Raw genomic sequence first — 57,671 nt, 5'->3', positions numbered from 1 at the left:
GCGCCGCGACGGCCGCCGGCTGGCCTGTGTCAGCGTCACCGGCACCGCGGGCAGCCACGCCCACCTCGTCCTCGGCGGGGCGCAGACCCGCGGCGAGGTCGCCGCCACCGACTGGACCCGCTCCGGCGGCAGCCTGGTCGTGCCCGTGGCCGCCGACGACCTCGACGGCCTGCTGCGCCGCCTCACCGAACTGCGCGACACGGTCGCCGACGGCGGCGACTGGGACCGGCTCGCGCGGGACCGGCCCGCCGCGCTGAAGGCCGTCCTCGTCGCCGACGACCCGGCCGGGCTCGTACGCCAGGCCGAGCAGGCGCTCAAGGACCTGCCCGGCGTCCACCGGGCCGGAGGCGAGTGGACATCGCCGTCCGGCAGCTGCTTCGCCGCCCGGCCCGTCGGCGGGCCCGGCGTCAGGACGGCCCTCGTCTACCCCGGCGCCTTCAACTCGTATCCCGGCCTCGGCCGGGCCCTGTTCCGGGCCTTCCCCGGACTGCTGCCCCGCTTCGAGGCGCAGACGGAGGCACCCGCCGCGATGCTGCGCGCGGAGGCGCTCTACCCGCGCTCCCTCGGCCCGCTCGGCCGGCGCGACCTGATGCGCCACGAGACCGGACTGCTCGACGACATCCCGCTGATGCTGGCCGTCGGCACCAGCTACGCGCTGCTCTCCACCGACCTGGTGCGGGACGTGCTCGGCGTGCCGGTGCACGGGGCGTTCGGCTACAGCCTCGGCGAGAGCAGCATGCTGTTCGCGACCGGCGGCTGGAGCAAGGGGGCCCGCGCCACCACGAAGATCGACGCCTCCCCGCTCTTCGTCGACCAGCTGCGCGGGCCGAAGAAGGCGGTGCGCGCGCTGTGGGGACTCGGCGACGACGTGCCCGACCCGCAGGTGTGGGCCACCCATGTGCTGCTCGCCCCCGCCGACGGGGTCCGGGCCGCCCTGGACGGTTACGACCGGGTCTTCATCACCCACGTCAACACCCCCCACGAGGTCGTCGTCGCCGGTGACCCCGCCCAGTGCCGCGCCCTCATCGACGCCCTCGGCTGCCAGAGCGCGCGCTCGCCCGCCAACCACGTCATGCACTGCCCCGTGGTGGACGGCGTGCTGCCCGAACTCGCGGACCTCAACCGCTATCCCACCGGCGACACGGGCGGCCTCGTCCTCTACAGCAGCCGCCACTACGCGCCCGTCGGCGACCTCGACCCCGACCGTGTGGCCCGCGACATCGCCGTCACCCTGCGGGAGACCGTCGACTTCCCGCGGCTGATCCGGCGCGCGTACGACGACGGCTTCCGCTGCTTCGTGGAGGTCGGCCCGTCCAGCACCTGCACCCGCTGGATCCACGAGACCCTGGGCGACGCACCGCACCTGTCCGTCCCCGTCGACCGGCGCGGCGCCCGCGGAGCGACCGGCATCGCCCGCCTCGTCGCCCGGCTGGCCGCCCACGGCGTCCCCGTCGACCTCACCCCGTTCCGCCCCCGCACCGCTCCCACCCGCCGCCCGCTCGGCCTGCGCACCTTCCCCGTCGGCGGCAGCCCGGTCGCCCCCCTCGTCGCGGAGGCGGCGGCACCGGTACTCGCCGGGATCCCCCGCACACCGCCCGCCCCGGAGCGTGAGGACAACGGCGCGGAGTCGCTGCCCGCCGCCGGCGCGAGTGCCCCCGCTCCGGTGGCCGTACGGCCCGGGGCGGCCCCTCCGGTCCCGGCCGACGAGCGCACCCGTGCGATGCCCGCGCCCGCAGGTGCCGGAGGGGCGCTCGCCGCCGCGGTGCCCGGCGGAGCAGGTGTCCCTCCGACGGCTCCGGTGCCCGGCGCCGCCGAGGTGACGCTCGCGGCACCGGTGTCCGGCGCCACCGAGGCGCCCAGTCCAACTCCGGCTCCGGCTGCCGGGCCCGGTGCGTCGACGGGACCCGGCAGCTCCGCCGCCGAACCGTCCCCGCCGTCACCGTCTCCCGCACCGGTGCCGGCCCGCGCCGGACTCGCCGGTCCCGCCAGGGACCTCCCCGCCCCCCGACCCACCGCCACGGAATGGGACACCGCGATGCCGACCCGCCCCGCCGGTCCGCCCGTACCCGCGCTCGCACTGGAGCGGGATCCGATCACGATGCTCCCCGCGGAGGCGGTACGGACCTCGCCACCCCCACCCGAAGCGCCCGCGCCCGCACCGGCTCCCGCCGAGTCCACCCCACCCACCGAGCCCGTCCCGTCCCCCCGCCCGCCCGCCGACGCCCCAGACACCCCCGCCGTGCCCCCGCGCCCGGCCGTCTTCGGCGCCCCCCTCCCCGTGCCGCCGAAGCCCGCCCGCGGTTCCGGTGAGCGGGAGTCGACGCTCGCCCTGGTCCGCAGTCTGCGAGCGGAGATCCTGGAGGCGCACCGGGAAGTCCTGGACGGCCAGCGGGCGTTGCGCGACGAGCTGCTGGCGGTGCTGTCCGCCCCGGCGGCCACCGCGCCGCCGCCCCAGCCGTCCGAACCGCCCGCCCCGCCCCGCGCCCCCAAGCCCCAAGGCGTCGTCTGGGACGAGCGGGACCTCCTGGAGTTCGCCACCGGCAAGATCGGCAACGTCTTCGGCCCGCGGTACGCCCGGATCGACGGCTACGCCCGCCGCGTACGGCTGCCCGCGCCGCCGTACCTCTTCGCCACCCGTGTGACACGACTCGACGCCGAGCCGGGTGAGTTCAGGCCCAGCTTCATCCGCACCGAGTACGACGTCCCCGAGGACGCCTGGTACGCGGTCGACGGCCAGGTGCCGCCCGCCGTCACGATCGAGGCGGGCCAGTGCGACCTGCTGCTGATCAGCTATCTCGGCGCGGACTTCACCAACCGCGGCCGGCGCGTGTACCGCCTGCTCGACAGCACCCTCAGCTTCGTCGGCGACCTGCCCCGCACCGGCCAGACCCTGCGCTACGACATCTGGATCGACCAGTTCGTCCGCCAGGGCGACACCCTGCTGTTCTTCTTCCACTACGACTGCTACGCCGACGGCGAGCTGATCCTGAAGCTCACCAACGCCTGCGCGGGCTTCTTCACCGACGAGGAGCTGGAGGCCAGCCCCGGCCTGGTGCGGGGACGCGCCGCCCCCGCCCAGGCCCCGGCGGAGAAGCGGAGCTTCAAGCCGCCGGCCCGCACCGGCCGCACCTCCCTCACCACCGCCGACCTCGACGCCCTGGCCGAGGGCCGGATCGCGGACGTCTTCGGCGAGGGCCACCGCCAGCCGCCCGGCTGCAACTCCTCCCTGCGGCTGCCGGACGGCCGGCTGCGCATGGCGGACGAGGTGACCCTCCTGGACCGCACGGGCGGCCCGCACGGCCTCGGCCGGATCGAGGCGGTCAAGCGGCTCGACCCGGACGGCTGGTACTTCACCAGCCACTTCCCGGACGACCCGGTCCTCGCCGGTTCACTGGTCGCCGAGGGCGCGGTCCAGCTGCTGGAGGTGTACGCGCTCTCCCTCGGCCTGCACCTCACCCTCCCCGACGCCCGCTTCCAGCCGGTGCCGGACCTGACCACCGAGGTGAAGGTGCGCGGCCAGATCACCCCGCGCACCGAACGCGTCGAGTACCGCGTCGACATCACCGAGCTGACCCTGCTGCCCCGGCCCGCGCTCGTCGCCGACGTGGTCGTGCTGCGCGACGGCACCCCGTCGATCAGCGTCACCGGGCTCGGCATCCGGCTGCGGGAGAAGCCGGGCACGCCGTACCGGCCGGAGGCCGGGGGCGAGGTCCCGCACTTCCTGGGCCGGCTCTCCCCGGCCACCGGCGAGCCCGCGCTGCTGAACGAGTTCCACATGGCGCACGCCGCGAAGGGCGACCTCGCGGTGGCGATGGGCCCGGAGTTCGAGATCTACGCGAACAGCCGGGCGCCGTACATCCCCAACGGCGACTTCCTCTTCGTGGACCGCGTGATGCGCCTCGACGGCACCCGCGGCACGCTCAGGCGCGGCGCGGTCATGGTCACCGAGTACGACGTGCCGGAGGACGCCTGGTACTACGCCGACAACGGGCATCCGTACATGCCGAACTGCGTCTACATGGAGTCCAGCCTCCAGGCGGCGATCCTCCTCGGCTACTACCTGGGCGCCACGCTGCCCTTCCCGGACGAGCGGTTCAGCATCCGCAACCTCGACGGCCGCGCGACCCTGGTGAAGGACGTCGACCTGCGCGGCAAGACCATCCAGCACCGCTCCACGCTGCTGTCCAGCGACCGGATGCCGGGCTCGATCCTGCAGAACTTCTCGTACGAACTCTCCTGCGAGGGCGAGGTCTTCTACACCGGCGAGTCCCTGTTCGGGTACTTCAACGAGAAGGCCCTCGCCCGCCAGGTCGGCCTCGACAAGGGGCGGACCGTGCCGCCGTGGCTGGACGCCCGCCCCGCCCGGCCACCGGGCACCCGCCGGATCGACCTGCCCGCCTTCCGGGAGCGCACCGCCGGTACCGCGCCCCGCCTCGCCGGCGGCCATCTCGACCTCGTCGAATGGCTGGACGTCCTGCCGGGCGGCGGCGAGCACGGGCAGGGCTGCCTGCGCGGGCACCGCACCATCCGCCCCGACGAGTGGTACTTCTCCTGCCACTTCCACCGCGACCCCGTCATGCCCGGCTCGCTCGGCGTGGAGGCGCTGCTCCAGGGGCTCCAGGTGTACGCCGTCGAGACCGGACTGACCGAGGGCCTGCGCAACCCGCGCTTCGCCCTGCTCCGCGGTACCGAGACGACCTGGTCCTACCGCGGCCAGATCCTGCGCGACGACCCCGGCATGGAGTTCGACGTGCACATCAAGGAGGTCCGCCGCGAGCCCGGCCGGATCGTGATCACCGGGGACGGCCACGTGTGGAAGTCCGCCCTGCGCATCTACCGCCTCGGTGACCTGGGCATCGAGATCCACCACGACTAGCCGCCCCAGCACCGGAGGAGATCTCATGAGCACCGAGCAGCCGCGGCCGCGCTGGAGCGGACCCGTGGCCCCCGCGGTCGGCGACAGCGGGATCCGCGCGGCCCTGACCCGCCTCGACGAACCCGTGTACGTTCTGCGCGGCCCCCACGGCCTCGGCGCCGCCGCCGGTGGCGCCGTCCGGCCGGACGGGGAGCACGAGGTGGTCGCCGCCGTGCCGCCGCTGAGCCCCGAACGCCTGGGCAGCGCCGCCTTCCTGCGCGCCCACGGGGTGCGGCAGGCGTACATGAGCGGCGCCATGGCGGGCGGCATCGCCTCCGCCGACCTGGTCATCGCCCTCGCCCGGGCCGGCTACCTCGCCTCCTACGGCGCCGCCGGCCTGCTGCCGGAGACGGTCGAGCGGGCCCTTCGGCGCTTCGCCGACGAGATCCCCGGGCTGCCGTACGCCTGCAACCTGATCCACAGTCCCAGCGAGGAGCGCCTGGAACGCACCGCCGTCGACCTGTATCTGCGCCATCGGGTGCGCTGCGTGGAGGCGTCCGCGTTCCTCGGGCTCACCCCGCACATCGTGCGCTACCGGCTCGCCGGACTGCGCGCGGGCGGGCCGCACGGGGTGGTCGCGGAGAACAGGGTGATCGCCAAGGTGTCACGTACCGAGATCGCCGAGCTGTTCATGCGGCCCGCGCCGGAGCCGATGGTGCGCGCCCTGCTCGCCGAGGGGGCGATCGACGAGGAGCGGGCGCGGCTGGCCGCGCGGGTGCCGCTCGCCGACGACATCACCGTCGAGGCCGACTCCGGCGGCCACACCGACCGCCGTCCGCTGCCCGCCCAGCTGCCGGTGATCCTGCGCCGGCGCAACGCGGTGATGGAGGAGCTGGGTCACCCGGAGCGGATCCGGGTGGGCGCGGCGGGCGGAATCGGCACCCCGGAGGCGGCCTGGTCCGCGTTCGCGATGGGCGCCGACTACGTGGTGACCGGCTCGGTCAACCAGTCCTGTGTGGAGGCCGGCACCTCCGAGCGGGTCAAGGAGATGCTGGCCCAGGCCGACCTCGCGGACTGCGAGATGGCCCCGGCGGCCGACATGTTCGAGACGGGCGTGGAACTCCAGGTGCTCAAGCGCGGCACCCTCTTCCCGATGCGGGCCCGCCAGCTGTACGAGCTGTACCGCGCCCACGACGGCATCGACGACCTCCCCGCCCCCGTGCGCGCCCGCCTGGAACAGCAGGTGTTCCGGCGGCCGCTGGAGGACGTCTGGACCGAGACGGCCGCCTACTTCGAGCGCCGTGACCCCGCCCAGCTGGCCCGCGCCGCCGGCCACCCCAAGCGGAAGGCCGCGCTGATCTACCGCTGGTACCTAGGCATGGCGTCCCGCTGGGCGACGACCGGCGAGGCGGACCGGGCCGTCGACTACCAGATCTGGTGCGGGCCCGCGATGGGCAGCTTCAACTCCTGGGTGCGCGGCACCTATCTGGCCGCCCCGCGCAACCGGCGGGTCGCCGACGTGGCCCGCCACCTGATGGCCGGTGCCGCCTACCACCAGCGCCTGTCCATGCTCCGCGCGGCCGGTCTCGCGCTCTCCCCGGCACTCGCCGACTACCCGGTGCCCCAGCCGGCCCCCGAGGACGGCACCCTGCCGGCGGTGCGGCCGTGACGGCGCCGTACGCCGCCGCCGCACGGCTCGACGCGCTGCTCGGTGATCCGTGGGATCCGGGCAGCCCGTACGGGTTCGCGGCCGGGACCGCCCGGGACGCCACCGGCGCCCACCCGGCCGCCTTCGCGGCCCGCCTCGCCGGCACGGGCTTCCCGCTCGCCTACCTGCCCCCGGCGCTCGGCGGCGACCCCCGGCCCCTCGACGACACGCTGCTCCTGGTCCGGGTCGCCGCCCGCCGGGACGCCGCCGTCATGCCCGCCACGCTGCTGTCCTGCTCGGCGGTGCTGACCGTGCTCGCGGCCGGGACCCCGGAGCAGGCCGAGACGGTCGCCGAGTGGGTGCGCGAAGGACGTACCGTGGCCTTCGCGCTCTCCGAGGAGGAGGCGGGCAGCGACATCCTCGCCAACCGCTGCCGCCTCGACCCCGCCGACGGGGGGTACGCCCTCACCGGCCGCAAGTGGCTCGTCGGCCGGGGCGCCACCGCGGACGCGGCGGTCGTGGTGGCCCGCACCGCGCCACGCGGCCCCGCCGCCTTCACCGCCGTCCTGCTCGGCCCGGAGCAGCTGGCGGCCGCGGTCCGGCGGCCCGCCCAGCCGGTCACCGGGATGCGCGGCATCGACTTCGCCGACCTGGTCTTCGACCAGCTCCCGGTGCCGGAGACGGCCGTGCTCGGCACGGTCGGCGGCGGCCTCGCGGCGGCCATGCGCGCCCAGCAGCTGGTCCGGCTGCTCTCCACCGCCGCCTGCCTCGCCACCGCCGACACCGCCCTGCGCACCGCCCTGCGCTTCACCCGCGCCCGCCGCACCGGCGGCGTCCCGGTCGCCGAGACCGGCCACGGCGCCCGTGAACTCGCCCTCGCCGCCGCCGAGCTGATGGCGGCCGACCTCTGCTCCCTGACCGCCGCCCGCCACGCCCACCTCACGCCCGGCACCTTCGCCCTGTCCTCCTCGGTCGTCAAACGCGCCGCCACCCGCCTCACCGCCTCCGCCATCGCCCGCGCCCGCTCCCTGCTGGGCGCGCGCGGCGTCCTGGCACACGGGCCCGGCGGCATCGTGGACAAGGCACAGCGGGACAACGCGGTCGTCGAGTCCATCGACACCAGCCCGTTCGGAGTGCTGCGCGCGGTCGCCACCCCGCTGCCCGGGTACGCCGGTCCGCTCCGGGAACCACCGGACCCCGCCGACCACGGCCTCGGCCGGCTGTTCGCCTACGGCGATCCGCTGCCGGACCTCGACCCCGCCGCCCTCGACCTCGGCGCCCGCCCCCGCGACCCGGTGCTGCTCGGCTTCGCCGCGCACGCCGACGAGATCGAGGCCCGCCTCGCCGCGCGCGGCGAGGAGCGGGCCGCCGTGCTGGTGCGGCACGCGCGGGCGGCGCTGGAGCGCACCGCCGCCGCGGCGGCCGGCCTGGACCGGGGCGACCCGGCCGCCGCGGTCCGGCAGCTCGACCTCGCCGACCGCCTCTGCCTGCTCCACCCGGCCGCCACGGCGGCCCTCGCCTGGCGGGCGCACCCCGAACGCGGCCTGTACGGCGAGGAACCGGGCGGCGCCGGCTGGCTCACCGCCGTACTGGCCGTGCTGCTCGCGCACGCCGAGGGCCGCGCGCCCCGCCAGGCGGCGCCCGACGTGCTGCCCGCCGGACGGGCGCTCGCCCGGCTCGACGACGCCCGGCTGCTGTTCACCGCGCTCCCGGTCCCGCTCGCCGACGGGCCGGGACACGGGGAGCCCGAGGAGGGGGACGACCCGACATGACCGATCTGATCGCGCTCATGGCCGACCTGGAGGAGTACCTGGGCGATCCGTGGGACGCCTCGGCCCCCATGCCGTACCCCCGGATCCTCGGCCACGACGAGGACCAGCGCTATCCGCACGAGTTCGTGGACCTGCTCGCCGACTGGGGCCTGTACGACTGGATCGTGCCCGCCGCCAACGGCGGCAAGGCCGTCAACGTCGAGGACGGCTTCAACCTGTACCGGCTGGTCGGCCGCCGCGACCCCACCTCCGCCACCGCCATGGTGCTCACCAGCCTCAGCTACATGCCGGTGTGGATCGCGGGCAGCCCGGCCCAGCGCCAGCACTTCGCCGACGCCATCCGCGGCGGCCGCAAGCTCGCCTGGGGCCTGTCCGAGCGCCGCCACGGCAGCGACGTCCTCGCCAACGAGACCACCGCCCGCCGCACCGACGGCGGCTGGCTGCTGAACGGCGAGAAGTGGACCATCGGCAACGCCACCGTCGCTTCCACCGTCATGGTCTTCGCGCGCACGTCCGGCCAGGGCGGCCCCGGCGGTTACTCGATCTTCGCCGTCGAGAAGGACGGCGTCCCGCCCGGGCAGCTGGCCCACCTGCCGGACGAGCCGCTGCACGGACTGCGCGGCCTCGACATGAGCGGCGTACGGCTCACCGACTGCTTCGTGCCCGGCACGGCGCTGATCGGCCGGGTCGGACAGGGCCTCGAAGTCGCCCTCAAGAGCAGCCAGCTGGCCCGCATCGCCATCGCCGGCATCGCCATGGCCTGCGTCGACACCGCGCTGCGCACCACCCTGGACTTCGCCGGACGCCGGGTGATCTTCGGCGGGACGGTCGCCGAGGTGCCGTACTCCCGGCGGCAGCTCGCCGAGAGCTTCGCCGAACTGCTGATCGCGGACGCCCTCACCACCGGCGCCGTGCGCTCCCTCCAGCTCGCCCCGGCCCAGGCCAGCGTCTGGTCGTCCGTGGTCAAGTACTTCGTACCGACCCTGCTGGAGGAGACGCTGGCACGGCTCACCACCGTCCTCGGGGCCCGCCACTACCTGCGGGCCCACCCCCGGCACGGCATCTTCCAGAAGGTCCTGCGGGACTTCGCCATCTCCAACTTCGCCGACGGCAACACCGTGGTGAACCTCAAGAACATCGCCCTCCAGCTGAACGGGCTGCTCGCGAACGCCGCCGGACAGGAGCCCGGCGAGGTGGCCCGCGCGCGGGCGGCCGTCGCGGAGCTGTTCGACCCGGCGCGGCCCATGCCGCCGTACGAGCCCGCCGCGCAGCAGCTGTTCAGCCGGGCCGGCGACGACTCGGTGCTCGCCCTGCGCTCCGCCGTCGGCGAACTGCGCCGGGCCGCCGAGGCCGCCGAGGCCGTCGGCGGACGCGACGCGGCCCGGCTCGCGGGCTGCGCCGACACCGCCGGGCAGCTCGCCGACGAGGTGCACCGGCTCGCCGGCGAGCACGCCGGGCTCTTCGCCGGGCAGGGCCGGGCCGCCGGGCAGTCCGCCGAACTGTACGACCTGGCCAAGCAGTACAGCGCGATCTCCGCCGCGGCCGCCTGCGTCCACCTCCATCTGCACGGCCAGGCCAGCCTCGCCCCCGCCCTGCGCTCGCCCGCCGTGCTGCTGCTCTGCCTCGAACGGCTGCTGCGCCGCTTCCACCCCACCCGCCGGGTCACCGGCCCCGACGACATCGACACCGTCGCCGCCGTGCTGGCCGAGGCGCACCGCGAGGGGCGGCTGTTCTCCTTCCGGCCGTACCGGGTCGGGTGGTGACACGATGTCCGCGACCGCGCCCCCCGCCGGCCCGCCGCACCCCACCGCCGACGCCGATCCACTGGCCGGCGGGGCCGACGTGTGGCTGCTCGCCGAGGAGGACGTCCCCCGGTTCGCCGCGGCGACCGGCGGACTCGACCTGCTCACCGAGGAGGAGCGGGCCCGTCACGACCGGCTGCTCTTCCCCGCCGCCCGCGCCCGCTTCCTCGGCGCCCGGCTGCTCTCCCGCCAGGTGCTGTCGCAGTACGCCGACGTGGCACCCGCCGAATGGCGTTTCGACAAGGGGAAGTTCGGCCGCCCCACCGTCCGGGGCGCCGACTGGGGACTGGACTTCAACCTCACCCACACCAACGGACTGATCGCCGCGATCGTCGTACGCGGCCGTACGGCGGGCGTCGACGCCGAGACGACACCCGCCCGCCCGGAAGCCCTCCGCTTCGCCCCCAAGGTGTTCACCCCGCTGGAGCGGGAGATCCTGCGCCGCGACCGGGAGGACCAGCAGGGGCACGCCTTCGCGGACTCCTGGGTCGCCAAGGAGGCCTACACCAAGGCCACCGGCATGGGCATGGCGCGCGGCTTCGACGCGTTCTCCGTGCACCGGCTGCGCGGCGGGGGACTGGCCGTCGTCGACGACGAGATCCCCGAGCCGGAACGCCCGCTGTGGCAGATCCAGGTGCTCCAGGTGTGGGACCGTTTCGCCCTCGGCATCGCCATCCGGGCCAGCGAGGACGACACCGGCCCGATCCCCGTGCGGCTCCGCTCCGCGATGGCGGAACTGCTGCCGCGGCCCGCCCCGGACGGTGCCCGATGACCCGCTCCGCTGTCCACTCCCGGCATGGCCGCTACCGGACAGCGGCGCGCGTTTCCGGCCGGCGCGCCCGGTGTGTTGCATGGAAGACGCAATCCACCGGAGTGCGCGCCGCGGCCCGGGAGTTGGCATACGGAGGTCGAGCCATGCCGTCGAAGCCGAAGGGGAACGCGGAGCTGCTGGCCGGCTGCGCCCGCGGCGAAGCGGAAGCCTGGGACGAGACCGTGGACCGGTTCGGCGCCCTCGTCTGGACGGTGGCCCGCAGCCAGCGGGTCAGCCGGGCGGAGGCGGAGGACGTACGGCAGCTCACCTGGTTCCGGCTGATGCAGAACGCACACCGCATCCGCGACCCCGACCGGCTCGGCGACTGGCTCGCCACCGTCGCCCGGCGCGAGGCCGTCAAGGCGGCCGGCCGCGCCCGGCGCCTGGTGACGATCGGCGACACCGAGACCCTGGAGTACCTGGTCGACCATCGCCGCGGCCACCACGAGAGCCCCGAGCAGATCACCCTGCGCGCCGACCGCGCCCGCGAACTCCTGCGCGCGATCGACACCCTGTCCCCCCAGTGCCGGGACCTCCTCCTCCGCGCCCTCCAGGACCCACCCCCCAGCTACCAGGACCTCGCCACGACCCTCTCCGTACCGGTCGGCTCCATCGGCCCCATCCGCACCCGCTGCCTACGCCGCCTGCGCCGAGCCCTGGACGACCTGACACCCCCGGAAACCCCCAAGGGCCGCGGGGAACCGCGCGAGAACCCCGCACGACCCGCAGCAGCAGCTCACCCCGCTCACCCCGACGGAAGCGAGGTCCGCAGGTGACCACCCGCACCGACACCCCGACCCGGCTGGCCAGCCGGGAGATCACCACCGGCGAGGAACTGGGCAGCGTCGAACGGGCCGGGCCCGACCGGGTCGCCTCCGCCGCCCGGCGGGCCGCCGCCGCGGCACCGGGCTGGGCCGCGGTCCCGGCCGAGCGGCGCGCCGCGATCGTCGAGCGGGCCGCCGACCTGCTGGAGGAACGCACCCGGCGGGCGCAGGACCTGCTGGTGCGGGAGGGCGGCGCGATCCCCGGCAAGGCGTACGTCGAGGTGCTGCTCGCCGCGCAGGAGCTGCGGCACGGTGCCCGGCTCGCCCGCGACCCCGGCGCCCCGCACCCCGGCTCGGACGACCCGTCCCGCACCGCCGAGGTGACCCGCGTTCCGCTGGGCGTGGCGGGGGTGATCGTGCCGTGGAACTTCCCGCTGCTGCTCGGCGCCCGCTCGCTCGGCCCCGCGCTCGCCCTCGGCAACGCGGTGCTGCTCAAGCCCGACCCGCACACCCCGCTGTCCGGCGGCAGCCTGTTCGCCGAGGTGTTCGCGGAGGCGGGGCTGCCGCCCGGGGTGCTGGAGGTGGTGCACGGCGACGCCGAGACCGGGGCGGCGGTGGTGCGGGCGCCCGACGTGGCGATGGTGTCGTTCACCGGCTCCACCGAGGCGGGCCGGGAGATCGGGGCCGTCTGCGGCCGGCTCCTCAAGCGGGCCGTCCTCGAACTCGGCGGGCAGAACGCGTTCGTCGTCCTCGACGACGCCGACATCGAGCAGGCGGCGGGCGCCGGGTCGTGGGGTTCCTTCCTGCACCAGGGCCAGATCTGCATGTCCGCCCGCCGCCATCTGGTGCACCGCTCGATCGCCGAGGAGTACGCCGGCGCGCTGGCCCGGCACGCCGCCGCCCTGCGGGTCGGTGACCCGTACCGCGGCGACGCCCAGATCGGCCCGATCATCGACCGCCGCCAGCTGCGCGGTATCGCGACGGCCGTGGAGCACGCCGTCGCGCAAGGGGCCCGTCTGCTCACCGGCGGCCGTCCGGACGGCCCGTACTATCCGCCGACCGTGCTCGCCGACGTCACCGAGCGGATGGACATCTTCCACACCGAGGTGTTCGGCCCGGTCGCCACCGTCACCGCCTTCACCGACGACGCCGACGCCGTACGGCTCGCCAACACCTCCGACCACGGTCTGACCGCCGCCGTCTACACCGGCGACACCGCCCGCGGCACGGCCCTCGGCCGGCAGCTGCGCTGCGGTGTCACCCACGTCGGCGACCAGACCGTGGTGCAGGACGCCGCTCTGCCGTTCGGCGGCATCGGCGCCTCCGGCAACGGCTACGGCTTCGGCGGGCGGGCCGCCCTGGAGGCGTTCACCCGCTGGCGCACCCTGACCACCAGCACCCCGCCCCGCACATACCCCTTCTGACCACCCGTCCGCCATATCCGTGTCGCCGCAACCGGAGGGAACCCCCATGGACCTGAAGGTCATCACCGAGCCCCGGATCGCGGCCCCGCCCGAGGGCACGGTGGTGCTGCTGATCGGCCTGCGCGTGAACAAGTTCTGGATGGTGCACCGCTGGATGCCGGTGATCGGCTCGATGATCCCCATGCTGATCGAGCTGCGGAAGAACAAGGAGCACGGCTTCCTGGGCTCCCGCGCCTGGTTCAACCGCACGGTGATCATGGTGCAGTACTGGCGCAGCATGGACGACCTCATGCGCTACTCGCACCGCGGCGACGGCAGGCATCGCTCCATGTGGGCCTGGTTCAACCGGGCCGTCCGCGACGACGGCGCCGTCGGCATCTTCCACGAGGCGTACGTCGTCTCCCCGGACCGGATGCACACCGTCTACCGCAACATGCCCCGCTTCGGCATGGCCGCCGCCACCGAGTCCGTACCGCAGAAGGCGGCCCCGCCGGTCCCCGGCGGCGAACGCAGGAGGAAAGCCGCATGACCACACCCCGGCGGATCCGGGCCGGCCAGGACGTCCAGTGGCGCCGCTGCGCCTCCTGCGGAGCGTTCGTCTACGGCAAGCGCCTGGACCGCAACCGCAAGGTCTGCCCCGAGTGCCAGTTCCACTTCCGCATCCCGCCGGACGTCCGTATCGGCCAGCTCGCCGACCCGGGCAGCTTCCAGCCCCTGCCGGACCCGCCCGCCCCCGGCGACCCGCTCCGCTTCACCGACAGCAAGCCCTACCCGGAGCGGCTGCGCGACGCCCAGGCGCGCACCGGGCGGCCGGACGCCGTGCTGGCCGGGCGGCTGACGGTGCGCGGCAGGCCGGCCGCGGTGGCCGTCCTCGACTTCACCTTCATGGGCGGCAGCATGGGCACCGCCGTCGGCGAGCAGATCGCCGCCACGGCCCGCCTCGCGCTCGCCGAACGCCTGCCGCTGCTGCTGGTCGCCGCCTCCGGCGGGGCGCGAATGCAGGAGGGCGCGCTGTCGCTGATGCAGATGGCGAAGACCGCCCAGTGGATCGAGCGGCTGCGCGAGGCCCGGATCCCGGTGATCAACCTCAACACCGACCCCACCTTCGGCGGGGTCAGCGCCTCCTTCGCCATGCTCGGCGACGTGGTCCTCGCCGAACCGGGCGCGCTCATCGGCTTCGCCGGGCCCCAGATCATCCGCAACACCATCCGCCAGGAGCTGCCGCCCGGCTTCCAGAGCGCCGAGTTCCTGCTGGAGCACGGCATGATCGACGCGGTCGTCCCGCGCGAGACCCAGCGCGAGCACCTGGCCCGGCTGCTGCACCTGCTCGGCCCGTCGGTGCCCGAACTGCCCGACGCACCCGACCCGGCCGTTGTCCTCACCCGCCCGCCGGCCACCACCCGCACCGCCCGGGACCTGGTCGCCCTCGCCCGCGACGTCCAGCGGCCCACCACCCTCGACTACGCCGGCTCCGTCTTCGACGACTTCGTCGAGCTGCGCGGCGACCGGGTGCACGGCGACGACCGGGCGCTGGTGGGCGGACTGGCCCGGCTGGGCGGGCAGAGCGTGGTCGTCCTCGGCCACCAGAAGGGCCACGACACGGCCGAACTGGTGCGCGGCAACTTCGGGATGCCCGGCCCCGACGGCTACCGCAAGGCGCTGCGCCTGATGCGGTTCGCCGACCGGTTCGGGCTGCCGCTGATCGCGTTCGTCGACACTCCGGGCGCCTTCCCCGGCATCGACGCGGAGGAGCGCGGGCAGTCCGTCGCCATCGCCGACTGCATCCTGGAACTGTCCCGGCTGCGCGTCCCGGTCGTCTCGGTCGTCACCGGCGAGGGCGGCAGCGGCGGGGCGCTCGCGCTCGGCGTGGCCGACACGGTGCTGATCCTGCAGAACGCCTACTACTCGGTGATCAGCCCCGAAGGCTGCTCCACCATCCTCTTCGGCACCGCCGAACACGCCGGCCGGGCCGCCGACGCCCTCCGGCTGACCCCGTCCGACCTGCTCCGCCTCGGTGTCGTGGACGGCATCGTGCCCGAGCCGCCGGACGGGGCGCACACCGCGCCGCACACCACCGCGCTGACCGTGAAGAGCGCCCTGGTGCGCGCCCTCGCCCCGCTGCTCGGCCGGTCCGGCCGACAGCTCGTCGACGCCCGGCGGGAGCGGTTCGACCGCTTCGGGGACCCCCGACTGCAGCCCGTAGTGGACTGGGAGAAGCACGATGAGCACTGACACGGAGAGCGCGGCCGCGCAGAGCACGGCCCCGGACCGCACGGCCCCGGACCGCACGGCGGCGGACCCGACGGTCGAGGAGCTGCGTACCCAGACCCGGCTGCTGGCCGGTGAACTCCCCGGCACCCTGCGCCGGATCACCCTGCGGGCCGGATCGATCAGCGTGGACGTGGAGTGGGAGACCACCCCGGCCGCACCGGCCGCCGCCACGGCCCCCGCCGCCACGACCGCCACGGCCCCCGCCGCACCCGCCACGGCCCCCGCCCCCCAGCAGACCGACGACACCCCCGCCGGCCTGGTCCCTGTCACCGCCCCCCTCGTCGGCACCTACTACCAGGCCCCCGCCCCCGGCGCCGAACCCTTCGTGAAGGTCGGCGACACCGTGGAGGCCGGGCAGCAACTGGCCGTCATCGAGGCGATGAAGCTGCTCAACGCGATCACCGCCGAGGTCAAGGGCACCGTGCACGCGGTCCACGTCACCGACGGCGAGGTCGTCGAGTACGCCCAGCCGCTCATCGACCTGCGCCCGGCCGGCTGAGGCGGGGCGGCATGTTCGACAAGGTGCTCATCGCCAACCGCGGCGAGATCGCGCTGCGGATCATCCGGACCTGCCGGGACCTCGGTGTCCGCACGGTCGCCGTGTACTCGACCCCGGACGCCGACGCCCGCTTCGTACGCGCCGCCGACGAGGCCGTGCACATCGGGCCGGGCGCGCCCACCCGCAGCTACCTCAACATCCCCAACATCATCGGCGCCGCCCTGAGAACGGGCGCGCAGGCGATCCACCCGGGCTACGGCTTCCTCTCCGAGGACCCGTACTTCGCGGAGATCTGCGCGGACGCCGGGATCACCTTCATCGGGCCGCCGCCGGACGTCATGGAGAGCGTCGGCGACAAGGCCACCGCGCGCCGCCTGATGACGGCGGCCGGACTCCCGCTGCTGCCCGGCACCACCGAGCCCGTCGACTCGGTGGAGGCCGCCGAGGAGATCGCCCGGGAGATCGGCTACCCGGTGATCATCAAGGCCGCGGCGGGCGGCGGCGGACGCGGCATCACCGTGGTGCGCCGCCCGGAGGACCTGAAGGAGGCCTACGTCACCACCCGGGCCGGCGCGCAGGCGGTGTTCAAGAACAGCGCGGTCTACCTGGAGCGCTATCTGCCCGTCACCCGGCACATCGAGATCCAGGTGCTGTGCGACGACTTCGGCGGCGCCGTCCATCTCGGCGAACGCGACTGCTCGGTGCAGCGCCGGCACCAGAAACTCATCGAGGAGTCGCCCGCGCCCGGCCTGCCGCCGAAGGTGCGCGAACAGCTCGGCGCGGCGGCCGTCGCCGGGGCCCGCGCCGTCGGCTACCGGGGCGCCGGCACGGTGGAGTTCCTGCTGGAGAACGACCCGGCCGCCGACCACGCCTTCTGGTTCATGGAGATGAACGCCCGGATCCAGGTGGAGCACCCGGTCACCGAACTCGTCACCGGCGTGGACCTGATCGCCGAACAACTGCGGGTCGCCGCGGGCCGGCCGCTCACCGTGCGGCAGGAGGAGATCGAGATCCGCGGGCACGCCCTGGAGTGCCGGATCAACGCCGAGGACCCCGACCGCGGCTTCGCCCCCGCACCGGGCCTGCTGGAGAACTACCGCACCCCCGGCGGCCCCTGGGTCCGCGTCGACACCGACTACGTGCCCGGCTCGCGGGTCAGTCCCTACTACGACTCGATGATCGGCAAGCTCATCGTGTGGGGACCGGACCGCGCCACGGCTCTGGACCGGGTCCTGCGCGCCCTGGAGGAATTCGACGTGTCGGGTCCCGGAGTGCGCACGACCATTCCACTGCACCAGGAAATTCTCCGCCATCCGGAATTCCGGCGCGGCGGCGTGCCCACGGATTTTCTCACCCGTCACTTTTCACTCTGACCGGGAACAACTCCCGGCCGGTGTATGGAAATTCCTGATCGTCCGCTTTCGGATTTCCGTTCGGCGCAGGCTGTACTTATCGCCGGGCAAATCCAAGAGTGAGAGTCATGTCTGTTCACCCGATACGGACCCACCCGCTGCGCGTCACGGTGTCCAGCGTCTCCTCCGACGCCCACATGTGGAACCTGGTCCACTTGCAGCTGCTGCTCGAAGAAGCCGGACACGAGGTCACCAACCTCGGGGTGTGCCCGCCGGACGCCACCGTGCTGGACGCCTGCCGCGGCGCCGGCCGGCCCGATCTGCTGGTGCTCTCCACCGTCAACGGCCACGGTCACCTCGACGGACTGCGCCTGGTGCGCACCCTGCGCCGCGACCTCGAACTCGCCGCCCTGCCCGTGGTCATCGGCGGCAAGCTCGGGGTGCGCGGCGCCGCCGACGACCGGCTCGGGCCGCGGCTGCTGGACGCCGGTTTCACCGCCGTGTTCAACGAGTCCGAGGAACCCGCCGAGCGGCTGCTCGCCGACTTCCTGGGCTTCCTCGGCACGCTGGCCGCGACGGCCCCGCCGATCCCCGCCGGAGCGCACTGATGGGCCGGTTCGCCGACCGGGTGCGCGCCGCTCGGGCCGAACGGCGGCTCGTGGTCCAGCCGCGGATGGGCTTCGGCGCGCTGGAGAGGATGCGGGCCGGCCTGCTCGCCGTACGTGACTGCCGGGCCACCACCGTCGGAACGGTCACCCTCGACAGCTACACCCGCGTCGGCGACCACGCCTCCGCCCGCCGCGCCCTGGCCGAGACCGGCGGCGCCGACCTCAACGGCTTCCCGCTCCAGGCGCACGGCGCGAGGGCCGTGCGGGAACTGCTCGCGAGCGTCGCCGAGGACGGCTTCCCGGTGCAGGTGCGGCACGGCTCGCCGCTGCCCCTGGAGCTGTTCCGGACCATGGTCGAGGCGGGCGCCGACGCCACCGAGGGCGGCCCCGTCTCGTACTGCCTGCCCTACGGCCGCGTCCCGCTGCCCGAGGCCGCCGCCAACTGGGCCCGCTGCTGCGAACTGGCCGCCGAAGCCGCCGAACCGATGCACCTGGAGACCTTCGGCGGCTGCATGCTGGGCCAGCTCTGCCCGCCCTCGCTGCTGGTGGCGCTCAGCGTGCTGGAGGCGCGGTTCTTCCGCGAGCACGGGCTGCGCTCGGTCTCCCTCAGCTATGCCCAGCAGGTCCACCTCGGTCAGGACCTCGAAGCCCTCGCCGCGCTGCGCCGGCTCGCCGCCGAGCACCTGCCCGACACGGACTGGCACGTCACCCTCTACACCTACATGGGCGTCTTCCCGCGCACCCCCATCGGCTCCTTCCGGCTGCTGGAGGACAGCGTGCGGCTCGCCGTGCACAGCGGCACCGAACGGCTCATCGTCAAGACACCCGCCGAGGCCCGGCGCATCCCCGCCGTCGAGGAGAACGTCGAGGCCCTGGAGTTCGCCGGCGCGATCGCCCGGCAGGCCGCCGCCGACTGCGCGGTCACCCGGTGCCCCGAGCCCACCGGCACCGGCCTGCTCGACGAGGCCCGCACCCTGGTCGACGCCACCCTGGAGCTGGGCCGCACCACGGGCGCCGCCCTGGTGTCCGCGTTCGCCCGCGGCGTCCTCGACGTGCCGTACTGCCTGCACCGCGACAACGCGGGCGCCGCCCGCGCCGTCATCGACGAGCACGGCATGCTCGCCTGGTCCCGGGCCGGCGGCATGCCGGTGACGGTCCGCGGCACCGGCCGGCAGCACACCGGCCCGCTCACCGCCCGCCGGCTCACCACGATGCTGGCCCACAACGAACGCCGCTACGACCGGGAGCACACCGTCGGCGCCCTGCTGCGGAGCCCGGCATGACCGCCCGGACGGCCCTCGCCGGCACCCTGGCCCGGGTGCGGGCCCGCGGCGCGGTGCGCGCCCTGGTCTCCCAGGGCCAGCCCGGGCTCTCGCTGCGCACCCATGACGGCCGCTGGACCGGTCTGGACGCCGATGTGGCGCGCGCTGTCGCCGCCGCCGTCGCCGGGGACCCGGAGGCCGTCGACTGGCGTCCCGCGAGCCCCGCCGAACGGCTCACCCGGCTGGCCGCGGGGGAGGCCGACCTGACGGTGTGCAACGTCAGCTGGACCATGGGCCGCGAGGCCGCCCACGGGCTGCTCTTCGCCGGGGTCACCTGCTACGACGGCGAGGGCTTCCTGGTGCCCGCCGCCTCCGGCGTCACCGACCCCGCCGCGCTCGCGGGACACCGCGTCGCCGTGCACGCGGGCTCCACCACCCCGGCCAACCTGGCCGCCTGGTACGGGCCGCGCGGCCTCGCCGTCCACCCGGTCGCCTTTGACGACCCGCGGCGGGCGCTGGACGCGTACGCGTCGGGGGAGTGCGCCGCCTACGTCCTGGACAAGGTGGCCCTCGCCGGGGCCCGCCGCACCCTGCCCGACCCGGCCGCGCACCGCATCCTGCCCGCCGAGATCTCCCGCGAGCCGATGGCCGCCGTGGTCCGCGACGACGACCCGGGCTGGTTCCGCATCTGCCGCTGGGTGCTCCAGTTGCTGTTCGCCGCCGAGTACGAGACCCACCGCGCGGGCCGCGCCGCCGTCGCCCGGCAGGCCGGCCGGCACGGCCCCGCCGCCGGACTCGACACCGGCTGGGCCGCCCGGGTGCTCGACGCCGTCGGCAGCTACGCCGAGCTGTACGAACGCAACCTGGGCCACGCCTCCGGGCTCGACGTGCCGCGCGGGCCCAACGAGCTGTGGACCAGGGGCGGCCTGCACTACGCCGTGCCCCTGTACTGACATCCCCCCACCGAACGCGAAGGCGAGGTACGACCCGTGACCACTCCACCCTCCCGGCAGCAGACCAGAGGTGCCGTCGAACTCACCGCCGCGATGGTCCTCTCGGGCACCCTGGGCGTCTTCGTCGTCGAGTCCGGCCAGTCCAGCTTCAACGTGGTCTTCTTCCGCTGCCTCTTCGGCGCGCTCGCCCTCGCCGCCTACTGCGCGCTGCGCGGCTTCTTCACCGACCACCGCTTCACCCGCCGCACCTTCGCGCTCGCCGTGCTCGGCGGGGTGTGCATCGTCTTCAACTGGGTGCTGCTGTTCAGCGCGTACACCACCACGTCGATCTCGGTGGCGACCGTCGTCTACCACACCCAGCCGTTCTACGTCGTGCTGCTCGGCCTGCTGCTGTTCAGGGAACGCCTCGACCGCCACCAGGCGGGCTGGATCATCGTCGCCTTCGCCGGAGTGCTGCTCGTCGCCGACCTCACCGCGGGCGGCGGCGCGGACGGCGGCGCCTATCTGCTCGGCGTCGGCCAGGCGCTGCTCGCCGCGCTGCTGTACGCCTTCGCCACCGTCATCGCCAAGCACCTGACCGGCGTACGCCCCGAACTCACCGCCCTCATCCAGGCGTCCGTCGGCATCCCGCTGCTGCTGCCGTTCGCCGCGCTCGGCGAGACCGCCGGACTCGGCGCCGGCTGGGCGTGGCTCGCCGGCCTCGGGGTGATCCACACCTGCCTGATGTACATCCTGCTGTACGCCTCGTACCAGAAGCTGCCCACCGCGAGGATCGCGGTGCTGTCCTTCGTGTACCCGGCGGTGGCGATCCTCGTCGACTTCACGGTCTACGGCCACCACATCACGCTGCTCCAGGCCCTGGGCGTCCCGCTGATCGCGGCGGCCGGCCTCGGCGTGAACCTCGGCTGGCCCCTGCTGCCCGCCGCCCGGCGCCGCACGTCACCAGGCGACGTGCCGCCGGCCGCGCTCACCCGGACCGCGACCACCCTTAAGGAAACCCGATGACACTCGTCAGCGACCCCACGGCCCCGCGCCTCGCGATCGCCGGAGCGACCGGAGCCGTCGGCCACACCCTCATCGAACTGATCGCCTCCCGGGGCCTGCGGCACCGCGGCGTGAAGCTCGCCGCGTCCGCGCGCTCCGCGGGCCGGGCGATCGACGTCGACGGCCGGGCCACGGTGGTGGAGGACCTGGAGCGCACCGACTTCTCCGACGTCGACATCGCCTTCTTCTCCGCCGGCACCTCCGTCAGCCTCCAATGGGCGCGCAAGGCGGCCGCGCAGGGCGCGCTGGTCATCGACAACACCAACGCCTTCCGCATGGACCCCGACACCCCGCTCGTGGTGCCGCAGGTCAACGCCGGCGTGCTCACCGGCCGCCCGGTGAGCGGCATCATCGCCAACCCCAACTGCTCCACCATCCCGCTGGTCCGGCTGCTGACCGCGGTCCACGAGCGCTGGGGCATCCGGCAGGTCGTCGTCAGCACCTACCAGGCCGCCTCCGGGCAGGGCCGGCAGGGCATCGAGGAGCTGCGGGTGGGCAGCGAGCTGGCGCTGTACGACCCGGGCGCCGAACTGCCCGCCGAGCGCTTCACCGCCCCCCTCGCCTTCAACGCGGTCCCGTTCATCGACAAGCTGCTGGACAGCGGGTTCACCCTGGAGGAGCAGAAGATGCTCCAGGAGTCCCGCAAGATCCTCGGCCTGCCCCACCTCGACGTCACCACCACCTGCGTGCGGGTGCCGGTGGTCAACTGCCATTCCGAGGCCGTCTGGGTGGAGGCCGCGGCCCCGGTGGACCGCGGCGAGCTGGTCGCCCGGCTCGCCGCGCTGCCCGAGGTCACCGTCCACGACCGGGACGTCCCGGGCCGCTTCCCGACCCCGCTGACCGCGGGGAATCCCGACCATGTGCACGTCGGCCGGGTGCGGGTGGCCCCGCACAATCCGCGCGGCTTCTGGCTCTGGCTGGTCGCCGACAACCTGCGGATCGGAGCCGCCCTCAACGCCGTCCAGATCGCCGAGACCGTCCTCGAACGGGGGTTGCTGTGAGCGACGTCGCCATCCTGAAGTTCGGCGGTTCCACCTTCCGCACCCACGCCGCCTACGACGTGCTGGCGGCCGGCCTGGAGGAACGGCTGGACCGCGAGGGCCGCCGGCTGGCCGTGGTGGTCAGCGCCATGCAGGGGGAGACCGAGCAGCTGCGCGGCCGGCTGCACGAGGTCAACGAACACCCCGAGGACGCCACCTCGGCCGGCCTGCTCGCCACCGCCGACCTGGTCAGCGCCCATCTGCTGGCCACCGCCCTGCACCGCAGGGGCCGCACCGCCACCGTGCTCGCCGGCCACCAGGTCGGCCTCATCACCAACTCGTCGTTCCTGTGGGCGCGCGTCATCGAGACCGACCCCGGCCCGCTCAGCCGCACCCTGTCCGAGCACGAGGTCGTGGTGGTGCCCGGCGGCCAGGCCGTGGACGCCCAGGGGCGGCCCACCTGGCTGGGCAAGAACAGCTCCGACCTGTCCGCGATCGCCGTCGCCCGCGCGGTCGGCGGCACCGCCTGCGAGATCCACTCCGACGTCGACGGCATCTACACCTCCGACCCGCACCTGGTGCGCGGAGCCCACCTGCTGCCCCGGGTCTCCTACAACATGGCCGCCCTGATGTCCCTGTACGGCGCCAAGGTGCTGCACCGCAGGGCCGTCCAGCTCGCCCTGCGGCACGGCATCGAGATCGAGCTGCGCTACAACCGGGCCCCGTTCTCCCGGGGCACCACCATCAGCCGCGAGGGGGACCAGATGGCCGCGATCGTCTTCAACCAGCGGTCCGTGGTGCTCGGCTACGACTCCGACGACGCCGCCGACTGCGCGCACGGCGTCTTCCACGCCGCCGGCATCGACACCGTGCGGCTCACCGAGAAGCCGTGGGTCGCGGTCGTCGGCGGCTATGTCGACCTGGAGGCCGTCCAGCGCCGGCAGAACCTCACCCCCGGCGGCTACGTCGGCGTCCCCGTGGCCGAGATCCGCGGCTCCAGGGTCACCACCCACATCGCCGAGAGCGGAGAGGACGCCCTGCACCTCGCCCAGCGGCTGCACGACGCGCTCGACATGCCGGGCGCGACGGCACCGCGCCCCCACCTCGCCGGAGTGTGACCGCCATGACCTTCGCCGACCTCACCCTGCCGGACGGCGTCCGTGACGACCTCGCCGCCCGGCTGGCACCGCTGCCCGACCCGGCCGCCGACATCGACACCGCGCTCACCCGCTGCCTCCAGGCCTTCGCCGCCGCCCTGCCGACCGAACCCCTCCGGCGGCTGCTGGACTTCGGCCGGCACAACGACGCCCCCGGCCTGATGCGGGTGCGCAACCTCCCGCGGGACGCTCAGCTGCCGCCCACCCCCGTCGACGGCGGGCCCAGCACCGCCAAACGGAGCTTCGTCGCCGAGAGCGTGCTGCTCGGCCTGACCGGACTGCTCGGCGAGCCGATCGGCGTGCTCACCGAGAAGGACGGCCGGCTCGTGCACGACGTGGTTCCGGTGCGGGAGGGCGAACGGGCCCAGACCAACCAGGGCTCCGCCGTCTTCCTCAACTTCCACAGCGACATCACCTACGACACCATCGGCCGCTACGACCTCGCCAATCCGGACTTCCTCGTCCTCAACTGCCTGCGCGGCGCCCCCGACGACGACGCCGTCACCTACTACGCCGACGCCCGCGACCTGTGCCGCCGGCTGCCCGGCCCGGTCGTCGACACCCTGCGCAGCCCCCTGTTCCGGCTCAACGCGCCCGGCAGTTACACCCGCGGCGTCGCCGGGGACGCCGAGGTGCTGTCCGACCCGGTGCCGATCCTCAGCGGCGCCGAGCGCTTCCCCGAGATCGCCGTCTCGGCCAACGGCGTCCGCGCGCTCACCCGGGGCGCCGAGGCCGCGCTCCAGGCGCTGAAGGAGGCCTGCCGGGAGACCGCCGACGCGGTCCGCCTCCAGCCGGGCCACGCCCTGCTGATCAACAACCGCAAGGGCGTGCACGCCCGCTCCACCTTCCGGGCCGGCTACGACGGCCGGGACCGCTGGCTCCAGCGCACCTACATCCGGCGCAGCCTGTGGACCGTCCGATACCGGGCCACCCCGGAGGACCGCCGGGTGCATTACTGAGCCGGTCACGCGGCCCACATAACGCTGTCAAGGCGGCGTACGCCCGGGACCCGCCCCGCGCCCGGCGACCGCCCTACGCTGGAACAGATGACCGACCCGAGGTCACCGGACCACCGCGACACCGGCCAGGAGGTGAGGAATTGAGCGACGGAATTCCTCTTCTGGACGAGCTGGCGGTCGCGGCCTACGAACGGGCTCTGCGCCTCGGATCCTTCGACGACGCGGAGATGGCCGCCGGGCTCGGCGTGGACCCGGCCCACGCCGAGCAGGTCCGCAAGGCCCTCCAGGACCTCAGGCTGCTGAGCGCCGACGCGCCCGGCCGGCCCGTCGTCCCGCTCGACCCGGAGGCCGCCGAGGCCGAACTGGTCACCCCGCTGGAGCTGGCCATCGCCCGGCGGCGCCGCGAGGCCGCCCGCATCCACCAGGAACTGCGCTCCCTCGCCGCCGCCTACCGGGCCCGCCACCGCGGGCCCGCCGCCGGTGCCACGGTCACCGTCCTCGACGACGTCGAGGACGTACGCCGGGAGATCGACCGCGTCCGGTACGGCTGTACCCGGGAGCGGATGAGCCTCCAGTCGGGCGGCGGACGGCCGCCCGGACTCCTGGAGGCCGACCGCGAGCACACCCTGGAACTGCTGCGCCGCGGCGTCCGGGTGCGCACCCTGTACCAGCACACCGCCCGCGCCAGCCTCGCCACCCGCACCTACGTCCAGGAGATCACCCGCCAGGGCGCCGAGGTGCGCACCGTGGAGGAGCTGTCCGAACGGCTCATCGTGTACGACCGCGAGGTCGCCTTCATCCCGAAGGAGCCGACCGGCGGCGGGCCGCCCGGCGCGGCCGTCGTCAGCGAGCCGACCGTGGTCGGCTACCTCTGCCGGTCCTTCGAGTCGGTCTGGCAGATCGGCCGCCCCTTCCAGGTGGACGGGCAGCCCGCGGAGTACCAGCAGCTCGCGGAAGAGGTACGGCTGTCCATCATCCGCCTCATGGCCCTCGGCCTGAAGGACGAGGTCATCGCCCGCCGGCTGGGCATGGCCACCCGGACCTGCCGCCGCCACATCTCCGCGATCATGGAGGACATGGGGGCCGTCAGCCGTTTCCAGGCGGGCCTGCTCATCGGCCGTCAGGACACGGCGCGGGACGGGCACGACGCGGCTGGCCGCTAACTGACCCCGCCTGTCCGCAAGGGGACACCACCGGACCGTGGAATCACCGTCCACCCCGGTGGTGTGCTGACAAAGGAAATGCATCCGCTGTTTCGGCCCAGGCAGGGAGAGGACCATGGATATCAGGCAGCTGGCGGCGTTCCACAAGGTGGCCACGCTGCTCAGTTTCTCGAAGGCGGCCACGGAGCTGAAATACGCCCAGTCCAGCGTCACCAGCCAGATCAAGGGCCTGGAGATGTCGCTCGGCGTGGACCTCTTCGACCGCCTCGGCGGACGCATCCAGCTCACCGAGGCGGGCCAGCGGCTGCTGCCCTACGCCGAGCAGATGCTGACCCTGGCGGGCGAGGCGCGCGGCGCCACGGTCGGCTCGGGGGACCCCGCCGGCGTACTGACCATCGGCTCGATGGAGTCCATCACCTCCTACCGCATGCCGCCCCTGCTGGAGTTCTTCCACCACCGCTATCCGGCCCTGCACATCGTGCTGCGGCCCAGCCTGTGCGCGGAGACCTGCCACGCCCTGCGGCAGGGCATGTTCGACATGGGCTTCCTGATGGAGGCCGAGACCCAGCACCCCGGCGTGCAGACCGAGGTGCTCGGCTCCGAGCCGCTCACCGTGGTCGCCGCCCCGGACCACCCGCTCACCCGGCTGCCCAAGGTGACCACCGAGGAACTGCGCCGCACGCAGGTGATCTCCGCGGAGGCGGGCTGCGCCTACCGCGAGCTGTTCGAGGCCGAGCTGAACGACGGCACCGGCGAGGCGCTGCCGTTCCTGGAGTTCGGCACCATCGAGTCCATCAAGCGCGGGGTGGCCGCCGGACTCGGCATCTCCCTGCTGCCCACCGCCTGTGTCCAGGACGCCCTCGACGCGGGCATCCTGGTCCGGCTCGACTGGGAGATCCCCTTCCAGGTCTTCACCCAGCTCGCCTGGCGCCGCGGCAAGAACCTCACCCGCGAGATGCGTGTCTTCACCGACCAGACCATGCGCTTCCTCGCCGAGGAGTACGGACGCTAGGGGGTGCCTCGCCGATCATGCCGGGCTGATCGACGCGACACCCTGAGGCGTGTCCCCCCAGGGCACGCCGAAGGCCCTCCCGAAATCCCGGAGGGCCTGCGCCGTACGCGGTGCCGGGCGGTGGCGGACGGTCACTCCCGGGCCACCGGCGCCAGCTCCTCCAGGGTGCTGCGCAGCAGCCGCGCGTGGTCGTCGGCGGTGGCGAGACCGAGCCCCATGGTGCTGAGCGACAGATGAGTCGCCCCCAGGTCCCGCCAGCCGGCCACGAAGTCCGGCCACTTGGCCTCGGGCACCCGGGCCAGCTCCAGCCGGGCCTCGAACCCGAGTTCCGCGGGGTCCCGGCCGGCCTGCAGGGCGTACGACCGCACCCGGCCCACCATCGCCCGGGCCGTCTCGTCCGGTGCCCGCAGCGGCAGCCAGCCGTCGCCCAGCTCCCCGGCCCGGCGCAGCACCGGCTCGGCGTTGCCGCCGAACCACACCGGGATCCGGCCGCGCGGCGGGCGGGGCAGGATGCCCGCGTCGTCCACCCGGTCCCAGCGTCCCTCGAAGGTGACCGTGGGCCGGCTCCACAACATCCGCAGCAGTGCCACCTGTTCGGAGCTGCGGGCGCCCCGGTCGTGGAAGGAGGCGCCCAGCGCGTCGTACTCCACCTTGTTCCAGCCGACCCCGACCCCGAGCCGCAGCCGGCCCCCGCTGAGCACGTCGACCTCGGCGGCCTGCTTGGCCACCAGGGCGGTCTGGCGCTGCGGCAGCACCAGCACCCCGGTGGCCAGCTCCAGGGTGCGGGTGACCCCGGCCAGATAGCCGAACAGCACGAACACCTCGTGGAAGAGGTGGTCGCTGGTGAAGCCGTACCAGCCGGGCCGCGAGCCGGTGCCGACGCCGAGCACATGGTCGAAGGCGGCCACGTGGTCGAATCCTGCGTCCTCCACGGCCTGGGCCCAGTCGCGCACGGCTCCCGGGTCCGGGCCGATCTCCAGATGCGGGAAGACCGCACCCATCCTCAGACTCCTGCGCCGATCCATCGTCCGGGCCGCTATCCGATACCGGCCAGACCCCAGCCGTCGTCCTCGCCGGGCCGTGTTCGCCGGTCGCCGGCGTGGGTGCGGTTCACCATGGGAATCTCCTCGTCGCTCGATGGGCCGTCGCCCCACCCTCCGCACCCGGCCCGGGCCCCCGGCCCGGCGGCCCGGACCGCCCGGCGGACTCTGTCAGACCCCGCATGACACTGCGTCAAGTGATCGGAAGTGTCGGTCTCCGGGCGTTCATGTGACGTAGTCCGTACCAAGTCCCCCCGGCCGCGCGGCGGTCGTCCCGCCCGTCGTTACGTTCACGAAAACCGACCGCAGTGCACGTTCGAGGGGAGCACCTCATGGAACTGGACCTCGCCGGCAAGACCGCCCTGATCACCGGAGCCAGCCGGGGAATCGGCCTGGAGATCGCCAGGACCCTGGCCGCCGAGGGCGCCCGGGTGATCGGCGGCGCCCGCACCATCAGCGACCGGCTCCGGGAGACCACGCCGTACGTCTTATCCGTGGACCTGGCGACCGAAGGGGGCCCGGCCGAACTGGTCGACTACGCCCTGGCGGAGCTGGGCGGCATCGACATCCTGGTGAACAACCTGGGATTCCCCTTCACCCGGCCGGGCGGCTTCCTGTCCGTCGACGACAAGGACTGGCGGGAATCGCTCACCATGAACCTGCTCACCGCCGTACGGACCACCCGGGCGGCGCTGCCGAGCATCATCGAGCGGCAGGGCTCCATCGTGAACCTGGGCTCCACCAACGCCCGCAGCCCGGTCCCCGTGGTCGTCGACTACTCGGCGGCCAAGGCGGCCCTGCTGAACCTCGGCAAGTCGCTCGCCGAGGAGTTCGGACCGCGCGGCGTCCGCGTCAACACGGTCGCGGCCGGGCCGGTGATGACCGACGCCTGGACCGGCCCGGGCGGCATCGCCGACACCATCGCCGAGCAGTCCGGGCTCTCCCGGGACGAGGTGCTCGCCCAGGTGCCGCAGCTGCTCGGCAGCTCGACCGGGCGGACCACGACGGCCGCGGAACTGGCCGCGCTCGTGGCGTTCGTCGTCTCGCGCAAGGCACCCAACGCCAACGGCGCCGAGTACGTCGTCGACGGCGGGTTCCTGAAGACCGTCTGAGCCCCGCCCGCCCGTCCGCCGCGGTGATCTGACGTAGTACCCGAGCGGACCTCGCACAGTGGGGCGAGGGTGCCCCTGACGTCCGGCAACCCCGCTGAGGTGCGTCGATAGCGTCGTTCGGACACACCTCGCACAACTCGACGGAGGTGCCCATGAGTTCCCCGGAAGACCGTCTCGACGTGATCGAGACCTGCACCAGGATGCTGTGGTACGTCGACCTGCGCCAGTGGGACGCCCTGCCGGCGCTGCTCGCCGAGAAGGTGACCCTCGACTACACCAGCCTCTTCGGCGGGGAGCCGGTCGTCCGCACCCCCGACCAGGTCATCGCCGACTGGTCCGCCGGGCTCGGCCACCTGAAGGCCACCCAGCACATGATCGGCAACCAGATCGCCGAGGTTCGCGGTGACGTGGCGGCCTTGACCGCCCACTTCCAGGCCACCCACCTGCTGCCCAACCCGTACGGCTCCGAGACGTGGACGCTGGGCGGCCGCTACCGCTTCGACCTGGCCCGCACCGCCGCCGGCTGGCGTATCGCCGGCGTGGTGATGACGGCCCTGTGGGCGGACGGCAACCAGCAGATCATGACCGTTTCGGACGGCCAGAAGGAGACGACATGAGTGAAGCCACCGAGCACACCCGGGACGTCGCCAAGCGCTGGTTCTCCGCCCTGACCGGCGGCGACTTCGCGACCGCGCTCTCGCTGCTCGCCGACGACGTGGAGTGGGTCAACTACCGCCCGGTCCCCGGCTACAACGACGACATGAAGTGGATCGGCACCCTGCACAGTCGCGACGAGGTCGCGCAGAGCGTGCAGGTCTTCGCCGGACAGTGCGACGTGATCTCCGAGGAACTGCTCGACCTCGTCGTCGAGGGCGAGAAGGCCGCCGGGATCATTCACGAGATCTCGCGGGTCAAGGAGACCGGCATCGACTTCGAGATCGTCTTCACCCACTGGCTGACCGTGCGCGACGGCCGGATCGTCCGCTGGGAGTCGCACACCGACCCCTCGCAGATCATCCGCGCCATCCGCGGCGACGCCCCGAAGGCGCGGGCCGCGTCATGAGCGCCGAGCTGATCGCCGCCGTCCGCGCCCGCCGCACCGAGCAGGTCAAGCGGCTGCTGGAGGCGGGCGCCGACCCCGGTACCCGGGAGGCCTCCTCCGGGCTCACCGTGCTGATGATCGCCGCCGGCCAGGCCGACCCGGCCACCACCGGCGCGCTGATCGCCGCGGGCGCCGATGTGCACACCGCCGACAGCAGGGCCGGCGCGACCGCCCTGCACAAGGCCTGCCAGGGCGGCGACCTGGACGTGACCCGGCAGCTCGTGGAGGCCGGCGCGTTCGTGGACGCCGTCGCCCCCACCACCGGGCACACCCCGCTGATGGACGCGCTCTGGTACAAGTACCCCGACCTGGTGGAGTACCTGCTCGACCGGGGCGCCGGGCTCAAGCTGCACACGCACTACGGCTTCTCGCTCGAAGAGCACTTCGCCTACGAGCTGAACGTCAACACCTTCGGCAAGGACAAGCTGCTGCGCGCCGAGCAGCTCCTCAACGAGCGCCGCGAACGCGACAGCGAGACCGTCGAGGCACAGCCGCTGATGGCCGCCGTCTCCGCCGGCGACACCGACCGGGTCCGCGAACTGCTGGCCGCCGGCGCCGAGGTCGACGCCCGCCACCCGATGCTCAACGGCTTCAACGACGCGCACACCCCGCTGCTCGTCGCCGCCCGCGACGGACACGGCGAGATCGTCCGGCTGCTGCTCGACGCGGGCGCCGACATCAACGCCGTCGAGCCCTGCTTCGGCGCCGTACCACTGCACAAGGCCGTCTACAACGGCCACGCCGACATCACCGCCGACCTGGTCGCCCGCGACGGCATCGACCTGGACTTCCAGGGCGCCACCAACGGCTACACCCCGCTGCACGACGCGCTGTGGCACGGCTACGCCGACTGCGTGACCGTGCTGCTCGACGCCGGCGCCCGGCTCGACCTGGTCGGGCACGACGGCAAGACGCCGCTCGACCTGGCCACCGAGGTGTTCGGCGCCGACGACCCCATCACCGAGCGGATCGCGTCGCCGGCCGCGGCCTGACCCGCTCCACGCCCCGAGGAGTTCCCCATGCTGTTCTACGTCCAGATGCGCTGGAACCACGAGGGACGGATCTCCCTGGACGAACTGTGGGAGATCGAGCGCGAGGAGGCCGAGCACGCCCAGGAGACGCTCGACTCCGGGTTCGCCGTCGGCCTGTGGAAGGTCGCCGGCCAGAAGCGGGTGATCGGCATCATCGACGCCCCGAACGCCGAGGAACTGGACCGCACGGCGCTCGGCCGGCTGCCGATGCGCGAGTACCTGGAGTTCGAGCAGGTCTGGGCCCTGCGCGACTACCTCGGCTTCGCCGAAGACGTCAAGAAGGCCTACAAGGTCTGACCCTCGCCCCTGACCCCCGCTCCCGCCCCGCCCCGTGGAGGCAGCCGTGATCCACCAGTTGATCTTCGCCCATCCCAAGCCCGGGATGTCCGAGAAGGAGTTCCAGGACTACTGGGTGAACGTGCACGCCGTGCGGTACGCCGGCAAGATCCCGCAGATCAAGAAGTACCTCATCGACACCCGCATCCCCTTCGGCCCCGAGCCCGAGGACCCGATGTGGAGCGGCATAGCCGAGATCTGGCTGGAGAACGAGGAGGAGCAGCTCGCCTCCCTCCAGACCCCCGAGTTCCTGGAGGGCGCCCGGCTCGACGAGCCCAGGTGGGCCGCCTTCTGGCGCACCGTCGTCCTCGACACCGACGCCCAGGTGCTGCGCGCGGGCGACCACCCGGCGCCCGAGGAGGGCGTCAAGCTGGTCCTCCTCGTCAAGCGCGCCAACGGCACCACGGTCGAGGAGTTCCGCGAGCGCAGCCTCGGCGCGCACGCGGAGCGGATGCTCCAGGTCCCCGGCCTGCGCCGCTACCTGCAGTGCTTCACCCGCGACGGCGCCTACGCCGTCGGCGAGGCCCTGCTCGACGCCGCCTACCTGTTGTCCTTCGACAGCGTGGAGGCGCTCGAAACGGCCGTGGCCTCGGCCGAGTTCACCAAGGCCGTCGACGACCTGCACACGTTCGTCGAGCCCCGCTACATCCACCGGATGGCGGTCCGCGAGCACTGGGTCATCGGCAACGAGAACAGCTGAGCCGCGCCACCGAGCCCGGCCCGGCACCACGCACACGACAAAGGTGGTTCATGTGACAACTCCCGCGCAGTCCCCAAAGGGCGGGACCCGTACCGGGCTCGCCCTGGGAACACTCGCCCTGGGCGCGTTCGTCTTCGGTACGGCGGAACTCGTCATCGTCGGCATCCTGGACCCGATGGCCGAGGACATCGACGTCTCCGTCGGCACCGCCGGCCTGCTGGTCACCGCCTACGCGCTCGGCATCTGCCTCGGCGGACCGCTGCTCACGGCCGCCACCATCCGGTTCGGGCGCCACCTGCTGGTGTGGTCGTCGCTGGCGGTGTTCCTCGCCGCCAACCTGGTCGCCTCGCTCACCACCGAGTACGCCGTGCTGATGGCGGCGCGGGTCGTCTCCGGCTCGCTGCACGGCCTGTTCATCGGCGTGGCCTCGATGCTGGGCGCCCAACTGGTCTCGGCCGGGCAGCAGGGCCGGGCCGTCGCCATGGTCTTCGGCGGCGTCGCCGTCTCCACCGTCATCGGGGTGCCGCTGGGCACCCTGGTCGGCCAGGGGATCGGCTGGCAGGCCACTTTCGTCGGCGTCGCCGCCCTGACCGCCGTGGCGCTCGCCGCGACCTTCCTCTTCGTCCCGCGGATCGGCGCCACCGGGCCCGGCACCAGCCTGCGCTCGCAGGCCCGGCACGCCTTCGCCCCCCGGGTGCTGGCCCAGCTGAGCATCGGACTGCTGCTGATGGGCGGCCAGTTCGCGGCCTTCACCTACCTGGCGTCCTACCTCGAGGACGTCACCGGCATCTCCGGCGGCGCGGTCAGCGCCTTCCTGCTCGTCTACGGCATCGCCAGCGCCGTCGGCGTGTTCGGCGGCGGCCGGTTCGCCGACAGCGGGGCGGCCCGCACCCTCGTCATCGCCAACGTCGTGCTGATCCTGGCCCTGACGGCGCTGTACTTCGTCGGGGAGACCCCGGTGCTGACCGCCGTCGTCCTGCTCGCCTGGGGAGTCGTCGGCTTCGGTCTCGTGCCCTCCTTCCTGCTGCGGGTGATCACACTGGCCGGCCCCGGCGGTGACCTGGGCTCCACCCTCGCCGCCTCCGCCGTCAACGCGGGCATCGCCATCGGAGCGGCCGTCGGCGGGTGGTCGGTGGAGAGCAACGGAGTCGACTCCGTGGTCGTCCTCGCCCTGATCGTCGTCGTCGCCGCGCTGCCCGCCACCTGGGCCACCGGACGGCTGCGGCCCCCGGCGGCACAGGCCGGCGCGAGCCCGGCCGCCGTACCGGCCCCGGAGGCCGGCTCCGTGAAGGCACCGACCAGCTCCGCCTGAGGCCCGCCCGCGGGGCGGCCCGCCGAAAGGACCCGTCATGCAGATCATCGCCAGGAGCAGTCTGCCCACCATCCAGATCAACGGTGAGGTGGCCGCTCACATCCTCAACGCGAGCAAGCACGAGGGCCTCAGCGTCTCGGCGTTCATCGTCGACGTCGCCGCCGACGCCGGGCCGCCCCGCCACAGCCACCCCTACGAGGAGATCTTCATCGTCGTCGACGGCACCGTCCGGCTGGAGGCCGGCGGCGAGAAGATCGACGCCACCCCCGAGGACATCGTCGTCGTACCGGCCGACGTGCCTCACAAGTTCACCGCCCTCGGCCCCGGCCGGGCCCGCATGGTCAACATCCACGCGGCCGTGGAGGTCGTCACCGAGTTCGTCCCGGACGACGACGACCACAACGAGTCCTACGCCTACAACCGTCCCGGCAGCTGAGGGACCGAGGGAAACGAGCACCCACATGAGGATCGGCATTCTGGGCAGCGGGCAGATCGGCGCCACCATGGCCCGCCTGCTCACCGCGGCCGGACACGAGGTGACCGTCGCCAACCGGCGCGGCCCCGCCTCGCTCACCGGGCTCGCCGCCGAACTCGGCGACGGCGCCCGGGCCGGCACCGTGGCGGAGGCGTGTGCCTTCGGCGACCCGCTGGTGATCGCCGCCGTCCCGTTCGGCGCCTACCCGAGCCTGCCGCCCGAGGCGCTGGCCGGGAAGGTCGTCGTCGACACCACCAACTACTTCCCGGGCCGGGACGGTGGCCACGCCGCCCTGGAGGCGGACCGCACCACCTCCTCCGAGCTGATCGCCGCGCATCTGCCGTACTCCCGCGTCGTGAAGGCGGTCAACACGCTCAACTACCGGTACCTGCTCGACCTCGGCCGCCCCGGCGCACCCCACGAGGAGCGTGTCGCGCTCTTCGTGGCCGGTGACGATCCCGAGGCCAACGGGCTCGTCGCCCGGCTGCTGGACGAACTGGGCTTCGCCCCCGTGGAGACCGGCCCGCTCGCCACGGGCGGCCGCCGCCAGCAGCCCGGCACCCCCGTCTTCAACCGGCCCCTGCGGCCCGGCCAGGTGAGCCCGGCCCGCTGATCCCCCGACCGATCTCCCGACCGAGGAAGGCACGAGATGACCATCGTGGAGACCATCCGGTTCAAGCTGCGCGCCGGCGTCGACGACGCCGAGTTCCAGAACACGGACCGCACCATGCAGAAGGAGTACATGGAGCTGCGCCCCGGCTTCCTCAGCCGCGCCACCGCGCGCAGCGCCGACGGCGAGTACCTGGTCACCGTGCGGTGGAGCAGCCCCGAGGAGGCCGAGGCCACCATCGGCGCCTTCTTCTCCGCCCCCGAGACCCAGGCGTTCCTCGCCTCCGTCGACCTGGAGACGGTCCGGTCGAACCGTTACGAACTCATCGAGGCCTGAGCCTGCCCGTCCGGCGCCATTCGAGGACCAGAGAAGAAGTGATGGACCCATGGCACCCTCAACGACCACCCCCGCGTCCGCTGCCGTGCGCCTGCTGCGCACCTCGCTGCGGGGCGGTGTGCTCGCGCCGGGCGACGGCGGCTACGAGTCCGCGCGGCGCCTGTGGAACGGCTCGGTCGACGCCCGCCCGGCGGTCATCGTCCGCCCCGCCGACGAGGCGGACGTGGTCCGGGCGGTCGGCGTCGCCCGGACCCACGGCCTGACCCTCGCGGTGCGCGGCGGCGGCCATGACTGGGCGGGCCGCGGCACCGCGGACGGCGGCCTCGTGATCGACCTGTCCGCGATGCGCGCCGTCACCGTCGACCGCACCGCGCGACTCGCCGTCGCCCAGGGCGGCGCCCGCGCCGGCGACGTCCTCGAAGCCACCCGGCCGTACGGCCTGGCCCCGGTCACCGGCACCGTCAAGGCCGTGGGCCTGGCCGGAGTCACCCTGGCGGGCGGCTACGGACTGCTCAACGGCCGCTGCGGCCTCGCCCTGGACAACCTGGCCGCAGCCCGCGTGGTGCTCGCCGACGGCCGCGCCGTCACCGCCAGCGCCGACGAACACCCCGATCTCTACTGGGCGCTGCGCGGCGGCGGCGGCAACTTCGGCGTCGTCACCGAGCTGCGCTGCCGGCTGCACCCGATCGGCACCGTGCTCGCCGGGATGCTCCTCCACCCGCTCGACCGCGCCCCCGCCGTACTGCGCGGATACCGGGACCTGATCGCGGACGCCGAGGACGAACTCACCGTGATGGCCGGGTTCTTCGGCGGGCCCGACGGCCGGCCGCTGCTCTTCCTGCTGCCGGTGTGGTCCGGCGACATCGACCGCTGCCGCGACGTCGTCGACCGCTTCGACCGGCTGGGCACCCCGCTGGCCGGGCGGGTCTGCCCGCACGAGTACGCCGAGGTCCTCGGCATGTTCGACCAGTCCGTCGTCGACGGGCGGCACAACGAGGTGCGCACCCAGTGGCTGCCGGAGTTCACCGACCGGTCACTGGAGTTGCTGGCCGACGCGGCGGCCGGCGCGACCTCGCCGTACTCGGGCATGTACGTGCACCACTTCCACGGCGCGGCCGGGCGGGTGCCCGCATCGGACACCGCCTTCGCGCTGCGCCGCGACCACCTGCTCGTCGAGATCGCCGCGGCCTGGGAGCCCGCCGACGCGGCGGAGCCGCACCGGCGCTGGGCGCGCGAGGTGTCCGCCGGGTTCGCCCGGCACGCGCTGCCCGGCGGCTACCCCAACCTGCTCGGCCCGGAGGAGTACCAGCGCGCCATCGCCGCGTTCGGCCCGAACACCGGCCGGCTGCTGAAGGTCAAGGAACGCTACGACCCCGATCACCTCTTCAGCGCGGTGGCGGCGCTCGAACCGACCGAAACGACCCCAGGAGCATGATCACCATGACCGAAGAGGCGAGCACCCCGACCGTGCGGGACGCCACGCTCGACGTACTGCGCCGGCTGGGCATGACGACCGTCTTCAGCAACCCCAGCCACACCGAGATGAAGCTGTTCGAGTACTGGCCCGAGGACGAGTTCCGGTTCGTCATGGGACTCCAGGAGGCCGCCGTCGTCGGCATGGCCGACGGCTACGCCCAGGCCACCGGCGAGCCCGCGCTGGTCCTCATCAACGGCGGCCCCGGCCTCGGTAACGCCATGGGCAGCGTCTACACCGCCGCCGCGGCCAAGACCCCGATGGTCATCCTCGGCGGCCAGCAGGCCCGCAAGATGCTGCTCGGCGACCCGTTCCTGGTCGCCAAGGACGCCACCCAGCTGCCCAAGCCGTACATCAAGTGGGCCGGCGAGCCCGGCCGGCCGCAGGACGTGCCGGCGCTGATCGCCCAGGCCTACCAGATCGCCAAGCAGGCCCCGCAGGGCCCGGTCTTCGTGGCCGTGCCCGAGGACGACTGGGTCCGCCCCGCCGACCCGGAGCCGGTGCGCATACCCGAGGTGCGCACCGCCGTCGTGCCGGACCCGCGGGCGCTCCAGCGGATCGCCGAGGCGCTGAACGGCGCCGAGCGGCCCGGCATCGTCGCGGGCGGCCCGGTCGACGCGCAGGGCGCCCGCGGCGACCTGATCGCGCTGGCCGAGAAGCTGAACGCGCGGGTGTGGGGCGCGCCGGTGTGGGCGCGCGGCGCCTTCCCGGAGAACCACCCGCTGTTCGCCGGGGTGCTGCCGCCCATCCCCGAGCTGATCAACGAGCGGCTCGGCGCCCAGCACGACGTGGTCGTCGTCCTCGGCGGTCCGGCGTTCACTCTGTTCACCGCGTGGGACCTGTTCTCCACCGCGCCGGCCGACCTGGACAGGACGCCGCGGCCGACGCTCACCTCCGACGTGCGGTTCCTGCACGTCACCGACAGCCCGCAGGACGCCGCCGCCACCCTGGCGAACGAGAGCTTCGTGGCGCCGCCCGGCGCGGTCGTCAAGGGTCTGGTGCCGCTGGTCGAGCAGCGCGAGCGGGTGGCGCCGGCGCCGGTGCGCGAGCCGGTTCCGGTGCCGGAGCCGTCGACCCCGCTCACCCAGGCGTACCTGTTCCAGGTGCTGTCCGAGGTGCTGCCGGCGGACGCGGCGCTGTTCGAGGAACTGCCCATCGCCCGGGCCGACTTCCACGAGCAGATCCCGCTCGGCGCGGACAACGGCTACTTCGCCACCGCCAGCGGCGCCCTCGGCTTCCCGTTCGCGGGCGCCGTCGGCTACGCGCTGGCCCGCCCGGACCGCCGCGCGGTCGTGGTGGTCGGCGAGGGCTCCGCGCAGTACACGCTGCACGCCCTGTGGACCGCCGCCCAGCACAACCTGCCGGTCACGTTCGTCATCCCCGACAACTCCGGCTACCTGTCCCTGAAGTACTACCTCCAGGACCAGAAGGCCTGGCAGAAGGGCTGGGACCTGAGCGGGGTCGACATGGCCCAGCTGGCCCGCGGCTTCGGGGTGCGCGGCGAGCGCGTCGAGAGCCCCGACGGCCTGCGCGAGACGCTGCGCAGCGCCCTCACGGCCGACGGCCCCGTCCTCGTGGACGTCGTCGTCGCCGACCCGGGCCTGTTCCGTCTCTGACCGCCCCGTCGCGCCACCGGACGCCCCCCGCCGAGCGGGGGGCGTCCTTTCGTCTCCCCGACTCTCCCCTGCGAGGGGTCATTCGCCATGCTCCGAACCCAGCCGTCCGACGCCCGCCCGCCCCACGCACCGCCGGCCCGAAGTCCGGCTCCCGGCGCGGGCGGCACCGACCGATGTCCCGGGAGCCTGCGCTGGGCGGCGGCGGTCGCCAACGCGGACTGGCATGTCACCGCGCCGCTGCTGGTGTCGCTCGCCGCGGCCCTCGGCACCGGCGTCCACACCGTGACGGCGGCCCTCGGCGCTTACGCGCTCGGACACGGGCTCGCGCTGCCGCTGTGGGGGCGCGCGGCCGACCGCCACGGCCCCGGCCGCGTCCTGCGCGCCGGCCTCGCCCTGGCCGCGCTCGGCTCCGCGGGCTGCGCGCTGTGCACCTCCGGCTCCGGCTGGCTCGTCCTGCGCGCGGCCACGGGCGCGGCGTTCGCCGCGGTGACCCCGGCCGTGGCGCTGTACTGCCACGAGACCGGCGACACCGCGCACGCCAGACAACGCGGGTTCGCCGACGTCCTCGCCGTCTCCGCGGCTGCAGCCGTCGTGGCCCCCCTCTACGCGGCCCTGCTCGCCCACGCCACCTCCTGGCGCCTGGTCTTCCTCACCCTCGCCCTCCTCACCGCGGCGGCCGCCACCCGCACCACCACCCTGCCTCCCACCACGCCCCCACCGGGCCGCCCGTCCCCGCCCGCCGCTCCCCGCCCGTCCCTCCCCGCCAGCCCCGTCCTCGTGCTCCTGCTCCTCGGCGCCGCCGAGGGCGCCGTGCTGCTCGCGCTGCCCGCGCTGCTGGTGCCCGCGCTCACCGCGCACGGCGGGGGAGACGGGGCCGGGGGGACGGCGGTCGCCGTGGCGTACGGGGCCGCCGTGCTGGGCGGCGGGACGCTGCTGCGCCGGAACGGGACCCGGTGGTCCCCGGCCCGGCTGGTCACCGTGGGCGGGCTGCTCGGGATGGCCGCGGCGCTCGCGGGTGCCGCGTGGATCACCCCGGCCGCGTTCACCGGCGTCGCGGTGCTCCTCGGCCTGTCCTGGACGCTGCTGCACACCACCCTGCAGACCTGGCTGCCCCGGCTGCTCCCGGCGCACCGGCGGGCCACCGCCGCCTCGCTGCCGGCCACCTCCGGCGTGCTGGCCGGCGGCCTGGCCGTGGAGCTGGCGGCCCCGCAGCTGCGGGCGGGCCGCGCGGTGGGGGTGTTTCTCGTCGCGGCCGTGCTCTGCGCCCTGCTGACGGGCGCGGGCGCCGCACTGGCCCGCGGCTGGCCGACGCGCCACATCCTGCCGCGAGTTGCCGTAGTGCCGTCTGCCACTTCGCTATGTGCGCCGTCGGCGGGGGAGGGGCCTGGTACCGGCCAAACCCGGAAAACTAGACATGGGTTCGTCAGTTCGCGTGTCCGAATCGACCGCCGAACGAGAGGAACCCCCATGAGCAGGCGCATCCTCGTCGTCCTGTCCGAGTACGGGTACTGGGGCGAGGAACTGATCGGCCCCCTGGAGACCTTCGACAAGGCGGGCTATCACGTCACCTTCGCCACCCCGACCGGCAAGCGGCCCGTGGCGCTGCCCCCGAGCATGGACCCCGACTACATCGACCCCCCGCTCGGGCGTTCCGTCACGACGCCCGAGATGGCGGCCAAGGTGAAGGCGGTCGAGGCCTCGGACCGCCTGGACCACCCGCTGGACCTGTCGTCCTGGCTGCCCGACCGGCCGTACCGCTCCAAGCCGTACTTCCTGCGCGACTGGGAGGCGTACAACACCCGCCTCGAGAAGGTCCAGGAGCAGATCGCCGACCGCTACGACGCGCTGCTGATCGTCGGCGGCAGCGGCCCCATCGTCGACCTCGCCAACAACTGGCGGGTGCACGACCTGATCCTCGCCTTCTACGCCCTGGACCGGCCGATCGCCGCGGAGTGCTACGGCGTCACCTGCCTGGCCTTCGCCCGCGACCAGGAGGACCGGCAGAGCATCCTGCGCGGCAAGCACGTCACCGGGCACTGCATCGAGTACGACTACCTGGACGGCACCGGCTTCGTCGGCACCGACTTCAACATGGGCCCGCCGCCGTACCCGCTGGAGTACATCCTGCGCGACGCCACCGCACCCGGCGGCGCGTACCACGGCAACTTCGGCAGGACCACCTCGGTGATCGTCGACTACCCGTTCATCACCGGCCGGTCCACCCCCGACTCCTATCTGACCGGCCAGAAGACGGTCGAGGTCCTGGAGAACGGCCTGCGGCAGTGGGGCTTCAAGGCGCAGCCGAAGGACTGACCGCGCCGCCGCGCGCACACCGACCGGACGACGAGAGGCGTGAGGACATGGACAGCAGGCCGGCCCGGGCAGCGTTCCTGGAGCAGTTGGCGGCCGACGGCGTCACCCATATGTTCGGCAACCCCGGCACGGTGGAGCAGGGCTTCCTGGACGAACTGCGCCACTTCCCGGGCATCGAGTACGTGCTGACCCTCCAGGAGTCCGTGGCCGTCGGCATGGCGGACGGCTACGCGCGGGCCACCCGCCGTCCGGCCGTCGTCCAGCTGCACTCCGGGGTCGGCCTGGGCAACGGCATCGGCATGCTCTACCAGGCCATGCGCGGCCACGCCCCGCTCGTCGTGGTGGCCGGCGAGGCCGGGCTGCGCTACGAGGCGATGGAAGCGCAGATGTACGCCGACCTCGTCGGCATGGCGAAACCGGTCACCAAGTGGGCCACCCGCGTGGTCGACCCCGGCTCCACGCTCCGGGTGCTGCGCCGCGCCTTCAAGGTGGCCGGCACCCCGCCGTACGGGCCGGTGCTGGTGGTGCTCCCCGCCGATGTGCTCGACCGGCCCACCAGCGAGGAGGCGGTGCCGGTGTCGTACCCCGGCACCGCCTCCGCTCCAGACCCGGCGGCCCTGGAGCGGGCCGCGGGGCTGCTGGCCGGCGCCCGGCGGCCGATCGTGATCGCCGGGGACGGCGTCCACTTCTCGGGCGCCCAGCCGGAGCTGGCCCGGCTGGCCGAGATCTGGGGAGCCGATGTGTGGGGGGCGGACTGGGCCGAGGTCAACCTCTCCGTCGAACACCCCGCGTACGCCGGCCAGCTCGGCCACATGTTCGGCGAGAACAGCCGCAAGGTCACGGGCGCCGCGGACGCCGTGCTGCTGTGCGGCACCTATGCGCTGCCCGAGGTCTTCCCGGCCCTGGAGGGCGTGTTCGCAGAGGGCGTCCCGGTCGTCCACATCGACCTGGACACGGACGCCATCGCCAAGAACTTCCCGGTGGACGTCGGCCTGGCCGCCGACCCCAAGCGCTCCCTCGGCCTGCTCGCCGGCCTGCTCGCCGAGCGGATGGGCGAGGCCGGCCGGGAGGCGGCGGCCCGGCGGCTGCGCGAGGCGGCCGGGGCACGCGCCCGGGGCCGGGCGGCAGACGCCCGGCGCGCCAAGGAGGCGGCGGCCGCACAGGACCTGCCGCACCTCGCCTTCGCCGAGGAGCTGGCGCGGCTGCTGCCCGCGGACGCGGTGCTGTTCGACGAGGCGCTGACCGCCTCCCCGGACCTGTTCCGGCCGCTGCCGCCGACCGAGCCCGGCCACTGGCACCAGACCCGCGGCGGCTCCCTCGGCGTCGGCATCCCCGGCGCGCTGGGCGCCAAACTGGCCCACCCGGAGCGCACGGTGGTCGGCTTCACCGGCGACGGCGGCAGCATGTACACCGTGCAGGCGCTGTGGACGGCGGCCCGCCACGGCATCGGCGCCAAGTTCGTCATCTGCAACAACGGGAGCTACAAGCTCCTGGAGGACAACATCGAGCAGTACTGGCGGGAACAGGGCATCCCCGCGCACGACCATCCGGAGATCTTCGATCTCTCCCGGCCCGCCATCGACTTCGTCGCCTTGTCGGCGTCGCTCGGCGTGCCGGCGCTGCGCGTGGAGAAACCGGGCCGGGCGGCCTCGGCGGTCGCCGAGATGCTGGCCCACCCGGGCCCATTCCTGATCGACCTGGTGACCGGACGGGGGAAGGGACGGTAACCGTGCGACTGACGGGGCACAAGATCGCCGTACTGATGGAGAGCGACTTCTACGAACCAGAGATCCTTTACTACCGGCACCGCTTTCCCGAAGAGGGTGCGGAGATCCACTTCCTGTCCCGGCTGTGGGGCGAGCCCCGGCAGACCTTCACCGGCCACGAGCACCGGATGCCCTTCACGGTCACCGAGTCCTTCGAGGACGTCGACGAGTTCGCGCTGAAGGAGTTCAGCGCGGTCATCGTGCCGTCCGGCATGGTCGCCGACCGGCTCCGCTACACGGAGGACCCGCGGCGGCTGCCGCCCGCCGCGCTGTTCCTGCGCCGGGCGTTCGCCGACCCGGCCATCGTCAAGGGCGTGATCTGCCACGGCATGTGGCTGGCCGCGCCGGTCGCGGGCATGGTCCGCGACCGGCGCGCGGTGGTCCACAACAACCTGCTCGGCGATCTGCGCAACATGGGCGGGGTCTACGTCGACGAGGACGTGGTGGTCGACGACGACCTGGTCACGGCCCGCACCGGCGACCACTGCCATCTGTTCGCCCGGCGGATCATCGACCTGCTCGCCGCCCGGCCGCAGGGCTCACCGACCCTGCGCGGAAACGATTCACCCGCCGTGGCGGCGCCACGATGAGCGCCGTGACCCGCCCCGGGGCCACGGTCGACGGCGCGCGCCGCCCGGCGCGCGCCACCCCGCGCGCGGCGGAGCCGGGACACCACCGCGCCGAGACGCTGCTCCGCCCGCTGCTCCCGATCCTCACCCCCTGGCTGGCGACCCGTCGCTGGTACCAGGGCACCACCATGAGCGCCCTGCGTCCGGCCGGGGTCACGGTGATCGGCGGCGAGGGCCGGCCCGACCTCCTCGTCGCCGTCGTCGAGACCGGCTCCGGCACCGCCTACCAGCTGCTGCTCGGCGTCCGCGGCGAACTGCCCCGGCGCCTGGAGCCCGCCGCCATCGGCACGGTCCCGTACGGGCCGTGGGCCGGACAGCGGCTCTACGACGCGGTGGCCGACCCTGCCCTGATGGGCGCCCTGCTGCGGGCCCTGGCCGGCCGCCGGGCGGGGCCCCTGCGCCTGGACCCGGCCGGCCGGCACCCGCTGCCGGTGGGCCTGGTCCCGCGCCCGCTGGCCGTCGACCAGAGCAACAGCGCGGTGGTCTACGGCGACCGGCTGCTGCTGAAGCTCTACCGCCGCCCCGAACCCGGCCCGCATCCCGAGGTCGAGGCACTGCGCGCGCTCACCGGCCAGAACTGCCCGCGCACCCCCCGGCTGCACGGCTCGCTGCACCTGGACGGGCTCACCCTCGGCCTGGTCGAGGAGTACCTGCCCGGCGCCGAGGACGGCTGGCAGCGCGCGGTCGCCCACGCCCGGGACCACCTCGCCGGCTCCGCGGACCCGGACACCGGCCCGGACACCGGCCCCGCCGGCGGCTTCACGCCGGACGCCCAGGCGCTCGGCCAGGCCGTCGCCGAGACACACGGCGCGCTCGCCCGGGCCTTCCCCCGGGTGCGGCTGAGCGCCGAGGACGTCGCCGCGGACGCGGCCCGGATGAAACGCCGGCTCACCGCCGCGGTCGCGGAGGTGCCGCAGCTCGCCCGGCACCGCTCCCGGCTCGCCGCGCTCTTCGACGAGTACGGCAGGCTGGGCGCCCGGGGCTGCCCCGTCCTCGCCCAGCGCGTCCACGGCGACCTCCACCTCGGCCAGGCCCTGTACGCCGACGGCGACTGGCACCTCGTCGACTTCGAGGGGGAGCCGGCCACCCCCGCCGCCGAACGCGCCCTGCCCCAGCCGGTGCTGCGTGATGTCGCCGGCATGCTGCGCTCGTTCGACTACGCGGCCCGGGCGGCCCTGCTCTCGCCCGCCCCGGAGAACGGGCCGGCCGAGGCGGACACCGGCCCCGGCCGGCAGCTGAGCCGACTGCGCCGGGCCGGCGCCTGGGCCCTGCGCAACCGCCGTGCCTTCTGCGCCGGTTACGCCGCCGGCGGCGGCGAGGACCCGGCCTGCCGGGCCGCCCAGCTGACCGCCTTCGAGGCCGACCGGGCGGTGTACGAGGCCGTCTACGAGGCACGGCACCGGCCGCACTGGCTGCCGGTGCCGCTCGCCGCGGTGCACCGGCTGGCGGGGGGCCGGGCGCGCTGATGACAACCGACGGGGGAGGGAGACCCGGTGTGCCCGGACACCGGGCCGGACACGGCCTAGCCCCGCTGCCGGGCCAGAGACCGTGCCGGGTCGTAGGACATCGGCATACCGGTGGCCACCAGGGCCTGGTCGTAGGCCTCCAGCGCCTCCTTGGCGCGGCCGTGGCGCTTCCACACGTCACCGAGGTGGCGCCACTCGTGCGCCGTCTCGTACGACGGGGTGAAGTGCCGCAGCTGCCGGGTGGCGGCGTGCAGTGCCTGCAGGCCCTCCTCCGTCTCACCGCGCAGCAGGTGCAGTTCGGCGAGCCTGACCCGGGCGCCGACGGCTTCGACGCGCGGGCCCGAGCTGAGCAGCCCGATGGCGCGCCGGGCGTGCGCGGTGGCCTCGTCCCAGCGGCCGAGGTGGGTGTTCGCGTCGATCAGGCAGATCTCGCACCGGGCCTGTTCGACGCCGGTGCCGACCTCGGCGAGCGTCCGCCCGGCGTCCTCCAGGAGCTCCAGGGCCCGCTCCGGGTCCGGGTGGTCGGACTGAAGTTGCAGCCACGCGACGTTCGTCTTGAGTATGGCCACGTGCCGGAGGTTGTCGTCGTCGGCCATCAGCGCCAGGGCGCGCTCGGTGAGGGCCAGCGCCTCCGGCACCTGCCGCCGGGAGAGGGCGACGAGGCCCGCGTTCCAGTACACGGCGCCTCGTCCGGCCCGGCCGCCGTGCTCTTCCGCCACCGGAATGAGCCGTTGCGCCAGCAGGTGGGCGCGGGTGAGGTCACCGCGCATGAAGTAGGAGCCGATGAGGGTCGATCCCACCTGGATGTGGTCCACGGTGACGTCGAGACCGAGTTCGTCGAGGGTGGTCATGGCCCGCTCCCCGATCTCGATGCTGAGGGCGATGTCGCCCATGTTGCGGTAGCAGCGGCTGAGCGCGACCGAGACGCGGCACCACTCGTCGGAGCCGGCGGCCAGCGCCGGATCCTTCAGCAACTCCTCGAACACCGGGATCGCGGCCTCGATCCGGTCGAGTTTCTCCAGCGCGGTGGCCTGGCCGATACGAGCGCGCAGCTCCATCCTCCGGTCGAGGACCTCGGACTTGGCCAGCAGCTCGCCGAAGGACTGGAGCGCCGCCCCGTTGTCCCCGTTGCGCAGCGCCATCTCGGCGAAGGAGAGCTTCAGCCGGATGTCTTCCAGGACGTGATCGTCATGGCCGGTCCTGAGATGGTCCGGGGAGCACCCCAGTTTCCTGGCGAGGGTGGCCAGCACCGCGTCCGAGGGGACCCTTTTCCCTGATTCGATGAGGGAGATGTAGCTCGCGGAGATATCGGTGGAAGCGAGGTCCTGCTGCTTGAGGCCGAGCTTGACCCGCAGGTTTCGGATGCGTTTGCCCACCTGGATCGGAGATGCGCCTTCAACGTGATCCATATGGCTTCCCAGTGTGCGCGCATGACTTGAGATGTCATAGATCACGATACCAGCATGACTGGTCCACGCCAACGGGTTGCTGGATATGTGCGAGCCGACTGACAGAAAAGCCCCTGCTCCGCCCCGTCCGCATATGCCAGGACCGGGAAAGGGAAATTCCGATTCCGGTGCATCACCTTTTACGTGGAATAACTTGACTCGATCTGTTGCGACGCATGACCATATAAGTCAATGAGCCTTTTCGTGGGAAGGGGAAAATCGGTGACAGGTAAAACGCTGCTAATTCTCGTGGTGACCCTCTTTGTCGTCGGCGTGTTGATCGGATCGGTCTACGTCGCGGCAGGTGGAGCCGGTTCCGACCGGGAAAGCCCCGTCGTGAGCGTCCCGGGCGGGACCTGCTGCCGCGTGTAGGAACGAGCAGCCGACTTCCCGCGTGCCGGAGCAGACACTCGACGCTCGCCCGGGATTCACGCCTCCAGCGGAAAATGACAGGCGACCGACCGTTCGCCGCCCGCGGATATATCCGCCATCAGCGGAACCTCCCGCTCGCAGCGCACCCGCTGCCCGCCCTCCAGCCGTGTGAACACCGGGCAACATGTCCGGAACCGGCACCCCGCCGCGCTCTCGCCGACCGCGTGCGGGTCGCCCAGCGGCACGGAGGGCCCCGCCGGGACCGCCGCCGGATCCGGGACCGGAACGGCGGCCAGCAGAGCCCGGGTGTACGGATGACCCGGCCGCTCGAACACCTCGCGCACCCCGCCGGTCTCCACCACGCGACCGGAGTGCAGGACCGCGACCCGGTCCGCGATGTGCCGCACCGCCCCCAGATCGTGGGACACGAACAGACACGCGGGCCCGGGATCCTCCCGCAGCCTGCGCAGCAGGTCGAGAATCCCGGCCCGCACCGACACATCCAGCGCGGACACCGGCTCGTCGAGCAGCAGCAGCTCCGGCTCGACGGCCAGCGCGCGGGCGAGGGCGATCCGCTGCCGCTGCCCGCCGGAGAAACGGTGCGGGTAGGCGGCGGCGTCCTCGGGCCGCAGACCCACCAGACACAGCACCTCCGCCACCCGCGCGGCCACCCGGTCCGCCGGCCACCGCTGCACCAGCAGCGGCTCGGCGACGATGTCACCGACCGGCAGCCGCGGATCCAGGCTCGACATCGGGTCCTGCGGCACGTACTGCACCGCGGCCCGCAACCGCCGCGCCGCGCCGCGGGAGAGTGCCGAGACGTCCCGGCCCAGGAGCTCGATCCTCCCGTGCCGGGGCGCCGCCAGGGCGATCACCTCCAGCAGCGTGGTGGACTTCCCGGCCCCGGACTCACCGACCAGGGCCAGCGTCTCCCCGTACCCGATCTCCAGGTCGACGCGCTCCACCGCGCGCACCTCCCGCGCCCCGCCCCGCCGCCACCGGCCGGTCCGGGGCGCGGGGAACGACCTGGCGAGCCCGCTGACCCTGAGCACGGGCTCCCGCCCGGCCTCCCGCACCCGGGACGCCGGGCGGTGCGGTGCCGGGGGGAACAGCTCCACAGCCGTACGCCGCTCGGCCTCGCCGACACGACGACAGGCGGCCACATGGCCGTCCTCCCCGGTGAGTCCGGGCTCCGCGACCCCGCACTCCGCCTCCGCCAGCGGACAGCGCGGCGCGAACGCGCACCCGGGACCCACCTCCCCGGGCGCGGGGGGAGCGCCCGGCATCGGCGTGGGCGGCACGTCCGTGTCGATCCGGGGCACCGAGCCGATCAGACCCTTGGTGTACGGCATCCGGGGCCGCGCGAAGAGCGCGACGGCCGGACCGCTCTCCACGATCCGCCCGCCGTACATCACCGCGACCCGGTCCGCCGCCCCCGCCACCACCCCCAGGTCGTGGCTGACCAGCAGCAGCGCCGCCCCCGTCGCCCGCCGCGCGGACACCAGCGCGGCCAGCACCTGCTTCTGCACGGTGACGTCGAGGGCGCTGGTGGGCTCGTCGGCCACGATGACGTCCGGCCGGTTGGCCATCGCCATGGCGATCATCGCCCGCTGCCGGGTACCGCCCGACAGCTGGTGCGGATAGGCGTCGGCGACCCGCCCCGGCTCCGCCACCCCGGCCGCGTCCAGCAGCCCGGCCGCCGCCCGTCGCGCCGCCGCCCGGCCGGGGCGCGGGCGCTGGTGGATGCGCAGCGCCTCTCCGATCTGGTCCCCGACCCGCTGCACCGGGGTGAACGCCGTCAGCGCGTCCTGGAACACGATCGCGATCCGCCGGCCCCGCAGCCCCGCCAGCTCCCGCGCCGGCAGACCGGTCAGCTCCCTCCCCAGCAGCCGCACCGACCCGCTCATCCGCAGCCCGGGCGGGCAGAGCCCGAGCAGCCCCAGCGCGGTGAGGCTCTTGCCCGCGCCCGACTCGCCCACGAGCGCGAGCACCTCGCCCCGCCGCAGCTCCAGGTCCACACCGCGCACCAGCGGCAGCGCCGGGCGGCGCCGGTCCCCGGGCCGCTCGATCCGCAGCCCCCGGGCCGTCAGCAGCGCCTCGTCCGCGCCGGTCACGGCGCGCTCCGCACGGCCGCGGGCGCCGTCACCGGGTCGAGCGCCGTGCACAGCGCGTCGCCGATCAGATGGAACGCCAGGATCAGCAGCACCAGCAGCCCGGCCGGGACGCAGAACATCCACGGGTAGGTGGTCGGCACGTCCGACGCGTCGGCGATCAGCGTGCCCAGGGACACGTCCGGCGGCTGCGCCCCGAAGCCGAAGTACGCCAGCCCGGTCTCGCTGATCACGGCCCCGGCGACCGTCACCGTCGCGTCCGTGACCAGGAAGGACGCCAGGTGCGGCAGGATGTGCCGCCGGATCACCACCAGCGGGGCGACGCCCGTGTACCGGGCCACCACGACGAACTGACGCTCCCTCAGCGACCGGGTCATGGCCCGCACCGCCCGCGCCGTGATCATCCAGCCGAAGGCCGCGATCAGCCCGGCGTACGCGAGCCATCCGGCCGCGCGCAGCCGGGGCGCGACGGCCATGAGGACGAGGAACGCCGGCACCACCAGCATGAGGTCGACGCAGAACGTCAGCACCCGGTCGGCCCACCCCCCGAAGTAACCGGCGCACACCCCGACGGCCGCCGCGAGCACCGTCGACACGGCCGCCGCCAGCGTCCCCACCAGCAGCGACTTCTGCAGGCCCCGGGCGCTGCGGGCGAACACGTCCTGGCCGATCCGGTTGGTGCCCAGCCAGTGGCGCGCGTCGGGCGGGCTGTGCAGCGCCCGGTAGTCGACGTCGGCGTACCCCCAGCCCGCCAGCAGCGGACCGGCGTACGCGAAGAGGAACAGACCGAGCAGCAGCGCCGTACCGGCCACCGCGCCCGGCGAGCGCACCAGCCGGCGCCGTACGTCCTTCCCCCGCGCCGATCTCACGCCCGCCGCACCCTCGGATCGAGCGCCCGGTGCAGCGCGTCGCCCAGCAGTCCGGCCAGGAGCACCAGCGCGGCGGCGAACACCTCGACGGCGACGGCCGCGTGCACATCACCGGTGTGCACCGCGTCGACGAACCAGCTGCCCATGCCGTGCCAGCCGAAGACCTGCTCCGTGAACACCGCGCCCGTGAACAGGGCGAGGAACCCGAACGAGAAGACGGTGGCCAGCGGGATCAGCGAGATCCGCAGCCCGTGCCGCAGCAGCGCCCGCCCCGGGGTCAGCCCCTTCGCCAGCGCGGTGCGCAGGTGCTCCGCGCCGAGCACGTCCAGGGTCGCCGCCCGCTGGTAGCGGCTGTACAGCGCGATCGCGCCGAGCGCGACGGAGACGGTGGGGAGCGCCAAGTGGACAAGAGCATCGCGGAGTTGGGTCACCGGGCCGCCTTCGAGGCCGGGGGTCCGCTCGCCCGTGTAGCGGATCACGGTCCGGCCCGCCGCGTCGTTGACGGCGAGAGCCCCGGCCTGGAGCAGCACCCCGAGGACGAAGGGCGGCACGGCCAGCACGGCGAAGGAGAAGACGGTCAGCGCCCGGTCCGGCGGTCGCCCGCGCCGCACGGCCGCCCACACCCCGGCCAGCACCCCGAGGACGGTGCCCGCGACGGTGCCCACCAGCAGCAGCCGCGCGGTGACGCCGGCTCGCCGGCCGAACTCGGCGCTCACCGGGGTGCCGTCGAGAGTGCGGCCGAGGTCCCCGTGCAGAGCCCGCCACGACCAGCGGGCGAACCGCTCGGCGACCGGCTGCCGGTCGTCGAGCCCGAGTTCGGCCAGCCGCCGGTCGACGACGGCGGCGGGCGGACGCGGAGTGCGCTCCTCGAACCAGGCCCGCGGATCGAGGGTGGCGGAGGACAGCAGATAGCAGAGGAAGGTTGAAACAAGAAGTAACAAGAGCGCGCGTGTCAGCCGTATTGCCGACGATGTGAGCATCGGGGCGTCCGTCTTCGTCAGTGTGACAACGCGCCAATGTTAAGCTCCCCACCCACTTTTGAAGATGTGTTCGCATTTGTGGCGACGGCGCTGCGGTTCGGTGAAGATGGCTTCACATCAAAGAGGGGGCAGCGCGATGACGGGGTGGGCGGTCCGCAGCAGATTGTCCGGAGCCGTACTGACACTGGCCGTCCTGGCCGGTCTGCTGGGCGGCTGCACCGCCGCCCCGGAACGGGATGCCTCCGCCGACGGAAGGCCTCCCGAGCGGGCCGTTCCGGCGTACGGCCGCACCGACGTCAATCCCCGGCCGCCGTCGCGGCTCCGGGAAGGCGGCACCCTCACCCTCCCGCTGTACCGCTGGCCGGCCCAGTTCAACGTCCATCATCTCGACGGCGCCACCGACGAGATGTCGACGATCTCCGGCATGCTCGAACCCCGCCTGTTCGCCCGGGACGCCAAGGGCGTGCCCCACCCCGTGCCCGACTACCTGCGCTCCGCCGCCGTCACCGCCACCTCCCCGCGCACCGTCGTCACCTACCGGCTCAATCCCGAGGCCCGCTGGTCCGACGGAACACCGCTCGGCTGGCGGGACTTCGCCGCCCAGTGGCGGGCGCTCGGCCGCGGCGACGACCGCTACCGGATCGCCGATCCCAGCGGCTACGAGGACATCGCCTCGGTGCGCCGGGGCGCCGGCGACCACGAGGTGCGGGTGACCTTCGAGGAGCCGTTCGCCGACTGGCAGCGGCTGTTCACCCCGCTGTACCCGGCCGCCGCGTTCGCCACGCCCGACCGGTTCAACGAGGGCTGGCAGGACGGCGCGCCGGTCACCGCGGGACCCTTCCGGCTCGGCGAACGCGACGTCACCGCGCGGACACTGACCCTGGTGCCCGACCCCGGCTGGTGGGGGACCCGGCCCCGTCTCGACCGCGTCGTCTTCCGCACCCTCGACCCCACCGCCGCCGTCCAGGCCTTCCTGAACCAGGAGATCGACGCGGTCAACGCCGCCGCGGCCGATGTGTACGACCGGCTCCGCGACGCCCGCGACACCGACATCCGCACCGGCTCCGCCTGGGACCAGATCCAGGTCGTCCTCAACGGCGCGGCCGGCCCCCTGCGCGACCCCGAGGTCCGCCGGGCCGTACTGCGGGCCATCGACCGGCAGGCCCTCGCGGACGTCGCGGGCGAGGGCCTGCCGGTCGGCGTGCCCCTGCTCGGCAACCACTTCTTCATGACCAACCAGCCGGGATACGCCGACCACTCCGCCGGGTCCACCCACGACCCGGAGGAGGCCGCACGCATCCTCGACCGCCGGGGCTGGCGCCGGGACGGCGCGGACGGGGTGCGCAGCAAGGACGGACGGCCGCTGACCCTGCGCTTCGTCGTCAGTCAGTCCACCAACCGGCTCGGCCTCGATCTCTCGCAGCTGATCCAGCAGATGCTGCGCCAGGCCGGATTCGACGTGCGGATCGAGAAGGTCCCGGCCGACGACTACGGCCCCCAGTATCTGAACCGGGGCAACTTCGACCTGGTGATCTGCCGGTACACCGGCCTGACCTACCCGAGCGATCTGCACGCCTTCTACCGGCCGACCGACGGCGAGCAGGTCTACGCCAACTTCGGCAGGATCTCCGATCCCCGCCTCGACGGCCTGCTGCGCGAGGCCGGCCGCACCCTGGACGCGGGGCGCCGGACCCGGCTCTACAGCCAGGCCGACGCCCTGATCTGGGAACTCGCCCACGACGTCCTGCTCTACCAGCGCCCCCAGGTGCTCGCCGTCCGCGAGGGCCTCGCCAACTACGGCGTCCCCGGCCTCGGCGACATCGACTTCGGCGCCGTCGGCTGGGAACGGTAGGGCGAGCACAGGGCGTCGAAGCCCAGCGCCACCGAGGCGAGGGTGACGTGATGGTGCCAGCCGCGGAACGACCGGCCCTCGAAGTCCGCCAGCCCGAAGTCCCGCTGCATCCGGCTCAGACTGTGCCCGGAGAGCGCCCGCAACTGGGCGAGCGGCAGCACGTCCGTCAGATTGCGGGCCGGCAGATTGGTCAGCCAGTAGGCGCGCGGGGCGGGCCGGCCGTACGGCCAGTCGGTGACCAGATGCCGGGGCCGCTGCGCCGGGCGGGACTCGGCCGGGCGCCCCGCCGCACCGGCCGGCTGGGCCTCGGACTGCAGCAGCGCCGGCATGGACAGCACCTGCGACTGCCGCATCCGCGCCGTCGCCCGGTCCTGCCAGGCGATCGGCGTGCGCCCCCGGTGCTGCGCGGCGTGCACGGCCAGCTCCAGCAGGGTGCCGCTGCCCTGCGGGGACCCGGCGCACGGCCGCGGCAGGGTCACCGCGACCGTGGGCGAGACCTCGACCAGATACGCCAGCCCGCGCGCCTCCAGGCCGCGCAGCAGCGGCGCCACATCACCCTCACCGCGCCAGTCGGCCAGCACCGGCAGCGGCTCCAGGCACCACTCCTCCAGCATCTCGTCGACCGCTTCGAGGACGTACCGCCAGCGTGGGCGGCTGCGCTCCCCGTCCGGCAGATGCGCCTGGCGGCGCAAGTCCTCGTCGCGGTCCCAGCGCTGCGGCAGCAGCAGCCGCCAGCTCACCGGGACCCCGCCGTGCCGTCCCACCAGGGAGGTGGCCAGCGCCAGCTGGCAGTTGACGGTGCGCTCCAGCGACGGCGCGTACTGCCGCGCCACCCCGACCGAGCGGTCGCCGTTCTTGGCGAAGACGACCTCGTCGACGCACCAGGCCTCGGTGGCGAAGGCCTGGTCCAGCTGCCCGGCGAGCCGCCGCCGCACCGGGCCGCACGGCCACGGGCTCTGGTTGACGAACTGCTGGATCTGCTGGACCGCCCGGCGCCCCAGGACCTGCTCGGAGATCCGGGCCGGGGTCTTGCGGCCCGGCACGTCCAGCAGCCCCCGGACGTACACCTCACCCCAGCGTCGCTGGTCGGAGCGGGCCAGGGTGCCGAAGAGGTCCTGGCAGTAGGCGGCGAAGTCCACCGGCGCGGCCGGGGTCCCGGCCGCCGGCGGCCCGGGCACGGACTGATCCGCTCCGGTGGTGCGGTACAGGGGAGGCAGGGTGGTGGTCACGGCGTCTCAGTCCTCCTCGCCTTCCAGGACGAAGGCGTCGGTGGCCAGCAGGGCTTCGCGGACCTCGGGCGGCACGGACCCGACGACGACGAAGTCGACGTCCAGACCCGCCTTGGTGCGCTGCACGAGGAGTTCGTTGACGGCGGGCCGGCACATTTCGGTGATCTCGCCGAGGTGGAACTCCACCCGCCGCGGACCGGCGGCCATGACCTCGCCGAGCACCCGGCGGAACTTCTCCAGCTCGGTGCCGTCCACCGCGCCGGCGCACCGCACGTGCGCGGTGCCGCCGTCGAACTCGCCGCGGATCCGCAGCCGCATCTGCACCGGCTCCAGCTCCACCCGCACCCGCAGCGGCCCGTCGCTCTCCGGGAGCCTGACGGTCAGCTCCTTGGCGTCGAAGTGGTGGTGCGGGCGGCCCTCGACCCACACCCGGGTCAGCTCCACCGAGCCGGGCGGCAGCAGATCCGGCGCCACCCGCAGCTCCCGGTTCGGCAGATCCCCGGGCCGCGGCCGGAAGTGCAGGGTGAGCGGCTCGTGGCTGATCAGCAGACCGGTGTAGGCGGCGGCCAGGTAGCACAGTTCCAGCGCGTGGTAGCCGGCCATGGAGTGCGAGCCCTTGAACCGCTCGGTGCCCACCAGGTACGGGACGCCGTCGGCCAGCACGTTGAAGTAGACGCCGCCGTCCTGGTGGTCGAGGAAGAAGGCGTTGTAGTACGCCGCCGCCTCCCGCGCCAGCCGCAGCGACTCGGGGTCGCCGCAGGTGCCCGCCAGGATCAGATACGCGAGGATCGCCTGCTCCTGCTGCCACCAGGCCTTGCGGTCGTGCCAGACCAGCCGGTGGATGCCGCTGTCCGGGTCGGGCCGCCGCTCCACCACGTCGTACCAGCCGCCGCGCTGCTGGTCGCTGCCGACCGGCGGCATGATCTCGCCGATGCGGCGGGCCAGCTCGCCGTACTCCGGCTTGTCGTGCAGCGCCCGGATCCGGGTCAGGTTCCAGGCGATCTTCAGGTTGTGGCCGACCACGGCGCGGTCCTGCTGCCAGCCCCAGGTGCGGTCCGGCGTCCAGTCCTCGTGGAAGCGCTCCTGGACGAACGGGCTGTCCGGCTCGTCCGGGAACCTCGCCACGATGGTGTCCGCGGTCTCCTCCAGGAGCGCGGCGAAGTCCTCACGTCCGGTGGCCAGATAGGCGTTGATCAGATAGGCGGGGGCGTGGTCGCCGATGGAGTTCCAGTTCTTGCGCGAGCGGTTGCGGCCGAGCGCGTCGTCGCACGGGCTGAGGTTGATCGGGTCGATGTGCGAGAAGAAGCCCCCGCGCTCCTCATCGCGGAAGTACCGCTGGAAGAGGGCGACCGTGCGGTCGATGTCCTCCAGGATCCGCGGATCTCCGGTGACGCGGTACGTCTGGGTGGGGCCGGCCAGCGCGTAGATCTGCTCGTACATCGGGATGGCGTCGAAGTCGTCACCGAACTCCGAGGCGAAGACCTTGCGCCGCCCGGTCGGGGTGATGTCCATCCCGTGGTACCAGTAGACGATCCCGTCCTGCTTGTCGTCCACGCGCATGTACTGCCGCAGGTACTCGGTGCCGCTCTCGGCCGCGTCCAGGAACCGGTCCTCGCCGGTCAGCAGATACGCCGTGGACAGGCCGTAGACCAGCCGGGAGATGGTGTCGGTCTCCTGGCGCACGTTGTCCCCGGCGTGCTCCGGCAGATGGGCGCCGTCCAGGGTGAGGTGGGTGCGGTAGTTGCGCCAGTCGTACTTGCCGTCGGGGAACTGCCCGCGCAGATAGAAGTCGGCGATCGCGGCGGCCTGCTGCACCCACCACTTCGGGTGCTCGAAGACGTACTGGCCCCGGCTCTCCTCGGGGAAGGTGATCTCCTTCGCCTCGAACCGGTTGCCGCCCGGCCACTCGTAGAAGATCCCGTAGGCGAACAGGAACCGCCCGGAGCCCAGCATGTCCCGGGTCTGCCCGGTGGTGTCACGGTAGGGGTCCCCGAGATTGCGTACGACCCGGGAGACGACGTTGCGGGCGAGGTGCACGGTGTACTCGCGGCCGTCGGAGGTGCGCAGCCCGAAACGGTGCTCGGTGGGGCTGAAATAGGTGACGTAGCCGGCGAGGGTGTCGGAGTAGATACGACGGTCGGCGTCAGTACTCATCTCACGTGCCCTTCTCGTCGGGTAAGGCCACGAGCAGCACGACACTGCGGCCGTGGGCGTGGAAGACGGGGCCGTCGACGGCCTCCTCGTCGCCCGGGGCGAGCAGGTCGTGCGGCCCGGGGCAGGCCGTGTCCAGAACCCGGTACCAGCGGCGGCCGTCGACGGCCGGCAGCTCGAAGTCCAGGCCCAGGTGGTACATGTTGAGGATCAGATGCAGGTCCGGGTCGCCGTCGAAGCCGCCGAAGGTCGCGGCGAGGACCCGGGCGTCGGAGTGGTCCCAGCCGGGGCATTCCAGCCGGGTGCCGTGCCAGGTGACGTCCGGCAGGCCCCGCTCGTTCGGGCGGCCGGTGAAGAAGCGCGGCTCGCGGAAGGTACGGAACCGTTTGCGCAGGCCGATCACGTGTTCCGTGAAGGAACGTATCTCCGTCTCCTTCTCGGCCTGGTCCCAGTCCAGCCAGGAGGTCTCGTTGTCCTGGCAGTAGGCGTTGTTGTTGCCGTGCTGGGTGTTGCGGAACTCGTCACCGGCGAGCAGCATCGGCACACCCCGGCTGAGCATCAGGATCGAGAGGAAGTTCTTGATCTGCCGCACCCGCAGCCGCTCGATCTCCTCGGAGTCCGTCGGCCCCTCGACCCCGCAGTTCCAGCTGAAGTTCTCGTGCGCCCCGTCCGCGTCGGCCTCGCCGTTGGTGTGGTTGTGCTTGTGGTCGTAACTGACCAGGTCGTTGAGGGTGAACCCGTCGTGGCAGGTCACGAAGTTGATGCTGTTGGTGGGCAGCACCTGCTGCGGGAAGAACAGGTCGGCCGAGCCGCCGAGCCGGGAGGCGATCTCCCCGACCAGCCCCGCGTCCCCGCGCACGAAGCGCCGTACGTCGTCCCGGAAGGGCCCGTTCCACTGCGCCCAGCGCTTCCCCGGGAACCGGCCCACCTGGTAGAGGCCGCCGCCGTCCCACGGCTCCGCGATGATCTTCGTCTCGGCGAGCACCTGGGACAGCTCGATCGCCCACAGCGACGGCGGCACCGCCATCTCGTAGCCCATCGGCCCCCGGGACATCTCCGAGGCGAGGTCGAACCGGAACCCGTCCACATGGTGCTCGGTGACCCAGTACTCCAGGCACTCCAGGATGAACTTCGTGACCATCGGGTGATTGGCGTTGACCGCGTTGCCGCACCCGGTGAAGTCCATGTACCGGCTGCGGTCCTGCGGCCACAGGTGGTAGTACGCCTCGTTCGCCGCGCCCCGGAAGCTGATCGTCGGGCCGTACTCGTTGCCCTCGCTGGTGTGGTTGAAGACCACGTCCAGGATGACCTCGATACCGGCCTTGTGCAGCGCCTTGACCATGTCGCGGAACTCGGTGATGTGCGCGGCCAGGTGGGGCGCCGAGCAGTAGCCGGTGTGCGGGGCGAAGAAGCCGTACGGGTCGTAGCCCCAGTAGTTGCGCAACGGGGTCCCGTCGGGGCCGTTGCGCAGGATCTGGGTGTCGTCGAAGTCGAAGACCGGCAGCAGCTCCACCGCGGTGATGCCGAGCCGCTTCAGCTCGGGGATCTTCTCCACCACCGCCGAGAAGGTGCCGGGGTGCGCGGTACGTGAGGTGGGGGAGGCGGTCAGGCCCTTCACATGCATCTCGTAGATGACCGTGTCGGCCATCGGGATGCGCAGCGGCCGGTCGCCCTCCCAGTCGTAGTCGCCGAGATCGACGACCAGGCTGCGCATGGAGTGCTCGACGTTGTCCGCGGTGCCGAGGGCCTGGCTGCGGTCCCAGCGGGTGTTGATGTTGGCCCGGGCGTACGGGTCGAGCAGCACCTTGCGGTGGTTGAACCGGGTCCCGGAGTGCGGGGTGTTGCGGGGCCCGTCGATCCGGTACGCGTACACCTGCCCCGGTCCGAGGCCGGCCACATGGCAGTGCCAGAAGTGGAAACTGCGGTGCCGCTCCGGGTGCAGCCGGATCACCCGGGACGGCTGGGGCGCGTCACAGCGGTCGAACAGCAGCAGATCGACGCGGGTCGCATGCTCCGAGAAGATCGAGAAGTTCACGCCGTCGCCGTCGACGGTGGCGCCCAGCGGCTGCGGGTGCCCCGGCGTGACTCTCGACACGGTCTGCGGCCGGTGCTCCGCCGTCAGGCTTCCCTGGGTCGTCACAGAGCTTCACCTCTTGTCACCTGGGTTGTCGAGCAGCAGTCAAGTCCCGAACCGGACAGCCCCCGTCGCCCGTCCGGCCTGCCGTTCCACGGCGGCCGACTGTGCCGGAATTAGTCAACAAGGTCTGTAAGGTCCAGTCAAGTGACTTGTAAAACCGGAGGGAAGCGCTGTGCGCGGCCCGTTCGGGAGGGGAGCGGGGGAACAGGTGTTTCCCGGCGCGCGTGGGGCGCGCGGAAAACTTGCGGAACCTCGCGCAGGGGCGGCCGACGGCGGGACTTTCGGCCGTACGCCCGCCAGGAAGGTGCGGGAAGCGTCAGATGGGGCCGGGGAGGGTCAGGTGAACGCTGATTCCCCATGCGGCCTGCGGGAGTGAAGTGGCCCGGAAAAGGCGGAACCCCGGTCGCCGCGGCGACCGGGGTTCCGGCTGGTGTCCGAGGGGGGACTTGAACCCCCACGCCCGATAAAGGGCACTAGCACCTCAAGCTAGCGCGTCTGCCATTCCGCCACCCGGACAGGTGAGCCGCTCTCGCGAGCGCCGGAGCCAGCATAACCGAGCCTCGGCCAGGGTCTGCAGACCCCCGGTGGCACGATCGTCGGCATGTCCGAGACCTCTCCCGCCCCCCTCGCCCGAGCCCAGGACGAGGTCGCGGAGCTGCTGTCCGACCTCATCCGCATCGACACGACCAACACCGGGGACACCGCCACCGGCAAGGGCGAGCGGACGGCGGCGGAGTGGGTCGCCGACAAGCTCGACGAGGTCGGCATCCCGTCGGTCATCCACGAGTCGGAGCACGGGAGGGCCAGCCTCGTCGCCCGCATCGAGGGCCAGGACAGCAGCCGCCCGGGACTGCTGATCCACGGCCAC

45 protein-coding genes, 1 tRNA gene and 2 pseudogenes (1 of these 48 running past the window's edge) are annotated in these 57,671 nt (G+C 73.5%); 39 read left to right on the top strand and 9 right to left on the bottom strand.

Annotation, left to right across the window (positions count from 1 at the left end; translation table 11 throughout):
- The 20 genes from VE614_RS20735 to VE614_RS20640 form a co-directional block, all read left to right on the top strand.
- Nucleotides 1–4,876 carry the 3' portion of a beta-ketoacyl synthase N-terminal-like domain-containing protein gene (locus VE614_RS20735; RefSeq protein ID WP_324939022.1) on the top strand. Its footprint begins 2,759 nt before the window's first position, so only the last 4,876 of its 7,635 coding nucleotides appear in the window; its start codon lies beyond the left edge, outside the window; its stop codon occupies nucleotides 4,874–4,876.
- A gap of 25 nt (nucleotides 4,877–4,901) precedes the next feature.
- Complete coding sequence (locus VE614_RS20730) at nucleotides 4,902–6,524, top strand: PfaD family polyunsaturated fatty acid/polyketide biosynthesis protein (protein WP_324939018.1); 1,623 nt, start codon at nucleotides 4,902–4,904, stop codon at nucleotides 6,522–6,524.
- Nucleotides 6,521–8,275, top strand: a complete 1,755-nt coding sequence (locus VE614_RS20725) for an acyl-CoA dehydrogenase family protein (protein WP_324939015.1) — start codon at nucleotides 6,521–6,523, stop codon at nucleotides 8,273–8,275. Before VE614_RS20730 ends, VE614_RS20725 begins: the two co-directional genes overlap by 4 nt.
- Nucleotides 8,272–10,038, top strand: a complete 1,767-nt coding sequence (locus tag VE614_RS20720) for an acyl-CoA dehydrogenase family protein (RefSeq protein WP_324939011.1) — start codon at nucleotides 8,272–8,274, stop codon at nucleotides 10,036–10,038. The genes VE614_RS20725 and VE614_RS20720 overlap by 4 nt, the downstream gene beginning before the upstream one ends.
- A 4-nt stretch (nucleotides 10,039–10,042) precedes the next feature.
- Nucleotides 10,043–10,849, top strand: coding sequence for a 4'-phosphopantetheinyl transferase family protein (locus VE614_RS20715; RefSeq protein ID WP_324939008.1), 807 nt, complete (start codon nucleotides 10,043–10,045; stop codon nucleotides 10,847–10,849).
- Between the two features lie 143 nt (nucleotides 10,850–10,992).
- Nucleotides 10,993–11,664, top strand: coding sequence for a sigma-70 family RNA polymerase sigma factor (locus VE614_RS20710; RefSeq protein WP_324939005.1), 672 nt, complete (start codon nucleotides 10,993–10,995; stop codon nucleotides 11,662–11,664).
- A complete protein-coding gene (locus tag VE614_RS20705; protein ID WP_324939002.1) occupies nucleotides 11,661–13,076 on the top strand; it encodes an aldehyde dehydrogenase family protein in 1,416 nt (471 codons plus the stop codon). Before VE614_RS20710 ends, VE614_RS20705 begins: the two co-directional genes overlap by 4 nt.
- Nucleotides 13,077–13,122: 46 nt before the next feature.
- A complete protein-coding gene (locus VE614_RS20700; RefSeq protein ID WP_324938999.1) occupies nucleotides 13,123–13,605 on the top strand; it encodes a DUF4188 domain-containing protein in 483 nt (160 codons plus the stop codon).
- Nucleotides 13,602–15,308, top strand: coding sequence for an acetyl-CoA carboxylase carboxyltransferase subunit alpha (locus VE614_RS20695; protein WP_324938996.1), 1,707 nt, complete (start codon nucleotides 13,602–13,604; stop codon nucleotides 15,306–15,308). The genes VE614_RS20700 and VE614_RS20695 overlap by 4 nt, the downstream gene beginning before the upstream one ends.
- A complete protein-coding gene (accB, locus tag VE614_RS20690; RefSeq protein ID WP_324938993.1) occupies nucleotides 15,298–15,846 on the top strand; it encodes an acetyl-CoA carboxylase biotin carboxyl carrier protein in 549 nt (182 codons plus the stop codon). The genes VE614_RS20695 and accB overlap by 11 nt, the downstream gene beginning before the upstream one ends.
- Before the next feature lie 11 nt (nucleotides 15,847–15,857).
- Nucleotides 15,858–17,219, top strand: coding sequence for an acetyl-CoA carboxylase biotin carboxylase subunit (gene accC, locus VE614_RS20685; protein ID WP_324938991.1), 1,362 nt, complete (start codon nucleotides 15,858–15,860; stop codon nucleotides 17,217–17,219).
- Between the two features lie 107 nt (nucleotides 17,220–17,326).
- On the top strand, nucleotides 17,327–17,806 hold the full coding sequence (locus VE614_RS20680; RefSeq protein WP_324938988.1) for a cobalamin B12-binding domain-containing protein: 480 nt from the start codon (nucleotides 17,327–17,329) through the stop codon (nucleotides 17,804–17,806).
- A complete protein-coding gene (locus VE614_RS20675) occupies nucleotides 17,806–19,089 on the top strand; it encodes a methylaspartate mutase (protein ID WP_324938985.1) in 1,284 nt (427 codons plus the stop codon). Before VE614_RS20680 ends, VE614_RS20675 begins: the two co-directional genes overlap by 1 nt.
- Complete coding sequence (locus tag VE614_RS20670; RefSeq protein WP_324938982.1) at nucleotides 19,086–20,021, top strand: transporter substrate-binding domain-containing protein; 936 nt, start codon at nucleotides 19,086–19,088, stop codon at nucleotides 20,019–20,021. Before VE614_RS20675 ends, VE614_RS20670 begins: the two co-directional genes overlap by 4 nt.
- A 93-nt stretch (nucleotides 20,022–20,114) precedes the next feature.
- The gene (locus tag VE614_RS20665) at nucleotides 20,115–21,026 is read left to right on the top strand and encodes a DMT family transporter (RefSeq protein ID WP_324939033.1); all 912 of its coding nucleotides are present in this window, start codon (nucleotides 20,115–20,117) and stop codon (nucleotides 21,024–21,026) included.
- A complete protein-coding gene (locus VE614_RS20660) occupies nucleotides 21,023–22,066 on the top strand; it encodes an aspartate-semialdehyde dehydrogenase (RefSeq protein ID WP_324938979.1) in 1,044 nt (347 codons plus the stop codon). The genes VE614_RS20665 and VE614_RS20660 overlap by 4 nt, the downstream gene beginning before the upstream one ends.
- The gene (locus tag VE614_RS20655) at nucleotides 22,063–23,163 is read left to right on the top strand and encodes an aspartate kinase (protein ID WP_324938976.1); all 1,101 of its coding nucleotides are present in this window, start codon (nucleotides 22,063–22,065) and stop codon (nucleotides 23,161–23,163) included. Before VE614_RS20660 ends, VE614_RS20655 begins: the two co-directional genes overlap by 4 nt.
- Before the next feature lie 5 nt (nucleotides 23,164–23,168).
- Complete coding sequence (locus VE614_RS20650) at nucleotides 23,169–24,161, top strand: TauD/TfdA family dioxygenase (protein ID WP_324938973.1); 993 nt, start codon at nucleotides 23,169–23,171, stop codon at nucleotides 24,159–24,161.
- 140 nt (nucleotides 24,162–24,301) lie between these two features.
- A complete protein-coding gene (locus VE614_RS20645; protein ID WP_324938970.1) occupies nucleotides 24,302–25,324 on the top strand; it encodes a LuxR C-terminal-related transcriptional regulator in 1,023 nt (340 codons plus the stop codon).
- Between the two features lie 115 nt (nucleotides 25,325–25,439).
- A complete protein-coding gene (locus VE614_RS20640; protein ID WP_086735300.1) occupies nucleotides 25,440–26,336 on the top strand; it encodes a LysR family transcriptional regulator in 897 nt (298 codons plus the stop codon).
- A 131-nt stretch (nucleotides 26,337–26,467) separates the two neighbouring features.
- Here the strand turns inward: VE614_RS20640 and VE614_RS20635 are convergent, their stop codons facing one another.
- Nucleotides 26,468–27,337: an LLM class F420-dependent oxidoreductase gene (locus tag VE614_RS20635; RefSeq protein WP_324938966.1), complete on the bottom strand. Its 870-nt coding sequence runs from the start codon at nucleotides 27,335–27,337 to the stop codon at nucleotides 26,468–26,470.
- Nucleotides 27,338–27,708: 371 nt separating this feature from the next.
- On the opposite strand from VE614_RS20635, the gene VE614_RS20630 reads away from it, so the two are divergent.
- The 17 genes and pseudogenes from VE614_RS20630 (at nucleotide 27,709) to VE614_RS20550 (ending at nucleotide 43,654) form a co-directional block, all read left to right on the top strand.
- On the top strand, nucleotides 27,709–28,488 hold the full coding sequence (locus VE614_RS20630) for an SDR family oxidoreductase (RefSeq protein ID WP_324938963.1): 780 nt from the start codon (nucleotides 27,709–27,711) through the stop codon (nucleotides 28,486–28,488).
- Between the two features lie 152 nt (nucleotides 28,489–28,640).
- The gene (locus VE614_RS20625) at nucleotides 28,641–29,105 is read left to right on the top strand and encodes a nuclear transport factor 2 family protein (protein ID WP_324938960.1); all 465 of its coding nucleotides are present in this window, start codon (nucleotides 28,641–28,643) and stop codon (nucleotides 29,103–29,105) included.
- Nucleotides 29,102–29,551, top strand: a complete 450-nt coding sequence (locus tag VE614_RS20620; RefSeq protein WP_324938957.1) for a nuclear transport factor 2 family protein — start codon at nucleotides 29,102–29,104, stop codon at nucleotides 29,549–29,551. Before VE614_RS20625 ends, VE614_RS20620 begins: the two co-directional genes overlap by 4 nt.
- Nucleotides 29,548–30,582 (top strand): ankyrin repeat domain-containing protein, encoded by a 1,035-nt coding sequence (locus VE614_RS20615; protein WP_324938954.1) that lies wholly within the window; start codon nucleotides 29,548–29,550, stop codon nucleotides 30,580–30,582. Before VE614_RS20620 ends, VE614_RS20615 begins: the two co-directional genes overlap by 4 nt.
- Before the next feature lie 27 nt (nucleotides 30,583–30,609).
- Nucleotides 30,610–30,918, top strand: a complete 309-nt coding sequence (locus VE614_RS20610; RefSeq protein WP_043499308.1) for a muconolactone Delta-isomerase — start codon at nucleotides 30,610–30,612, stop codon at nucleotides 30,916–30,918.
- Between the two features lie 46 nt (nucleotides 30,919–30,964).
- On the top strand, nucleotides 30,965–31,657 hold the full coding sequence (locus VE614_RS20605) for an EthD domain-containing protein (RefSeq protein WP_324938949.1): 693 nt from the start codon (nucleotides 30,965–30,967) through the stop codon (nucleotides 31,655–31,657).
- Nucleotides 31,658–31,709: 52 nt separating this feature from the next.
- The gene (locus tag VE614_RS20600) at nucleotides 31,710–32,969 is read left to right on the top strand and encodes an MFS transporter (protein WP_324938944.1); all 1,260 of its coding nucleotides are present in this window, start codon (nucleotides 31,710–31,712) and stop codon (nucleotides 32,967–32,969) included.
- A 37-nt stretch (nucleotides 32,970–33,006) separates the two neighbouring features.
- Nucleotides 33,007–33,405 carry a cupin domain-containing protein gene (locus VE614_RS20595; protein ID WP_324938941.1) on the top strand — a complete coding sequence of 133 codons (399 nt, stop codon included), beginning with the start codon at nucleotides 33,007–33,009 and terminating at the stop codon, nucleotides 33,403–33,405.
- A gap of 25 nt (nucleotides 33,406–33,430) precedes the next feature.
- Entirely contained in the window at nucleotides 33,431–34,057 is a 627-nt protein-coding gene (locus VE614_RS20590) for an NADPH-dependent F420 reductase (RefSeq protein WP_324938939.1), read from the top strand.
- A 36-nt stretch (nucleotides 34,058–34,093) separates the two neighbouring features.
- Nucleotides 34,094–34,390 carry a hypothetical protein gene (locus tag VE614_RS20585; protein ID WP_324938933.1) on the top strand — a complete coding sequence of 99 codons (297 nt, stop codon included), beginning with the start codon at nucleotides 34,094–34,096 and terminating at the stop codon, nucleotides 34,388–34,390.
- A gap of 49 nt (nucleotides 34,391–34,439) precedes the next feature.
- Complete coding sequence (locus tag VE614_RS20580; protein WP_324938930.1) at nucleotides 34,440–35,825, top strand: FAD-binding oxidoreductase; 1,386 nt, start codon at nucleotides 34,440–34,442, stop codon at nucleotides 35,823–35,825.
- Between the two features lie 5 nt (nucleotides 35,826–35,830).
- The gene (gene mdlC / locus VE614_RS20575) at nucleotides 35,831–37,480 is read left to right on the top strand and encodes a benzoylformate decarboxylase (RefSeq protein ID WP_324938927.1); all 1,650 of its coding nucleotides are present in this window, start codon (nucleotides 35,831–35,833) and stop codon (nucleotides 37,478–37,480) included.
- 87 nt (nucleotides 37,481–37,567) lie between these two features.
- Nucleotides 37,568–38,659: pseudogene (locus VE614_RS20570) on the top strand (MFS transporter); the annotation flags it as partial.
- A 288-nt stretch (nucleotides 38,660–38,947) separates the two neighbouring features.
- Nucleotides 38,948–39,793 (top strand): type 1 glutamine amidotransferase domain-containing protein, encoded by an 846-nt coding sequence (locus VE614_RS20565; RefSeq protein ID WP_324939030.1) that lies wholly within the window; start codon nucleotides 38,948–38,950, stop codon nucleotides 39,791–39,793.
- Between the two features lie 47 nt (nucleotides 39,794–39,840).
- Complete coding sequence (locus tag VE614_RS20560; RefSeq protein WP_324938925.1) at nucleotides 39,841–41,520, top strand: thiamine pyrophosphate-binding protein; 1,680 nt, start codon at nucleotides 39,841–39,843, stop codon at nucleotides 41,518–41,520.
- 2 nt (nucleotides 41,521–41,522) lie between these two features.
- Entirely contained in the window at nucleotides 41,523–42,149 is a 627-nt protein-coding gene (locus VE614_RS20555) for a DJ-1/PfpI family protein (protein WP_324938922.1), read from the top strand.
- Between the two features lie 5 nt (nucleotides 42,150–42,154).
- Nucleotides 42,155–43,654, top strand: a complete 1,500-nt coding sequence (locus VE614_RS20550) for a maltokinase N-terminal cap-like domain-containing protein (protein WP_324938919.1) — start codon at nucleotides 42,155–42,157, stop codon at nucleotides 43,652–43,654.
- A gap of 56 nt (nucleotides 43,655–43,710) precedes the next feature.
- On the opposite strand, the gene VE614_RS20545 is transcribed toward VE614_RS20550, so the two are convergent.
- The 4 genes from VE614_RS20545 to VE614_RS20530 form a co-directional block, all read right to left on the bottom strand.
- Complete coding sequence (locus tag VE614_RS20545) at nucleotides 43,711–45,030, bottom strand: helix-turn-helix domain-containing protein (RefSeq protein WP_324938916.1); 1,320 nt, start codon at nucleotides 45,028–45,030, stop codon at nucleotides 43,711–43,713.
- Between the two features lie 500 nt (nucleotides 45,031–45,530).
- Entirely contained in the window at nucleotides 45,531–47,588 is a 2,058-nt protein-coding gene (locus VE614_RS20540; RefSeq protein ID WP_414719618.1) for a dipeptide ABC transporter ATP-binding protein, read from the bottom strand.
- Nucleotides 47,585–48,454, bottom strand: a complete 870-nt coding sequence (locus VE614_RS20535) for an ABC transporter permease (protein ID WP_324938913.1) — start codon at nucleotides 48,452–48,454, stop codon at nucleotides 47,585–47,587. The genes VE614_RS20540 and VE614_RS20535 overlap by 4 nt, the downstream gene beginning before the upstream one ends.
- A complete protein-coding gene (locus VE614_RS20530) occupies nucleotides 48,451–49,434 on the bottom strand; it encodes an ABC transporter permease (RefSeq protein WP_324938911.1) in 984 nt (327 codons plus the stop codon). The genes VE614_RS20535 and VE614_RS20530 overlap by 4 nt, the downstream gene beginning before the upstream one ends.
- Nucleotides 49,435–49,570: 136 nt before the next feature.
- Between VE614_RS20530 and VE614_RS20525 the strand changes: the two genes are divergently transcribed.
- Nucleotides 49,571–51,286, top strand: coding sequence for an ABC transporter family substrate-binding protein (locus VE614_RS20525; protein ID WP_324938908.1), 1,716 nt, complete (start codon nucleotides 49,571–49,573; stop codon nucleotides 51,284–51,286).
- Here the strand turns inward: VE614_RS20525 and VE614_RS20520 are convergent.
- From VE614_RS20520 to VE614_RS20505, 4 genes are all read right to left on the bottom strand, one after another.
- Nucleotides 51,229–52,464 (bottom strand): IS701 family transposase, encoded by a 1,236-nt coding sequence (locus VE614_RS20520; RefSeq protein WP_422664567.1) that lies wholly within the window; start codon nucleotides 52,462–52,464, stop codon nucleotides 51,229–51,231. The two genes, VE614_RS20525 and VE614_RS20520, sit on opposite strands and share 58 nt — an antisense overlap.
- A gap of 57 nt (nucleotides 52,465–52,521) precedes the next feature.
- Nucleotides 52,522–54,669 (bottom strand): AGE family epimerase/isomerase, encoded by a 2,148-nt coding sequence (locus tag VE614_RS20515; RefSeq protein WP_324938903.1) that lies wholly within the window; start codon nucleotides 54,667–54,669, stop codon nucleotides 52,522–52,524.
- A gap of 1 nt (nucleotide 54,670) precedes the next feature.
- Nucleotides 54,671–56,806 carry a glycogen debranching protein GlgX gene (glgX, locus tag VE614_RS20510; RefSeq protein WP_324938900.1) on the bottom strand — a complete coding sequence of 712 codons (2,136 nt, stop codon included), beginning with the start codon at nucleotides 56,804–56,806 and terminating at the stop codon, nucleotides 54,671–54,673.
- 425 nt (nucleotides 56,807–57,231) lie between these two features.
- Nucleotides 57,232–57,319 (bottom strand) — tRNA-Leu (locus tag VE614_RS20505).
- Nucleotides 57,320–57,404: 85 nt separating this feature from the next.
- Between VE614_RS20505 and VE614_RS20500 the strand changes: the two are divergent.
- Nucleotides 57,405–57,671 (top strand): annotated as a pseudogene (locus VE614_RS20500) (hypothetical protein); the annotation flags it as partial.

Origin of the sequence: Streptomyces sp., from assembly GCF_035645055.1 — a bacterium.
Lineage (GTDB): Bacteria > Actinomycetota > Actinomycetes > Streptomycetales > Streptomycetaceae > Streptomyces.
Note: the sequence above shows the minus strand (reverse complement) of the source record. Positions and strands in the feature narration are given on the sequence as shown.

Excerpts from the sequence above, each read along its gene's own strand:
- VE614_RS20730 (WP_324939018.1), top strand. The coding sequence starts at position 4,902 with ATGAGCACCGAGCAGCCGCGGCCGCGCTGGAGCGGACCCGTGGCCCCC.
- VE614_RS20720 (WP_324939011.1), top strand. The coding sequence starts at position 8,272 with ATGACCGATCTGATCGCGCTCATGGCCGACCTGGAGGAGTACCTGGGC.
- VE614_RS20715 (WP_324939008.1), top strand. The coding sequence starts at position 10,043 with ATGTCCGCGACCGCGCCCCCCGCCGGCCCGCCGCACCCCACCGCCGAC.
- VE614_RS20710 (WP_324939005.1), top strand. The coding sequence starts at position 10,993 with ATGCCGTCGAAGCCGAAGGGGAACGCGGAGCTGCTGGCCGGCTGCGCC.
- VE614_RS20700 (WP_324938999.1), top strand. The coding sequence starts at position 13,123 with ATGGACCTGAAGGTCATCACCGAGCCCCGGATCGCGGCCCCGCCCGAG.
- VE614_RS20695 (WP_324938996.1), top strand. The coding sequence starts at position 13,602 with ATGACCACACCCCGGCGGATCCGGGCCGGCCAGGACGTCCAGTGGCGC.
- accB (WP_324938993.1), top strand. The coding sequence starts at position 15,298 with ATGAGCACTGACACGGAGAGCGCGGCCGCGCAGAGCACGGCCCCGGAC.
- accC (WP_324938991.1), top strand. The coding sequence starts at position 15,858 with ATGTTCGACAAGGTGCTCATCGCCAACCGCGGCGAGATCGCGCTGCGG.
- VE614_RS20680 (WP_324938988.1), top strand. The coding sequence starts at position 17,327 with ATGTCTGTTCACCCGATACGGACCCACCCGCTGCGCGTCACGGTGTCC.
- VE614_RS20675 (WP_324938985.1), top strand. The coding sequence starts at position 17,806 with ATGGGCCGGTTCGCCGACCGGGTGCGCGCCGCTCGGGCCGAACGGCGG.
- VE614_RS20670 (WP_324938982.1), top strand. The coding sequence starts at position 19,086 with ATGACCGCCCGGACGGCCCTCGCCGGCACCCTGGCCCGGGTGCGGGCC.
- VE614_RS20665 (WP_324939033.1), top strand. The coding sequence starts at position 20,115 with ATGGTCCTCTCGGGCACCCTGGGCGTCTTCGTCGTCGAGTCCGGCCAG.
- VE614_RS20660 (WP_324938979.1), top strand. The coding sequence starts at position 21,023 with ATGACACTCGTCAGCGACCCCACGGCCCCGCGCCTCGCGATCGCCGGA.
- VE614_RS20650 (WP_324938973.1), top strand. The coding sequence starts at position 23,169 with ATGACCTTCGCCGACCTCACCCTGCCGGACGGCGTCCGTGACGACCTC.
- VE614_RS20640 (WP_086735300.1), top strand. The coding sequence starts at position 25,440 with ATGGATATCAGGCAGCTGGCGGCGTTCCACAAGGTGGCCACGCTGCTC.
- VE614_RS20635 (WP_324938966.1), bottom strand. The coding sequence starts at position 27,337 with ATGGGTGCGGTCTTCCCGCATCTGGAGATCGGCCCGGACCCGGGAGCC.
- VE614_RS20630 (WP_324938963.1), top strand. The coding sequence starts at position 27,709 with ATGGAACTGGACCTCGCCGGCAAGACCGCCCTGATCACCGGAGCCAGC.
- VE614_RS20625 (WP_324938960.1), top strand. The coding sequence starts at position 28,641 with ATGAGTTCCCCGGAAGACCGTCTCGACGTGATCGAGACCTGCACCAGG.
- VE614_RS20620 (WP_324938957.1), top strand. The coding sequence starts at position 29,102 with ATGAGTGAAGCCACCGAGCACACCCGGGACGTCGCCAAGCGCTGGTTC.
- VE614_RS20615 (WP_324938954.1), top strand. The coding sequence starts at position 29,548 with ATGAGCGCCGAGCTGATCGCCGCCGTCCGCGCCCGCCGCACCGAGCAG.
- VE614_RS20610 (WP_043499308.1), top strand. The coding sequence starts at position 30,610 with ATGCTGTTCTACGTCCAGATGCGCTGGAACCACGAGGGACGGATCTCC.
- VE614_RS20595 (WP_324938941.1), top strand. The coding sequence starts at position 33,007 with ATGCAGATCATCGCCAGGAGCAGTCTGCCCACCATCCAGATCAACGGT.
- VE614_RS20590 (WP_324938939.1), top strand. The coding sequence starts at position 33,431 with ATGAGGATCGGCATTCTGGGCAGCGGGCAGATCGGCGCCACCATGGCC.
- VE614_RS20585 (WP_324938933.1), top strand. The coding sequence starts at position 34,094 with ATGACCATCGTGGAGACCATCCGGTTCAAGCTGCGCGCCGGCGTCGAC.
- VE614_RS20580 (WP_324938930.1), top strand. The coding sequence starts at position 34,440 with ATGGCACCCTCAACGACCACCCCCGCGTCCGCTGCCGTGCGCCTGCTG.
- mdlC (WP_324938927.1), top strand. The coding sequence starts at position 35,831 with ATGACCGAAGAGGCGAGCACCCCGACCGTGCGGGACGCCACGCTCGAC.
- VE614_RS20565 (WP_324939030.1), top strand. The coding sequence starts at position 38,948 with ATGAGCAGGCGCATCCTCGTCGTCCTGTCCGAGTACGGGTACTGGGGC.
- VE614_RS20560 (WP_324938925.1), top strand. The coding sequence starts at position 39,841 with ATGGACAGCAGGCCGGCCCGGGCAGCGTTCCTGGAGCAGTTGGCGGCC.
- VE614_RS20530 (WP_324938911.1), bottom strand. The coding sequence starts at position 49,434 with ATGCTCACATCGTCGGCAATACGGCTGACACGCGCGCTCTTGTTACTT.
- VE614_RS20525 (WP_324938908.1), top strand. The coding sequence starts at position 49,571 with ATGACGGGGTGGGCGGTCCGCAGCAGATTGTCCGGAGCCGTACTGACA.
- VE614_RS20515 (WP_324938903.1), bottom strand. The coding sequence starts at position 54,669 with ATGAGTACTGACGCCGACCGTCGTATCTACTCCGACACCCTCGCCGGC.